Origin of the sequence: Bartonella sp. AP36NXGY (assembly GCF_042195865.1) — a bacterium.
GTDB lineage: Bacteria > Pseudomonadota > Alphaproteobacteria > Rhizobiales > Rhizobiaceae > Bartonella.
Map to the genome: position 1 here is coordinate 1 of NZ_JBHIPD010000011.1, position 57671 is coordinate 57671.

Annotated in this window: 37 protein-coding genes, 1 rRNA gene and 3 pseudogenes; 29 read left to right on the forward strand and 12 right to left on the reverse strand. The window is 37.4% G+C overall.

Annotation, left to right across the window (positions count from 1 at the left end; translation table 11 throughout):
- The 8 genes from ACFINX_RS05915 to rrf all read left to right on the forward strand — a co-directional run.
- A partial coding sequence (locus ACFINX_RS05915; RefSeq protein ID WP_375668471.1) for an autotransporter outer membrane beta-barrel domain-containing protein occupies nt 1-702 on the forward strand: 702 nt, incomplete at its 5' end.
- A gap of 829 nt (nt 703-1531) precedes the next feature.
- Nucleotides 1532-2257 carry a right-handed parallel beta-helix repeat-containing protein gene (locus tag ACFINX_RS05920; RefSeq protein ID WP_375668472.1) on the forward strand — a complete coding sequence of 242 codons (726 nt, stop codon included), beginning with the start codon at nt 1532-1534 and terminating at the stop codon, nt 2255-2257.
- Between the two features lie 44 nt (nt 2258-2301).
- Complete coding sequence (locus tag ACFINX_RS05925; protein ID WP_375668473.1) at nt 2302-5262, forward strand: autotransporter outer membrane beta-barrel domain-containing protein; 2961 nt, start codon at nt 2302-2304, stop codon at nt 5260-5262.
- Nucleotides 5263-6424: 1162 nt separating this feature from the next.
- On the forward strand, nt 6425-8947 hold the full coding sequence (locus ACFINX_RS05930; protein WP_375668474.1) for an autotransporter outer membrane beta-barrel domain-containing protein: 2523 nt from the start codon (nt 6425-6427) through the stop codon (nt 8945-8947).
- A 631-nt stretch (nt 8948-9578) separates the two neighbouring features.
- Nucleotides 9579-11927 carry an autotransporter outer membrane beta-barrel domain-containing protein gene (locus ACFINX_RS05935; RefSeq protein ID WP_375668475.1) on the forward strand — a complete coding sequence of 783 codons (2349 nt, stop codon included), beginning with the start codon at nt 9579-9581 and terminating at the stop codon, nt 11925-11927.
- Between the two features lie 140 nt (nt 11928-12067).
- A complete protein-coding gene (locus ACFINX_RS05940) occupies nt 12068-14035 on the forward strand; it encodes an autotransporter outer membrane beta-barrel domain-containing protein (RefSeq protein ID WP_375668476.1) in 1968 nt (655 codons plus the stop codon).
- Between the two features lie 135 nt (nt 14036-14170).
- On the forward strand, nt 14171-17308 hold the full coding sequence (locus tag ACFINX_RS05945) for an autotransporter outer membrane beta-barrel domain-containing protein (RefSeq protein ID WP_375668477.1): 3138 nt from the start codon (nt 14171-14173) through the stop codon (nt 17306-17308).
- 1351 nt (nt 17309-18659) lie between these two features.
- Nucleotides 18660-18774: ribosomal RNA gene (gene rrf, locus ACFINX_RS05950) — 5S ribosomal RNA — on the forward strand.
- Between the two features lie 405 nt (nt 18775-19179).
- On the opposite strand, the gene ACFINX_RS05955 is transcribed toward rrf, so the two are convergent.
- From ACFINX_RS05955 to parA, 8 genes are all read right to left on the reverse strand, one after another.
- Complete coding sequence (locus ACFINX_RS05955) at nt 19180-19584, reverse strand: flagellar protein FlgN (RefSeq protein WP_273790974.1); 405 nt, start codon at nt 19582-19584, stop codon at nt 19180-19182.
- A gap of 170 nt (nt 19585-19754) precedes the next feature.
- Complete coding sequence (locus ACFINX_RS05960) at nt 19755-19976, reverse strand: hypothetical protein (protein ID WP_375668478.1); 222 nt, start codon at nt 19974-19976, stop codon at nt 19755-19757.
- Nucleotides 19977-23437: 3461 nt separating this feature from the next.
- A complete protein-coding gene (locus ACFINX_RS05965) occupies nt 23438-23656 on the reverse strand; it encodes an EexN family lipoprotein (protein ID WP_375612202.1) in 219 nt (72 codons plus the stop codon).
- A gap of 3 nt (nt 23657-23659) precedes the next feature.
- A complete protein-coding gene (locus ACFINX_RS05970) occupies nt 23660-23929 on the reverse strand; it encodes an EexN family lipoprotein (protein WP_375638605.1) in 270 nt (89 codons plus the stop codon).
- Between the two features lie 46 nt (nt 23930-23975).
- The gene (locus tag ACFINX_RS05975; protein WP_375621543.1) at nt 23976-24188 is read right to left on the reverse strand and encodes an EexN family lipoprotein; all 213 of its coding nucleotides are present in this window, start codon (nt 24186-24188) and stop codon (nt 23976-23978) included.
- A gap of 3 nt (nt 24189-24191) precedes the next feature.
- Nucleotides 24192-24458 (reverse strand): EexN family lipoprotein, encoded by a 267-nt coding sequence (locus tag ACFINX_RS05980; protein ID WP_375668479.1) that lies wholly within the window; start codon nt 24456-24458, stop codon nt 24192-24194.
- Nucleotides 24459-25543: 1085 nt separating this feature from the next.
- Nucleotides 25544-25774, reverse strand: coding sequence for a plasmid partition protein ParG (locus ACFINX_RS05985; protein ID WP_375613561.1), 231 nt, complete (start codon nt 25772-25774; stop codon nt 25544-25546).
- Nucleotides 25771-26400 carry a ParA family partition ATPase gene (gene parA / locus ACFINX_RS05990; protein WP_375613562.1) on the reverse strand — a complete coding sequence of 210 codons (630 nt, stop codon included), beginning with the start codon at nt 26398-26400 and terminating at the stop codon, nt 25771-25773. The genes ACFINX_RS05985 and parA overlap by 4 nt, the downstream gene beginning before the upstream one ends.
- Nucleotides 26401-27397: 997 nt before the next feature.
- Between parA and ACFINX_RS05995 the strand changes: the two genes are divergently transcribed.
- Nucleotides 27398-27727, forward strand: a complete 330-nt coding sequence (locus ACFINX_RS05995) for a TIGR01244 family sulfur transferase (protein ID WP_375610590.1) — start codon at nt 27398-27400, stop codon at nt 27725-27727.
- Nucleotides 27728-27888: 161 nt separating this feature from the next.
- Nucleotides 27889-28115: pseudogene (locus ACFINX_RS10445) on the forward strand (D-alanyl-D-alanine carboxypeptidase); the annotation flags it as partial.
- Nucleotides 28116-29838: 1723 nt separating this feature from the next.
- Here the strand turns inward: ACFINX_RS10445 and ACFINX_RS06000 are convergent.
- Both ACFINX_RS06000 and ACFINX_RS06005 read right to left on the reverse strand, forming a co-directional pair.
- Nucleotides 29839-30840, reverse strand: coding sequence for a bifunctional riboflavin kinase/FAD synthetase (locus ACFINX_RS06000; protein ID WP_375668480.1), 1002 nt, complete (start codon nt 30838-30840; stop codon nt 29839-29841).
- Nucleotides 30840-31685 (reverse strand): TIGR01459 family HAD-type hydrolase, encoded by an 846-nt coding sequence (locus ACFINX_RS06005; protein WP_375660101.1) that lies wholly within the window; start codon nt 31683-31685, stop codon nt 30840-30842. The genes ACFINX_RS06000 and ACFINX_RS06005 overlap by 1 nt, the downstream gene beginning before the upstream one ends.
- A gap of 1194 nt (nt 31686-32879) precedes the next feature.
- Between ACFINX_RS06005 and ACFINX_RS06010 the strand changes: the two genes are divergently transcribed.
- The gene (locus tag ACFINX_RS06010) at nt 32880-33239 is read left to right on the forward strand and encodes a helix-turn-helix domain-containing protein (RefSeq protein WP_375613566.1); all 360 of its coding nucleotides are present in this window, start codon (nt 32880-32882) and stop codon (nt 33237-33239) included.
- Nucleotides 33240-34249: 1010 nt separating this feature from the next.
- Here the strand turns inward: ACFINX_RS06010 and ACFINX_RS06015 are convergent.
- Both ACFINX_RS06015 and ACFINX_RS06020 read right to left on the reverse strand, forming a co-directional pair.
- Nucleotides 34250-34378: pseudogene (locus tag ACFINX_RS06015) on the reverse strand (hypothetical protein); the annotation flags it as partial.
- A 1149-nt stretch (nt 34379-35527) separates the two neighbouring features.
- Nucleotides 35528-36253, reverse strand: a complete 726-nt coding sequence (locus tag ACFINX_RS06020; protein ID WP_375613567.1) for a hypothetical protein — start codon at nt 36251-36253, stop codon at nt 35528-35530.
- A gap of 398 nt (nt 36254-36651) precedes the next feature.
- On the opposite strand from ACFINX_RS06020, the gene ACFINX_RS06025 reads away from it, so the two are divergent.
- The 18 genes and pseudogenes from ACFINX_RS06025 (at nt 36652) to ACFINX_RS06110 (ending at nt 57627) form a co-directional block, all read left to right on the forward strand.
- Nucleotides 36652-36972 carry a TrbC/VirB2 family protein gene (locus ACFINX_RS06025; protein WP_375610628.1) on the forward strand — a complete coding sequence of 107 codons (321 nt, stop codon included), beginning with the start codon at nt 36652-36654 and terminating at the stop codon, nt 36970-36972.
- Nucleotides 36973-37281, forward strand: coding sequence for a type IV secretion system protein VirB3 (locus tag ACFINX_RS06030; RefSeq protein ID WP_375610595.1), 309 nt, complete (start codon nt 36973-36975; stop codon nt 37279-37281).
- A 22-nt stretch (nt 37282-37303) separates the two neighbouring features.
- Nucleotides 37304-39658 carry a VirB4 family type IV secretion/conjugal transfer ATPase gene (locus tag ACFINX_RS06035; RefSeq protein ID WP_375612194.1) on the forward strand — a complete coding sequence of 785 codons (2355 nt, stop codon included), beginning with the start codon at nt 37304-37306 and terminating at the stop codon, nt 39656-39658.
- Nucleotides 39655-40140, forward strand: coding sequence for a type IV secretion system protein VirB5 (locus tag ACFINX_RS06040; protein ID WP_375612193.1), 486 nt, complete (start codon nt 39655-39657; stop codon nt 40138-40140). Before ACFINX_RS06035 ends, ACFINX_RS06040 begins: the two co-directional genes overlap by 4 nt.
- Complete coding sequence (locus tag ACFINX_RS06045) at nt 40127-41113, forward strand: type IV secretion system protein (RefSeq protein WP_375610597.1); 987 nt, start codon at nt 40127-40129, stop codon at nt 41111-41113. The genes ACFINX_RS06040 and ACFINX_RS06045 overlap by 14 nt, the downstream gene beginning before the upstream one ends.
- Before the next feature lie 210 nt (nt 41114-41323).
- Complete coding sequence (locus ACFINX_RS06050; RefSeq protein WP_375610598.1) at nt 41324-41626, forward strand: type IV secretion system protein VirB7; 303 nt, start codon at nt 41324-41326, stop codon at nt 41624-41626.
- Nucleotides 41580-42284 (forward strand): virB8 family protein, encoded by a 705-nt coding sequence (locus tag ACFINX_RS06055; RefSeq protein ID WP_375610599.1) that lies wholly within the window; start codon nt 41580-41582, stop codon nt 42282-42284. Before ACFINX_RS06050 ends, ACFINX_RS06055 begins: the two co-directional genes overlap by 47 nt.
- On the forward strand, nt 42281-43147 hold the full coding sequence (gene virB9, locus ACFINX_RS06060) for a P-type conjugative transfer protein VirB9 (protein WP_375612192.1): 867 nt from the start codon (nt 42281-42283) through the stop codon (nt 43145-43147). Before ACFINX_RS06055 ends, virB9 begins: the two co-directional genes overlap by 4 nt.
- On the forward strand, nt 43140-44300 hold the full coding sequence (virB10, locus tag ACFINX_RS06065; RefSeq protein ID WP_375612191.1) for a type IV secretion system protein VirB10: 1161 nt from the start codon (nt 43140-43142) through the stop codon (nt 44298-44300). The genes virB9 and virB10 overlap by 8 nt, the downstream gene beginning before the upstream one ends.
- Nucleotides 44297-45367, forward strand: coding sequence for a P-type DNA transfer ATPase VirB11 (gene virB11, locus ACFINX_RS06070; protein WP_375610602.1), 1071 nt, complete (start codon nt 44297-44299; stop codon nt 45365-45367). The genes virB10 and virB11 overlap by 4 nt, the downstream gene beginning before the upstream one ends.
- 65 nt (nt 45368-45432) lie before the next feature.
- Nucleotides 45433-45648, forward strand: coding sequence for an antitoxin VbhA family protein (locus ACFINX_RS06075; protein ID WP_375610603.1), 216 nt, complete (start codon nt 45433-45435; stop codon nt 45646-45648).
- Nucleotides 45649-45658: 10 nt separating this feature from the next.
- Nucleotides 45659-47293 carry a BID domain-containing T4SS effector gene (locus ACFINX_RS06080; protein ID WP_375668481.1) on the forward strand — a complete coding sequence of 545 codons (1635 nt, stop codon included), beginning with the start codon at nt 45659-45661 and terminating at the stop codon, nt 47291-47293.
- Between the two features lie 155 nt (nt 47294-47448).
- On the forward strand, nt 47449-49365 hold the full coding sequence (traG, locus tag ACFINX_RS06085) for a Ti-type conjugative transfer system protein TraG (protein ID WP_375668482.1): 1917 nt from the start codon (nt 47449-47451) through the stop codon (nt 49363-49365).
- A gap of 516 nt (nt 49366-49881) precedes the next feature.
- Nucleotides 49882-51510 carry a BID domain-containing T4SS effector gene (locus ACFINX_RS06090; protein ID WP_375668483.1) on the forward strand — a complete coding sequence of 543 codons (1629 nt, stop codon included), beginning with the start codon at nt 49882-49884 and terminating at the stop codon, nt 51508-51510.
- Between the two features lie 247 nt (nt 51511-51757).
- Nucleotides 51758-51940 (forward strand): annotated as a pseudogene (locus tag ACFINX_RS06095) (type IV secretory system conjugative DNA transfer family protein); the annotation flags it as partial.
- 1203 nt (nt 51941-53143) lie between these two features.
- Complete coding sequence (locus tag ACFINX_RS06100; protein ID WP_375668484.1) at nt 53144-54742, forward strand: BID domain-containing T4SS effector; 1599 nt, start codon at nt 53144-53146, stop codon at nt 54740-54742.
- 309 nt (nt 54743-55051) lie between these two features.
- Entirely contained in the window at nt 55052-56326 is a 1275-nt protein-coding gene (locus ACFINX_RS06105; RefSeq protein WP_375668485.1) for a BID domain-containing T4SS effector, read from the forward strand.
- Nucleotides 56327-56667: 341 nt separating this feature from the next.
- Entirely contained in the window at nt 56668-57627 is a 960-nt protein-coding gene (locus tag ACFINX_RS06110; protein WP_375668486.1) for a BID domain-containing T4SS effector, read from the forward strand.
- Nucleotides 57628-57671: the final 44 nt, after the last annotated feature.

The window sequence follows — 57671 nt, forward strand, 5'->3', positions numbered from 1 at the left end:
GCGGCATTAGAAGGACAAAATACCACAACACATTTCGGTCTTGTAGGCACCTATGGGCGGCTGTCTTTCACTCCAAAGGACATAGCGGATGCCAGTAAGAACACATTGGATAAATGGTCACTAACAGCTTATGGCAGCGTGCAGCATGACAATGGTTTCTATATGGATACACTGTTATCCTATGGAATTCTAAAAGGAGATATCGGCAATGCTATCATTGGCAAAACCGCAAAATTGCAAAATGCCAAAATGTTGAGTATCTCCACCACTGTTGGCAAAGAGTTTGCAACCGGAATGGAAAGTTTAACATTTGAGCCACAAGCACAAATTGCCTATCAACATTTGATGTTTAATACCATTGAAGATGCTGATAATTTTACCGTTGATATGAAAAATCCTTCTCAATGGTTAGTACGCATTGGTGGACGTTTGACAAAAACCATTTCCACTGAAAACAACCGTCCGATGTCTTTCTATGGAAAAGTAAACTTGATCAAAACCTTTGGTGATGATAGTACCATTCATATTGGCAGAGATTTTGACCTTGATCCTATGGGACCTGCAATTGAAGGCGGCGTTGGCATCAATGCACAACTCTCCCACAATTTCTCGCTTCATGGTGATGTAAGCTATCAACAAAAGCTTCAGAAAACTGGTATAAGTGGTGCAAGCTTTTCAGGTGGTATACGCTATCAGTTTTAAGGAAAGGAAATTCTTCTCGGAACCTCTTATTTTAAGCAGAGCAGCCTGTGCCCTACATGAGAAGGAAAGCACATGTACAAGCGTATGAGACTGAAAAAAGTGTAAAAGCGAGCGTTGCTTTCCCGTTCGTTTGCACAGAAAGGCTGCACAACTCTGTATTGTGCAGCTTTTTTAATTTTCTATAATATTATGTAGCCCTTTTGTTGATATTACCTCTTGTAAATAAACCCTGCTTTTCTTTTCTGCTAAAGTCCTTTTTATTCCTTAAAGAAACCTCTTTCTTCTTCATGCAGTAGATGTACTAGCTTTTCTTTAAAGGAATTCCCTTCACCTCTTTACGGCAGAAGATCTGCTGCAAAATACCTTTTTGCGCAGAAAATCCAATCAGGCATAACAAACATAACACAATGCTTTGTACTCAATTTATCTAAAATGCTCAGGAAATCATAAAGAAGAGCTAAAGCTTTATCAATCATCATAAGTATTATTTAAGTATATACATAAATATATTTTAGATATACAGAAAACAAATATTAAATTCATTATGTGATTGAAATTATAATAGTTTATATTTAATAATTTGTTTTATAAATTATAAATTACATAGTTATTTACAAAATAAAAAACCATTTAATAAAAATTTATTATAGAATACAAGTAAATAATAAATTTACTATATAAATGTAAAAATAAATAAAGTATAAAATTATATAAATATTTTATATAAAAGTTAAAATAATATAACCTCCCGATGAAAATTGTGTGTTCTTTATCCTTTTTATAAGCGGGGAGAGAATATGCGGAGGCTTATAAGTTAAGGAAAATCTTCATGTCTAAAAAATTTTTACTATCCTGTACAGCTGTTGCGACAATCGCGCTGTTTAATGCTCATACTAATGTAAAAGCCGAAAAAATCTTAATGAATTTTCATGGAATAACTGAGGAAGCATCCAACTTCACTGTTGGCGGTATAATAGTGATAAAAGGTAGTGGAATAATTGGAAAAAATTTAGCAATAATTCACGACAGCAAAAACATGGAGGACGACTGGTTGAGCACTGTACGCATTATCGAACCTAATAGCTTTCTTGACTTATCAGAATCAACGATTAAGGCTAAAGAAATCGGTGTGATGGCAACAGACGGTGGTATAATAAAAATGAATGCAGTAGGTATTATTGCTCCTACAGTAGGCTTATTTCTCGAAGATAGCAAAAGTGATAAAAACAAGCTGAAAAATGTGACAATAACGAGCAGTAAAGATGACTTAATGGAAAAAGGAATAGCTCTTTATAAGGAAAGTAAAGTCATCTTGGAAAACGTAACAGTTACTCAAGTAAAAGTGGGTATAGAAGCGTTGGATAATTCTCAAACAACGGTATCAGGAGGATACTTTAATGCAAAAGAGCATGGAATATACGCTGGTACAGGCTCTACAATTACTTTAAAGAACAATGTTACAGTGTCCTCTGATGAATATGGCCTCAATGCAAATGGTGCACAATCCAAAATCACGATGATTGGGGGAACTGTAACTGGGAAAAAAATGCATTAGTTGCAGCAAATAGTGGATATATTGATGGCATAGATACCACTCTAATGGCAGATGGCAATGGAAAAGGTGCATGGGCTAACGGCCCCAACAGTACAATTGAATTGCATGGCAATACAACAATTAAAGAAGCTGCAATCGGACTTGAGGCAAACAGTGGTGTCATTCAAATGACAGGAGGATCTATCACTGTTTCCGAGACAGGGGCTTCTTTTGAAAACAGCAAGAGTGACAACAACAAGTTAGAAAATGTCGTGATAACAAGCAGCAGCAATGATAAACCGATAACCACAGGTGTAAGTGCTGATAAGGAAAGCACGGTTACTTTAAAAAATATCACCGTTAAGAACGCACAAAAGGCTCTCTTGGCTAATGATAATTCCCAAATAACGGTAACGGACGGCGGTTCCTTTGGCGGTGAGGTACAAGCCAAGCAAGGCAGCACAATTACTTTAAATGAGAATGTTATAGTAACATCTGAAAATAATGGGCTTCATGCAGATGGTGAACAATCTAAAATCACAATGACTGGAGGAACTGTAAAAGGGCAAAAAAGTGCTCTGTTGACAGAAAATGCCGGATATATTGATGTCACAGATATCACTCTCACCACAGATAACAAAGGAACTGGCGCAAAATCCATTGGTCCTAACAGCATGATTAATTTGCATGATAATGCAACCATTAAAGAGGCTATCATCGGACTTGAGGCAAAAGACAATGGTATCATCCAAATGACAGGAGGATCTATCACTGTTTCCGAGACAGGGGCTTCTTTTGAAAACAGCAAGAGTGACAACAACAAGTTAGAAAATGTCGTGATAACAAGCAGCAGCAATGATAAACCGATAACCACAGGTGTAAGTGCTGATAAGGAAAGCACGGTTACTTTAAAAAATATCACCGTTAAGAACGCACAAAAGGCTCTCTTGGCTAATGATAATTCCCAAATAACGGTAACGGACGGCGGTTCCTTTGGCGGTGAGGTACAAGCCAAGCAAGGCAGCACAATTACTTTAAATGAGAATGTTATAGTAACATCTGAAAATAATGGGCTTCATGCAGATGGTGAACAATCTAAAATCACAATGACTGGAGGAACTGTAAAAGCAAAAGAAGCTGCATTTGTCTTAAAAGATGGCGGATATATTGATGTCACAGATATTTCTGCGAAAGCACAGTGCAATGGGATAAGCATTGATGACTCCAAAAACGATCAGACTTCAAGAATCAACCTGACCAATACAAACCTTTTTGTCGAAGATGGAACGGGTATTGTTGCCAACAATTCATCAAATGGTAAACTCAACCTCAAAGATTCAAAAATCAGTGCCGACAGGTTATTCGTGGGTATAACTCATGATACGCCAAAACCTGATCAAATCTTTACACTCACCGCAGAAAACTCTCTCTTACAGGGGGGAGTAAGAAATGACGAAAACAGCAGAACAACTTTCGATCTCAAAAACGATACAACATGGTTCGTAAACACTAGCACAAAAGAAAAAGATGATGCGGGCAAGTTACTTGATATTGCCCAAAGATCTCATTCTGATGTTTCTATACTTAATCTCGACAATAGTTCCATTGTTTTTCAACAGCCGACAGAAAACCATTATCATACATTGCATATAGGTTCTGGGAAACCAGACACGCAAGCAGTCTACAATGCTTCTGGTGACGCAAAGATTTCTTTTAATGTTGGATCTGTTGAGAGCTCTGATATAATCGATCAAAAAAATGATCGACTTCTGATCCAAGGAGATGTCTTAGGTACAACAACAGTTTATGTTATGAGTGATTTCAAAGATAGCAATAATATAACAGAAGCTTTTCACCCTTCTTCTAATACCAGTGGAGTTTCGCTCATTCAAGTTTCCGGGAAAGCAGATGAAAATTCCTTCAAATTAGCCAATGGTTATATCCAAGCAACTGGTTCACCTTATAAATATAGGCTTACCGCTTATGGACCAACATCCAGCTATGGTGCTGCAAATGAAACACTAAACCTGTTGGGAGAAAATGATAATTTCTGGGATTTCCGTTTGCAGAAATTTATTTTACCACAAGTAGCGAGCTATTTGGCCGTACCTAATGCTCTCTTCTACGCTGGTTTTATCGATATGGCTCAACAAAGTACTCTGTTAGCTGATCTGAGAACAACAGCTATAGGGATCGAAGATAACGTCAAAAAAAATGGATTCTTTCTCTCTTCCTATGGAAGTATCGCAACCCTATCGTCACAACAATATGGCTATAACACAAACATTCGCTATGCTGCTACACAAGCAGGTTTTACAGCTTCTGCACAAAAGAGCCAAAATACAATCCTATATTGGGGTCTTACCGGAACCTATGCTCAATTATCCCTCACCCCCCAAAATATAGAAGATGCAGACAAGAGTACGCTTAACAAATGGGCAGTCACAGCCTACAGCGGTATAGAGCATAATAGCGGTTTCTATATGGATACACTCTTCTCTTATGGGATCTGGAAAGGAAATATCTCTACAGCCATCGCTAACAGTACCACTAAAGTCGATGATATAAAAATGTTAATTGCCTCAACAACAATAGGTCAAAAATTCACAACGGGTATTAAAGCCCTCACGTTTGAACCCCAGGCACAACTTGTTTACCAGCGTCTAATCTTTAATGCCTTTTCTGATGCTGATAATCTTAAAGTTGATATCGGTGAACCTTATCAATGGTTAGTACGCATTGGTGGACGTTTGACAAAAACTACTACCTCCACAGAAAAGAACCGTGTCATTTCTCTGTATGGAAAAGTGAACTTTCTCAAAACTTTTGGTGATGATGGTAAAGTACAGATTGGCGACACCTTTCCCCTTGATCCTACAGGATCTTCTATTGAAGGTGGGCTTGGCATCAATGCAAAATTGTCTCGCAGTTTAGCCCTCCATGGTGATATAAACTATCGAAAAAAGCTGCAAAAAACTGGTATATCCGGAACAAACTTTTCAGGAGGGATACGCTATCAGTTTTAAGGAAAGTCTGTAAATAGCCTATTCATTCTATTCAATTTAACAAAAAAGGCAGTATACATACTGCCTTTTTAATCTATGTAAGCTACTATTCTTATCCCCTGAAACTTTTTTCTTTTCTCCTCAATGATCTCCTTCCCTCCTATTTACACGAGTCACGCGGCATATTCATTATCGAATTTGTCTATAAAGCTAAGCAAAGTGTATTTTTAGATAATAAAAAGAAGACTACATTGGAAAAGATAATGATAAAAGAAACTCTCTCTTCATACCTTTTCTATGTTTATCCTCCTGTTTCTTCAATCCATTAGCTTAACACCACCCTGTAAGGATTCATTTATATGTCCATGTACCGTTTTTAGGCAAACCATTTTGACAATGCTTATCCCTCTAATTCCATACAGTATATTGATTTATAAAGATAATTCTTTGTTTTCCATGTTGAATGAGAGTCCCTAATATCGTAGGATTCTCTCATTTCAAACTTGTTTTATGTTGAAACAATTAAAAATTTTCTTGCACGTTACAAGCAGGGCTGGCGTGTGGAGAAAAGTTATATAAGAAAAGCCTGAGAAGTCCTCTCATGAACTGTCTCAAGAACCAAGGGCTTGTCACAAACATTGGGAGCTAGCAAAGTGCGATGGGCTTGCTCCTTCGTAAGCGTAAAGATGATGGAACTCTATGGCTTTAGCGTTATAGCATTCATGAACACCATCGCGAAATGGGCTGTGCTTCCTTAGAAAAATGGACTTTGGTACCCTTAGCCTCTTTAAAGAAAGCCTGTGAATAGCCCCCTCATCTCTTCTTCTTATAGCAGAAAAAATTTGCTGATCGTTTTGGTGAGTGCATCAAATAATACATCTCAACGCTATAGAGCTTTTTATAACGATTATCTTTAATAGACAATTTTTAAATATCATACTTCATAGTGCTTTTAGCATAAGCTTAACCAAGCTAGGTTTTATGAAATCCACTTTTCTCAACTTTTTATGATCATGAAAAAAAGTTTTTCTGAAGCAAAACTTCAAATCATAGAGAACATCATCGATATAATTCGTTTTGTTATTTACAATAAAAACATAATGATATAGAAACTGTCTGGGTACTTGCGCCATCAGGGGAATGAAGTAAGCATCAAAGCATACCAAATACTAAAGGCATATCTATGTGTAAGAAATATATTTATAAGAAAAATTTTTTGTTATGTACAATTGCTGGAACTTTGATTTTTTCTCATTTCGGTTCAACTTATGCAAATACATCGGCTCCTGAAACTCCTGGAATTTTTGGGAAGATTGAATTAAATAAGGGAGAAGAAAAGACTTTAAATAATGTTCTTGTCCGCGATAAAGGACCTGGAATATTAGCGCATGATAAAGCAGCTATCACAATTGTAAAATCAACAATACACACGGAAATGTCTGCACTTTCTGTATCAGAAGGTGGACGCATTCATGCTAAAGAAATTAAAGCAAATACAGTGTACAAAGGTTTAGAAACAAAGAATGGTATAATCAACGTTGAAGATTCAACCATAACCGTCCAACGAGGAGGTGCCGGTGGTATCGTTTTTTATGAAACAAAAGATTCTTCACTGAAAAGTGGAGAAAAAGTTGTCAATAAGGTTGTTCTTAGCAATACAAAACTTCTTGTGAAAAACGGTACCGGTATTCTTGGTCCCTACTGCTCAAGAGCCGTTGCTGAAGTTCAACTTAAAGACTCAGAAATTCGATCTGACGTATTATTGAGAAATAAAACGAAACGTAAATATTATGACAACGATACTCTTCCTGTAACTTTAGCATTAACCGCTGATATTTCAACAATAGAGGGACGAGCAAGAACTTTAAAAGTCAATACAACGGTTTTGACTCTGAATAACAAAAGCAAATGGTACTTAAAGACCTCTCAAGAGGAAGTCGATACTGACTTTAATGTATTTAACTATGAGCTCAGTGATATTAAACAACGAGCCCTTTCTACCGTTTCAGTACTGAATCTTAATAATAGTTCTATCATATTTAAGACACCACAAGGGCGGGAAAAAGATCATTATCATACCTTGTATGTAGGGCGAACAGCTGAGGTTCGTAGACCTGAGGGAAGTACAATCCCCGATATAGAAAGCACTTATAATACAGTTTACAATGCCACAGGCGATGCAAAAATTTATTTTAATATTGAATGGAGTGATGGTCTAGTAAAAGAACAGCAAAAAGCTGACCGCCTCCTTATACATGGTGATGTATCAGGCAGCACAACAGTCCATATCAAGAACCTTGCGAAAGGTGAGATATTAAAAGCTGAAGATTCTGTGTCTTCGAATATGCGTGGTCTTTCACTCATTCAAGTTTCTGGAAATGCAAATGAAGATTCCTTCAAACTTGCACACGGCTACACCACAATGGGGGGATTGCCTTATAAATATATACTCAAAGCCTATGGTCCAACATCCAGCCATGGGACAGCCGATAGCACACAAAGTCATTTTAGCGGAATATCACAAGAATCAAAAGAAAATACCCTCAAAGACTACACAATCTACACGATATCAGCATCAGGAACAATGATTGAAGGTGTTTCACCAAAAGAGAAAGAAGCGCAAAATACCGGTTCATCATCCCTTGGACAAGCAAACAACGCACAAAACATCTTGGAAAAAAATCAGAATTTCTGGGATTTTCGCTTGCAAAATGCGACTCTCGATAATGAAGGAAAGATCAGAGCTCTCGTTCCTCAAGTAGCAAGCTATTTGTCCATGCCTAACGCACTATTCTCAGCTGGACTGGCTGATATAAACAATCAAAACACTTTACTCAACTCGATGCAGGAAAACACCTTTGAGACAAAAGATCATAAAAACAAAGGAGTCTTCTTCTCAACTTATGGAAATAAGATGACATTATCCTCTCACCGTACGCCATTACAATATGGCTATGGTGCCGATATTCACTATGCAGCTTTACAGGCAGGCATTACATTAGCAGCTCTAGAAGATCAAAATATGACCGCCAATTTCGGTCTTTTGGGGACATATGGGAAATTAGCTTTCACCCCTAAAGACATGGAAGGTGCTGACAAGAGTACACTCAATAAATGGTCAATTACTGCATATAGTGGGCTGCGCCATAATAATGGGATATACATCCATGCGCTCTTCTCCTATGGAATGCTCAAGGGAGATATCACCACAGCTCTCATAGGAAAGACTGCAGAATTGAAAAATGCTGATACATTCAGTGCATCAGCAACCATTGGACAAAAATTCGAAACCAGTAAGAAAGGATTGGTCTTTGAACCACAAGCACAACTTGTTTATCAACGCCTCATGCTTGGCACACTCTCAGATGTCGATGGCTTTGATGTGGATATGGGAAATCCTTATCAATACTTAGTGCGTGTGGGTGGACGCTTAACGCAAACGAAGCTTTCTATTGAAAACGACGGTATTCTTTCTTTCTATGGTAAACTAAACGTTGTTAAAGCTTTTTCTAACAATGGTACGATACAGATTGGTGAACCATTCCACCTTGATTCTATAGGAGCTGCCCTTGAAGGTGGATTTGGTGTAAATGCACAATTATCACAAAATATCGCCCTTCATGCTGATGTTAACTATCAATATAAGCTTCAAAAAACTGGTATATCTGGAGCAAGCTTTTCAGGTGGAATACGCTATCAGTTTTAAGAAAACGCAAAAAACAATTTATATTCTATTCATTTTAATAAAAGGCAGTGCAAATGTGCTGCCTTTTTATAATCTATCGGAAAGAACCGTTAACAACTATTCTTTCTACCACCTTTCTTGAGCCAATTAATCTCACTCAAACCAAATGTAATAAAATCTGTTATCTCTAAATGAATACTGAATTCTCAAGAGAGCTGCCTTTTTGATTTATAAAAATCAAATGCTTTTAATAAAATTTTTTGTATTTTAAAACACGTAATAAATAATTCTCTGTGTAAGAAAATCAATTAAAAGCTTTTTGTAAGCACACAACAACAGCTTCTCCAAAAATTTTGTAGAGTTTCCATAACAACAGCCTTAAGCAACAAACATCCTTGCAAAATATTTTGTTTCTTAACACTTTTAAACAGAATACTGATCAATCTAGCTTTTCTGCAATTCATAGTTTCTAACTGCAATCTCTATTTTAAAAGCTCTTCTAAAATCATTTTTTAAACGATAAAGAACACGACGCAATGTTTCGTTTTGTTGTTTACAATAAAAACATAATGATATAGAAGCTGTCTGGGTACTTGCGCCATCAGGGGAATGAAGTAAGCATCAAAGCATACCAAATACTAAAGGCATATCTATGTGTAAGAAATATATTTATAAGAAAAATTTTTTGTTATGTACAATTGCTGGAACTTTGATTTTTTCTCATTTCGGTTCAACTTATGCAAATACATCAGCTCCTACAATGGTTATGGCTCGTGCGGATAAAGCAGGAGAAGAAAAAAACTTTAATAACGTTTTTATCCGCAGCGCATATACAACAGTGGTTGCTGATGACAAAGCCTTTATCACCATTACAAATTCAACAATGCGTTCAGACTCAAATTTATTTACCGCAACAACAAGTGGACGTATTCATGCTAAAAAAACTGTAGGAAAATCAAATTCCCGTGGTTTAGAAATTTCAAACGGCATCATCCATATTGAAGATTCAATCATAAATGTTTCCGGACATCACAAAAGTCGTGGTATCCTTTTTGATTACATCCCAAGTTCCCAAGTAAAAGAGGGCGAAAAAGTTATCAATAAAGCAATTCTTACCAACACAAAACTTCTTGTTGAAAATGGTATTGGTATTCTAGGACCAGATTATGCAAAATCTGTTGCTGAGGTAGAACTTAAAAGTTCAGAAATTCGTTCTGATATATTATTAAAAAATAAAATCCCAGAAAACTCAAAAGATATCGATCCTCGCACTTTTATATTAAGCGCTGACAATTCGATTATAGAAGGACGAGCAAAGACTTTACCTCAAAATACAACGATTTTTACTCTCAACAATAACAGCAAGTGGTCCCTAAAGATTAGTCAATTTGAAGTAGACAAAGAATTTGACAGCTCTAAAGGATACTTGCTCACTGATATTAAACAACGTGCACAGTCTATTGTCTCAGTATTGAACCTTAATAATAGCTCTATTATATTTAATGCGCCGCATAAACTAGCAGACAATCAATATCAAACCTTGCATGTGGGAAAACAGCCAACAGCTGAAGCTGCAAAAGCAGAGCAAAACAGAAGCTTCGATGCAACAACGGTTTACAATGCATTGGGCAACGCAAGGATTTACTTTAATACCGAATGGAGTAATGGTCTTATAAAAGAACAACAAAAAACTGACCGTGTTCTCGTTCATGGTAATGTCTCAGGCACCACAACGATCTATTTCAACAATCTTTCAAAGCGTGCAGAACCATTCGATGATGATGAAGTTTCAATTCCTTTGAATGCGCGTGGTCTCTCACTTGTTCAGGTGTCTGGAAAAGCAGAGGAAGCCGCCTTCACGCTGGCAAATGGCTACACTACAATGGGTGGATTGCCCTATAAATATGTATTAAATGGCTATGGACCAACATCCAGCCGTGGGAGAGCTGACAAACAGCAAAGTCTCTTGCAAGAAAGTGAAGAGTTTTGGGATTTCCGTCTACAAAATGCGACTCTTGATGATGAAGGAAAAATCAAAGCTCTTGTTCCTCAAATGGCAAGCTATTTGGTTATGCATAATGCAATATTCTCCTCTGGCTTGGCTGATATAAACAATCAAAATACACTGTTAGATAATATGCACTCAACAGTTTTTGGATTAGAAGGTCATAAACAAAAAGGGATATTTTTATCGACTTATGGCAACAAGATGACGTTATCTTCCAGCCGTAGTCCATTGGAATATGGTTATGGTGCTAATGTTCACTATGCTGCTATACAAGCAGGCATGACATTAACAACGTTAGAAAATCAAAATATAACCGCGAATCTTGGTCTTTTAGGCACATATGGAAAGCTCGCTTTTACGCCAAAGGACATGGAAGGTTCTGACAAAAGCATACTGGATAAATGGTCCTTTACGGTATATGGGAATCTCCACCATGACAATGGTCTCTATATTAATGCACTTTTCTCCTACGGCATTTTAAACGGACATATTACAACAGCCCTTATCGGCAACACCACAGAATTAAACAATACGGATACATTAAATATATCAGCTACCGTTGGACAAAAACTAGCAACTGGTGTTGAAGGGCTGTCTTTTGAACCACAAGCACAACTTATTTATCAACATATTGCCTTTGGCACTCTTTCAGATATTGATGGCTTCCAAGTTAATATAAAGACCCCTCATCAATGGTTGGTCCGTATTGGAGGGCGTTTAACAAAAACAATGCTTCCTATTGAAAAAGATCGTGTTCTTTCTTTTTATGGTAAATTGAATGTCATCAAAGCTTTTGGTGAGGAGCGCACTATCGATGTTATGGAATCTTTCCATCTCGATTCTATGGGCTCTTCCCTTGAAGGTGGGCTTGGCATTAACGCGCAGCTTTCTAAAAATATCGCACTTCATGCTGACGTTAATTACCAACATAAACTTCAAAAAGCTGGGTTCTCTGGAATTAATTTTTCCGGAGGAATGCGTTATCGCTTTTAGAAATCTTAGCTCTCTATTTTGACGCATAAGCAGCGCTGAGATGAAAACAGTGCTGCTTAACTACATTACAAAAAACCGTAATGTGTCAAAAAGTGGTTCATTTTTAGCAAAATAAAGAAAATATCTTAAGGAACATCTCTATGCATAAGAATCTTTTGTTATGTACAGCCGCTTGTGCTTTATTTTTTTCTTCTTTTAACTTCACATCTACCAGCACCGCCTCTGCTCTAAGCCCCCAGGAACGCCATGCCATTGAAGAGATTATGAAATTACCTGAACAATATCGCCATGCCATTGATTTAATAAGCACACCAACACAAGCAGAAAAGAATCTTGAGAAGATCGCCTCTGGCGCCATGATGGAAGATAATTCGTCTGTTAGGAAGATGCTCGAAGAGTATTTAAGATCTGTCAATAAACAATTCTCAAATGGACTCTATAGCTCTGTGGATAATACTATAGATGTGAATAATACTGTAGATAATATTATGGCTAAATATCATCATCTGGATATGCAACACATGATGAAGGCCAATGCACAGCTTGATCACTTACGACAAAGCCGGTTGATAAAGGCAGGGAATTTATTACGTGGCTACGACAAAGCAGTTTCCGATGCCGTAAAGGCGGCAGCAATCCTTGAAGCTGATAACCAACAGCGTGTTAATGCTGCACACCAAGAATGGGTGAGCCAAGACAATCGTGATTGGCACAAACTGCAAAATAAAGCAGAAATATTACATAAAGCAGCACAAGTGGATAGTGCTTTACAAGGACAAAACAAGGAACTTTCCAATACTTTACGCAAAGCAGTATTAGAGACTTTGAACGCGGATGGAATAACCAACGTGGAGAGAAAAGAAAAAACATCCCCTCCTCCAACGGACACTTCATTCACAAGAACAGATCATGGAATGAGACAGCCTAAAATAAATGAAAATTCGCAATCTGATATTGATCCCCAAACAAACACCACTTCCTCGGAATCAAAAACGACTCTTAATACATCAGAAAAAGCGCATATGAAATTGCTCCCAAAGGTTGAGAATACTGCTACCGCGGCTACAGAGAGCACCTCTAAACTTACAGATGATGATAAAGCAACCGCAGCTTCTACTTCTCTTGATGGAACAGCAAAAAGCACAACTCTTACACCACAAGGAGAAAGTTCTTTAACCATGCCTATTGCGATGTTTGCTGTTGGGTTTAGTGATGTCAACAATCAAAATATCTTGTTAGACAATATGCAAATAACAATGTTTGAGCCCAAAGATCATCCAGAGAGAGGCGTTTTCTTATCCTCTTATGGCAATAAAAGCACCTTTTCTTCTAAGGTTCAAGCAAAACAAGATGGTATCCAAGCAGATATTCGCTATGCTGCATTGCAAGCAGGAGCAACACTAATAGCGCTAAAAGATCAAAATATCAGCAGCAACTTTGGTCTTTTCGGAACATATGGGAAATTATCTTTTACTCCTAAAAACAAGGAGAGCTTTCAAAAAAATATGTTTGATAAATGGTCACTCACCGCATATGGAAATATTCAGCATGACAGTGGCATCTATGCAAGTGCATTTCTCTCTTATGGAATTTTCAAAGAAAATCACGCTACAGCTCTCATCAAACATACCTCAAAAGTGAAGAATAGTAAAACATTAGGAGCCGCTGCAACTGTTGGTCAAAAACTGTCAACCAGTTTTGAAGGTGTAATCCTAGAACCGCAAGCACAACTTGTTTATCAACGTCTCATGCTTGGTTCTTTATCAGATAAGAGCTCTTTCTCAGATGACGATAACTCTAAATCAGATGGCGATAATTCTAAAATAGACATAAGCAAACCTCATCAATGGTTGCTCCGTATTGGTGGACGTTTGACACAAAACAAAGGCCATGCCCTTTCCTTCTACGGAAAACTGAACATGATCAAAACTTTTAGTGAAAACTTTTCGCTTGCTGCTATGGAATCTTTAATTGAAGGTGGTTTTGGTATTCAGGCGCACTTATCGCAAAATATAGAGCTTCATAGTGATATCAGCTATCAACATAAATTCAAAAAAGCTGGCATCTCTGCAATAAATATTGCCGCTGGAATGCGCTATCACTTTTAAAAATACTTGTATTCCTATCTTGAAATATAACGCGCTCTCATTATGTTTCGTTTTGTCTCTTACAAAAGAGACATAATGAGGCCAAAGTTTTATTTTTTATGAGAGAGGGGAGAAATATTTTAGGAATACATCCATATGAAAAAAAGCTTCTTACTATACACAGTTTCTGGAGTTCTGTTTTGTTCTTTCACCAGTATGTCTTATGCTATTCATAGTACAAATCCATCAACAACGATAGATTCTTCTTCTCTACAACCTGCTCGTGTCAAGTCACAAATAAATCTATCCGGAGTTTTTGATCCGTATAAAGATCTATATGATGGAATCGGACAAGTTATGCCATCATATCCATCTTCAACCCCTAATGGCCTCCTTCCCCCTACAGCACCTAGCTCCACAAGAACGAGCGCAAGCCCTATTTCTACAGGAAGTAAACTTACAACGCCTACTTCTACAAGCACTCTACCTCCCAAAACACAACTTGAAGGAAATTCAGCTGGAAATATAATTTCTTCTTCAAAACAAAACTCTGATCTTAGTCAAGGAAGTACACAAACACCAAAGACTAAAGTTACAGAAGGTGTACAATCTAACCCTACAACACAAAACACTCCTATTATACAATCTTCAACAACAGGAATGGAAGCAAAATCTAGAAGACGTTCAGGGGCGCCCTCCTCTTCTGCAGACTCTTCCAGCGAAAAAACACTATCGAATTCTGCTGTGTCTTCACAGCCAGAACCTACACAACCTTCACCGAATTTACAACCAGCACTTACAAAGTCTGAACCTACAAGAACGGAACCTACAAAACCAACAACAGAGCAAATACCAACATCTAATGAACCAGAACTCGCACAGCCAATATCTTTAAGAGTAGAAACTGAAAAACCAACATTACTGGTACCACCAAAATCTGCAAAACCAGCGCCAGTGCAATCTTCATCTGCACAAAAAATATCTGAAAAATCAGAGATTGAAAAACCAATATCACCAATAAAACAACCTGAAAAGTCTACACAAATTGAGGATATAAGCGCTGGAGTTGAAGCTAAAAACGGTAAGATCATAACGCTACATAACAAAAAAATTCAAGACAATGGTTTTGCTGTACATGCAGAGGGAAATAATTCAAAAGTCAACATGATAGGGGGAACAGTTGATGCGCGTTTTGTTGCACTAAGCGTATCAGATGGTGGAGAAATTGATGCTACAGGCATTACTGTAACAGCAGAAACAGCTGGTTTGGTAAACATGGAGGGCACAATCAAACTTAAGGATTCAAGCGTACACGTCACGGGAAATTATGAAGCAGACGGTATTATTTTCCGCAATAATCAATACTATACCCCTAGAAAACGATATACACGCAATGCTGAAAGGAATAACAATGTCGTTCAAGAACAAGCTATTCCTAATAAAGATAAAGTAATCCTAGAGAATACAAAGCTTTTTGTTGAACATGGTAGCGGTATCAACCTTTATGGAACAGGCGTAGACGGGGAAGTCAACCTTAAAAATTCAGAAGTTCATGCCGATATTTTATTAAAAAATATCAAGAACGAAAGTGCCTCCACAAACACCATTACATTAGTTGCAGACCACTCTTCTTTAGAAGGTCGGGTAAGAACTTCTAAAGATAATAGAACAGTTTTTGATCTAAAAGAGAGGACGAAATGGCTTGTAAAGGCGAATAAAAATGCCACAAATAATGATAATATTTTAAATGACTATAGACAGTTTGGTGTTGATGAAAAATCATACTCTAATCTTTCTGAATTGCACCTTACAAACAGTGCCATTATGTTTGACAAGCCCATTGAGGGACATTATCAAACTCTGTTTATAGGACCTAATCTTTCGCAAGAAGACGAAACAACTCACACAGCAGCGATTTATAGTACAGCGGGTCTTGCAGAGATTTATGTAAACACTCAATGGGATAAACATTCTCCTATCACGGAACAACAAACTGATCGCATTGTGATTAATGGTGATGTCTCAGGAAGTACTGTTGTTCACATCAATCTCCAAACCGATAGCTCTGCTGTTTGGGAAGAGAAGATGGCTTCTCTTCCTTTAGGGACACATGGGATTTCAATCATTCAAGTTTCCGGACAAGCAAACGAAAATTCCTTCACGTTAGCAGGAAACTATATGACAATAGGGAAACAACCTTATAAATATGTACTCACAGGCTATAAGCCTGGAACATCTCATGAGAGCCAAAATCTTTTTGGCAAGAAGAATAGTGATTTCTGGGATTTCCGCTTACAGAATGCCTACATTGATAAAGACAAAAAAGTTCGGGCCCTTTTACCACAGGTAGCAAACTATTTAACCATATCTAATACTTTATTTTCTGCTGGATTTACTGATGTAAACAATCAAAACACGTTGTTAGACAATATGCAAACAACAGTATTTGGGGCAAAAGACAATAAAAAGAATGGTATCTTTTTCTCTTCCTACGGCGAGAAGGTCACCCTATCTTCCAACCGCGATCCACTGCACTATGGTTATGGTGCTGATGTAAACTATACTGCCTTACAATTAGGAGGCATATTAGCCGCCTTAGAAAGCAAAGACATAAGCGCATATTTTGGTCTTTTAGGAACGTACGGAAAGCTTGCCTTTACGCCAAAAGAGATGCAAGATTCTGAAAAGACAACGCTTGATAAATGGTCACTTACCGCTTATAGCGGCATCCAGCATAGCAATGGTATATATGTCAACGCTCTTCTTTCTTACGGAACCTTAAAAGGAAATATTACCACAGCTCTTGTTAGGAATGCCGCAAAATTGGATGGTACCGAGATGCTTAATATATCTGCAACCATTGGTCAGAAATTAGCAACCGATACAAAAGGGCTTGTCTTTGAACCACAAGCTCAATTCATTTATCAAAATCTCATGTTTGATATTTTCTCAGATACCAATGGCTTAAAAGTAGACATGGGCAATCCACATCAATGGTTGATCCGTTTTGGTGGACGTTTAACAAAAACGATAATGGCTGTTGAAGAAAACAAGGCTGTTTCCTTCTATGGTAAAATGAATGTTATCAGAACTTTTGGCGATGGTAAAACAATAAAAATTGCTGATACCTTTCATGTTGATCCTACCGGCTCTTCAGTTGAGGGAGGCATGGGGGTGAATGCATATCTTTCTCAAAATATCGTACTAAACGCCGATATCAGCTATCGGCAAAAACTGCAAAAAGCCGGTGTATCTGGCACCAATTTGTCTGGCGGAATACGTTATCGTTTCTAAAGCAGAAGTTAATTTTAACTTAAATAAAAAAGGCAGCACAAAGTGCTGCTTTTTTATTTAAATTTATATATTTTTTTAATTCTCAAAAATCATTATCACATCAAAGAAGATTTTGACTTATAATATTTCTTTTGCATATTGAATAAAAAACTAAATACCATAACATTCTCTCATCAAAATACCCCATGCATAAAATTTTATGTCTTATATTATCACCACACCTCAAGCGATGATGTTTTTACAGCACAACAGAATAAGCATTTATGCCGATTTAAAAAAAGTCAGCCCCTTCTTCGCTGTGGACGCTCCATTTATTTTAGATGATGTACATTTAATATACCTGCTATAAAGACTAGTATCTGGTATAAATTCTTAAAGGCAAGTTTTTCCTCTAAAATCTCAATGCTACAGCAGCTCCATTATAAGACAAGATATTGATTTATAAAGACAGTTAATTGTTTTCCATGTTAAATGAGAATCCAGAATATCGTCAGATTCTTTCATTTTAGACCTGTTCCATGTTGAATCAACAAAAACCATATCTCTTACAAGTGACAAGGGGGAAGAGCCATAGGGATAAAAAACTATTAAGAAAGGATTAAAAATGCCTCTAATGAACTATCTCAAGTGCCAAGGGCTGTAGCAACATTGGGATCAAACAAAGAATATGACAGTGTTGAAAAATATAACAATATCAACTTGCTCTTTTATTAAGCATAAAGATGGTCGCGCCCTATAGATTTTATATTATTTCCATGGGAACTTTCTTATTATACCATTCACAAACACCGTTGCATCAAAGATGTCGTTGCGCCGCCCCACAAACACCATCACAAAATAGACTTGAGAGCTTAGATATCTCTTTAAAACAAGGCCGTGAATTAGGAATAACAAATCCATTCTATTTTGAGTATTTTGTCGTGCATGAAGGACATGCCCGCAGTAAAAAACACAATAAAAAAAGCGTGAAACAATGCTGAATCTTCATTATTTAACAGATAGTGCTTTAGATACTTTTGAAAGACATAAAGCTAAATTAAAGAACGGCGGAACAGAGGGAAGCTGATTTCTACCTCTTTATTCTTTCCCAATGAGATTGCCTCCCCATTTCAAATATTACGCCAACAAAGATATACGCACTATATCCACTCAGATCTGGATGCTCTCTCCAATCTGACATACAAAAACTAAAAACAGCAGAAGGAAATAATAAACCGCTTTAATTTTTATCTCAAGCATATAGATTTAAACAACGAACCGCGTCATATCACCACACTTTAAAGGACAATATTCCATGAAGCTTATAGGCAATATTCATCACATACTCTTCATCATTCATGCTTTTTGCTGACTTGGTGGTTATGGCGGAGTGAACGCACCAGATCCCATCCCGAACTCGGCCGTGAAACACTCCAGCGCTGATAGTACTTTGCCTTAAGGCAAGGAAGAGTAAGTCGCCGCCAGATCTGCTAAATGCAAGCAAAAGACTCAATGTATAAACCTTACATTACCACACCCCCAAGGAAGCTGTTTTTAAGGCATCACAGGCTGGTCTAAATATCCTCTTAATCGCCTTCCCTAAACTAAAAAATGAAGCTCCCTATTAACTCAGTCTGCAAACAATGCTCTGTAAATAATCCGCCTTCTCTTAGTCCTCTTCCAGCCAGCTTCCCACAGCATGCGGTTCACATCACGACACCTTAAAAGACACTGTTTTAAGAACAGCGTTTTACAGTACATCAGGATAATAATTTAAATATCCAAATGCACTTAAAACAAGTCTACTCACTAAACGCACTATTTATCCAAATCAACTGCCCTACCTAATTATTGTCATTACTTAGAACAGCCCGTATTAATCAGATTTGAATTTATTCCTCTATTTCTTTTGCACGTCCAGATAGCTGTATAGCTCTAGAAAGATCATTAACTGCATTTAAATGTGTTTGAAGTAATTCACTATTACGCTGTAATTTTTCTTGTAAATCAGACAACAAACTTTCAACCTCATGCTCAATATCTTGATTCATATAGCGCTTCACATCACTCATGGATTTATTAAGATCACGCAAACCACGTATTTTACGCAAATTTATTTCTTCGTAATCTGGAACACCACTGCTCTCTAGCATATTGCTTTCATAATCAACAACTTGAGCTAATCCTTTAACAGCAGCAACAAATTTTGTCATCGCCCAATCACGATCAATAAGGTTGTTATCAAGAACTTTTGCTTTTGCCGCAAAACTATCATCACCATATTGCACTACAGACATTTTTACTTCCCCTTCAACACTATTGTTCAATCTTACTTTCAAATGAGGGAGACTAAACAGGTTCTCTTCAATGCTGATACACTCAACCAAGCTCGTGGTGCAAACATTGCTCAAACAACAGCACGACAATCCTTCAAAGCGTATACCACTTCAACTTTCAACGCGTTCTCTCAAATATTTTTCTTGCTTTGCTCCAAAACCATCATTGCGGCTATACTAATCCATAAAAACGCTATAGACTTAAACCTTCCAGCAATATCGAAACTTCCATATTTGCTCTGTCTATTTCGCCTTGCCGATTTTATCTTTGCCGATTTTATCACGAGCTCATCTTCAACAGAAAATAACAATGCTTTCACGAGAACTTCAGCCACAAAAATATCTGCCGACAAAAAACCGCAGCCTATCTTGCAGCATATAAAGACGTAAGCCCATTAAAAATTTCAGCATTTTACTGATAGAAGCACTTTACCCTCCATAACCTTATGGCTCTCTCTGCACTTAAACTTGTATACCTTCCAGCGCCCCATAAGATGGCGCCCAACAAGATCAGTTTGCACCCATTCAAAAGGACACCCCCTCTCCCATGCTCTTTCTGCACACATGCAGTATTTCGCATAAAACACAAAAAGAATGTTCTTTTGAACAGATCAGCCATACAGCAATATAAAAAAGACATCTTCAAATAGCTAAACAGCCATCAATCTTCCTTTTTTAAATTATCATTCGCTTTTCTTTGCAATGAACGACTATATAAGATTTTTTGAACCTTTTCAAGAGTTTCTTAGCCAATCAGTTCGATACGTCTTCAATCGCATATTTACGCGCTTGTTTTAAAGAAATATCTCTTAAGTGCACCCAAGCCTATTTCGCACCGCGGCCCATCAATGGTATAATGATAAATCTTCCATGACATGTATAAAATCCATTGAGCACTTTCCATCTTTACGCTTAATAAAAGAAGCAAGCCAGCACCATCACATATTTTTCTAACCCCTTATGTTCTGATACCCTTGGCACTTGAGACGGTTCATAAAGCATGGCCTTTCTTGTACAATTTCTCTGCGCATGGGAGCTCCCTGCTTGTAACTGCAAAAGACGTTGTTTTGGTTAATTCACCACGAAACAGATTTGGAATGAAAAAATTTCCAGTATTAAGGAATCTAATTCAAGTTGAATAACGATAGATTATCATCTATAAATCAAAATATTATCCAATGCATAATGCTTAACGCTCCCCCCATTGATATTTTCAGAATTTTCACAGCATCTTCTTACAGATTATTTCATTCCATAACACAGTTTGCTCTTAATATCGCGACTTTACATGTGCTACTGGTATAAAAACAGAGAAACAATCATTTTATAATCAAGGTACAATTTTTGTTTACGATCTTTCTCTCGTTTTCAACCTTTTAAATGCAGCTCTTCTCTTTCATAATCATCACATTTCAAATCTATTCCATGTTGAATAAATTAAAATCACTTGCTTGCACATCACAAACAACGCCCTGATGTGTTGATAAAATACGCTGAAAGAAAAAGACTTCTTATGAACCTTAGCAAATGCCAAGAACTATAATAAACATTGGAAGCAAGCGTACGATGATTGTGACTTGCTCTTTCATAAGTATAAAGATGATAGCATTTTATAGATTTTTATATTATTCAAAGTTTATATTATTTCATGAGAGCTTTACTGTTATACTATTCACATTTACCGTTATACCATTTACGAATGTCATCGTAAAATGTCTTTCGTGTGCGTTAAGAGATATTTCTTTAAAACAAGTACATAAATATGCAATACAAATATACTAATATACAACATAAGTATATTTCTTTTGGAGCGTTCTTTACTTTTGTGCAAAACATGCCCTATTAGAGCAGCATTAACCAATCTTGCTATGAGATAAACGATCAGAAAACATTTTTATCTTCCGCCGCTCACCTTAAAGGACTAAGATCTTAACTCAATTGGCTCTGTACGCAGTCCGAATTTTTGTCAAACGATCTTCTCCTGACTTTCCCCTCATCTGATTCACTTAAACGAAAAGCTCAACAAATAAACCTACGAATATTCATCGTACACTAAAAAATACTTAAACGTTCCAAGAAAACTTATATGTCTTATATTACCGTTATAAATGACAGTGCTTTATAGCATAACAGGATAAAAAAGCTTCCAGCAACACAAAACTTACAAAATCAATCAATAGTCTTTTTAAAGCGTTCTTTTTTAGGATTCACAATACTCCAACTCCTTAAGCTTTTATAAAAAAAGGAACGATTTTAAGCTTGCCGAATATGTTGTATCAGCATATATTACAGATTGTAACATATTGTTATTCATAAAATCACCTCAAAAAGAACAGAAAGAGGTTTTTATGGCTGATCTCGTAAAAGCCGCTATGCTTTATTCAACCTTGATTATCACCATCAATGCTTTTGTTGTTATTTTAGTTCTCGTAATAGAAATATACTAAGCATACTCTCTTGGCTTTTTATAATCTGTGCAAATAAGCATCTTAATTTCACATAAGGGCAAAGAAAAATTTTAATTCTACAGATAAACCACACACCCAATTTCAAACATCGCTTGCAACTATTTGAGTATAAACTCTGCTTTTTGTATGCATTTTTAACCATCAGTGTCCGTCTTTTCACGCTATCTTGAATCTTAACTTCACTCCCACCTTAAAAAACGAAATTTTCTATCAGATCCGGTCTGTAAATAATTTGTCTCCTTATTGAGTAAATTTCCCCTTCAGGGCATATCACAATTCTAAAGAATAATATTTCATGAAACTTATGATAAATCTATTGAACACCATCTTTACCCTTATGAAAGAATAAACCAGCAGCATCACACACTTTTTCAGCCCCAAATGTTGCCAACAAACCTTTAGCACTTGAGATAATTTATAAGAGGCATTTTTACGTCTTTCTTCAACAGTTTTTATCCACACGGCTCTCCCCGCTTGTACCATGCAAGAAGATGGTTTTAATTAATTCAACCGAGAACAGATTTGGAATAAGAGAAGCTTACGTTATTCGAGATCCTTATTCAACATAAAATAATTAAATTATTTTTATAAATCAAAGTGTTATTCAGAAAAACATTCATCACACACTCGAGAACAAAAAACACCTCATACGTAAAGTTTTATATGCGCTCCACCGCTCAACATGATAATATTACAACACAATTAAGATAAAAAAATAACAAGGAAAACCCTTGTAAACTCAGAAAAGAGAGAGGAGAAAAATGAAAAGATGTGGAGAGCGCTCAATTCCTCACACATCCAGCAAAACCGTCCTAGCAAAACTGTCTCACAACTTAACTAATGTTATAATATTCTCAAATCAAAAGAAATTTTTTAAAAATAGTTCGAGAAAAACATTTGAGTATGAAACAATAATAATTCTATTCAGAATGTTTTTCTCTTTATTAAAACAGAGAAAGTAATTTCCGAACAAATGTTTCCTCCTAATTTTTCCGAAATTAGCCGCAACACTTAAAGACGATCTTAGTGTGATGAAACATTTATTTGTGATAAACGCAAAAAAACACCCCAAAGATAGATTTAATCTCATATTTTAAATACATGTAACCAAAACATTAAAAAATTAGCAGTAACACGTAACAACTCATTGGGAGGCAATACTATCTACAATTAAAAGCACTTTTGGGCTGAACAAATGACAGTATAGCATACGTTTACACAAAGAGTACTGATCGTAAACAACTAATTCTTGAAGCCATAAAAAGACTCTCTAAAAGTTAGAGAGAGCCTAAAAACGCAATAGAATCAAGAACTAAACAATTCCTTATTTATTGAACTGTATGTTTTTAATTAATGCCAAACATAAGTTCCATATATGCTTGTCTGGCATGTTGGCAATTTTTAGATTTCTCTATAGAAGATTGATCCAGCTTTTCACATTTTTTTGCCCACTCTTCGAGTAATATTTTATCTTTCTTAAATTCCGCTACGCTGTAGTTTTTTTCGCAACCAGCAACGACAAGTCCAGTACAAAGCAGCAATGCTGTAATAATAACTTTATTCATGATTTAATTCCCTTCCTTTTTATCTTCAGTTTTTTTCTCGTCATCATGTACAAAGCTTGAACCAGGCCAATCTCGGGCATGAACTTCACGATACGCTTTATCTGCATTTTTACAATTTTGAGAATCTAAATCCTCTGATATCATGCATTTCATTGCCCATTGCTCGAGTAATTTGGGATCCTTCTTAAATTCCGCTACGCTATAAGTTTTTTCACAACCAGCAACGACAAGTCCAGTACAAACCAGCAATGCTGTAATAATGGCTTTATTCATCAATAAAATTCCCCTTTTTTCAAATTTACAAAGTTTAGGACACAATTTAGGGCCTTAAAAAAAGTTCTACATATGCTTGTCGAAGGTTTTTACAATTTTGAGAGGATTTGAGCGGTGAATCATCGTTCTCACATTTCTTTGCCCATTCCTCGTATAATTTTTCATTTGTTTTAAATTCTTTTACACTATAAGTTTTTTCACAACCAGTAACAGCAAGTCCAGTACAAAGCAGCAATGCTGTAATAATGACTTTATTCATAATTTAATTCCCTTCCTTTTTATCTTCAGTTTTTTCTTGGTCGTCCTTTCCAGAGCCAAAAATTCCCCATTTTTTACGAGTTTCTAATTCAGCTTGTTCTGCGTTTTTACAATTTTTTGAATCAAAACTTCCTGCAATAAAACATTTCTCTAACCACTGATTGAGTAATTGGGGATCTTTCTTAAACTCTGCTACGCTATAAGTTTTTTCACAACCAGAAACGACAAGTCCCACGCAAAGCAGCAGCGCTGTTATAATGATCTTGTTCATGATTTAACCCCTCTCTTTGTTTTATATTTTATTAACAATATCTTTGGGTTCACATCCCCTCCTATATTGTGACCTTGCGTCTAATTTTCCTTTGCAAATACGCACATTTTCAACGCAAACATGTTAAATCATGAGAGCCGCTTTCATTTATCAGACTTGCATTTGTAACATTATCTGCACGGCAGCTCTTTGTATTTGAAGTGTTAAAACTTCAGCAAAAATTCTGATATCTTGACATTCTCAAAAAGCTTTTTAATCATTTCTTTTCCTTCAAGAACCTCTTGGTAACGAGAAGCAGCACGATATCTTACCCCAAATTCGTCATGCCTATACCCATTGCAAATTCCCTGCAAACGAAAGAATACAGCTTTTAGTCAACTAATTGCGCTCTTATCACTTCTAAACCACCGGAAAAGAAAGAAAGCTTTAAGTCCCCCTGCACTTTTTAAAAGCCAATAGAAATGCTAAAAAAGCAATCTTATACATTCCAATTGAAGAAAAAAGCCTATTGCCTTGCGTACCATTACAGCTGGCATTAACTATTTAAGACTATAAAATCATATAAATGTAAGAAATATTGTCTATAATATGCTCAATGAATTCTTTTGTTTATTAGGAAAAATTATAGCGCGTCAATATCAGTAAATTTTACTTATTTTTATCCCCCCTTTATAAACATGAATATAATTTAATAAAACGGATTGCTGCATAACAGAAAAAAATAATCAACGCTACTCTTAATTACATTATTGACGCATGTATTAAGTACAATAAACAAAAATAACCTGATGTTTAAAATCATTATCAAGATAATTTTTATGGAAGAATAAACTTATCTACTCATCTAGCGGATAAGATCACAAGTAGTATGATGATTATCACATTTATAGGGAAAAGTTTGAAACGGAGAATTTTTCGCAAACTCATAGCTCTTTCATGCGATGATACAGAACCTTATGAAAAACAACTTGAATGAAGCAACCATCGTGAAAAAAGAAGAGCACTTTTATTATTAACTTCGTATAAAAAAAATCGATATCATCTCTAGAAAAAGCACTCAAACCAATGAAATTATCGTATCATTTTTACACTTTTCCGTATTTTTGTGAAAGCAATTCGCGGACCTCATCAGCTATTTTAGTTCCACGACTTGCACAACTGACCTTAATCAACCGATGCAAACTTTCTGGTATATCAATCGTGAGGCGCTTCATACCTCCACTCATGCTCCCTTTGTGGCTTCCTATCCATGCATCCGCTGTTAAAGGAATTGATTTATTGGTTGGTTTTGTGCCAATTTTAATTTTTTTACTCATCGTGCTAACTCCTTGATTTCCGCTGCAACCGCTTCAATCTCTGCCGCTGCGGGTCCTTGTTTATCAACTTCATAAACGGCCTTCCCCTGTGCTGCTGCTTCTGCAAAAATCACGCGCTGCGCAACACTAGAAGAAAGAACATGCACAGGGTATATGCCAAGAGCTTCGTTCACATCGCGCCCTATCGCTGTATTGACGATTTTACGATTAATAACAAAAGCAGATTTGAGATTCTCTTTATAAACGCGTGCTTCATCAATCAGCTTTACAATTCCATCCGCTGCCCAAATATCATAGGGACTAGGCAAAACAGGGATAAGCACCAAATCCGAAGCCATAAGAGCACTACGAGCAAGATCCGTCACACGCGGAGGACCATCGATAATAATATGATCATAACCATGACCAATCTGTGTAATCTCTTTGTGAACCGTTGCACGCGGTAAACCAATAACTGAAAACAAAGGAGCATCTTCACGTACAGCAGCCCAATCCAATGCGCTTCCCTGTGGGTCAACATCAATAAGCAATACCCGTGTACCAGTACGTGCAAAACTGGCAGCAAGATTAACACTCAACGTCGTTTTTCCGACACCTCCCTTTTGATTCAAAAGTCCAATGATCATCCATTACGCCTTTCAGTATTATCGTTTTTACGATTATACTGAAAGTAATAAAAGAAACAAGCATCCAATACGTGCAAAATAACCATTTCTCCCATTTTCAGGATAAATAACAATAGCCCGCAATTTTTTATAATATTCTTTAACATGAGCAAAACATTATGAAGATGATATTCTTGAAAATAACAAAATAAATTTAAAAGAGGCATGCTCTTCTTCCCCCCTACCCTAAAACGAAGATTCTTAAATCCATGTCGATCTGTAAACAATGCGCTGTAAATGATCCAGCTTCTTATTTTGCACCGGCCTTTTGGGATTCTCCCTTCATGCAATCCACTTAATGCAACTCTACAAACAAACTCCACTCTGAATATACAACAAACTATAAGGAGAATTCATTGTTTTGCACGTTGAATGAGAGAGCCGAAATCAGGAAGATTCTCTCATTTCATGCCTCTTATATTAAATTAATCAAAATCATATCTCTTGTACGTACAATCAGGGCTGGCGTGTGGGTAAAAACTGTACAAGAAAGGATTTAAAATGCTTCTTATGCAGAATCTCCAAGTACCAAGAACTATTACAATATTGGAGGTTGGCAAATATAACAATGGTACCGACTTCCTTCTTCATAAGCGTAAAAAGGGTGGTGATCCATGAATTTTATACTCTTTGACGCTCGACAGAGTAAAATGGGCTTAAGAGAAATAAGGGTACCTCTAGCAAGCGCGTAAACAAACAACACAATGAAATGTCTATGCTGAGTAAACACTATAGATTATCCATAAAGACCAAACATCCGTCTTTTATAAGATCGCATAACGAACATGTTGCGGAATGAGATATTTTGCATCTTACAGCTCATTTTTCCCAAATAGATCTTCTCGACAAAAAGAATATTTTTGTTAAGATGCCAGTGAAAAACTTACCTTCATTATGTTCTTTCTATATATTAGACCAGAGGGTATCGTGAAGATCGTGCAATTGAGAATAAATAAAAATGAATTTACAACAAATTGAACCTGATATTTTTATCAGCGCCCAACTTAGCATAGAAAATATCAAAACATTGGCACAAGCTGGTTTTAAAACAATTATCTGTAACCGCCCCGATCACGAAGAGCTCCATCAACCTGACTTTTCTAGCATTAAAACGGTCGCAAATGAATATGGCATAAAAGCCTATCACATTCCCATTTCTCCTCCAACTATAGAAAAGTCAGCTGTTGAAGCCATGCAAACAATTTTAAAAACAGCCTCTCTGCCTCTTCTTGCCTATTGTCATCACGGATCACGCTCGCTGCATCTTTATCGCTTAGCGCGTCTTTAAACAGAGGGGTTGCATACTTCCGCCTCGTCTTAAAAGACGAAGATTCTTAAATATACATCGATCTGTAAAAAAATAATCAGTCAATAATCTTTGTCTTGCACCTTTCCACTCAGGCTTCACATTTCATAAAACTCTATGAGCAAGCTTTGCTCCTCAATATACAACAAGCATGCACACCCGAAGCCATAAAAATGCATGAAAATTCATATGATGATCAAAGAAAATTATTTTCACCTCACTTTTTATCACTGCTCCACCTTCTTTTTCTCTTCCTTTACCAATACGAGCTCATTCATACGCCACAGACACCTAAAACGACAGTAAAACCACTAAGAAAACCCATATTCCGAATAAAAGGCATGCAGAGTATTTTATAAAAAAGCAGTAAGCCATAATCTATGATTAACTGCGACATATTGATTTATAACAATTAATTATTTTGCACGTTGAGTGATAAATCCTAATACCGTAAGATTCTCTCAAGCCTATTTATAGTGAATCAATCAAAAGCGTGTTTCTTGCATGTCACAAGCAAGAAATATTCGTGTGAAATAAAACGAGTTAAGAACAAACTCTCATAAGCGCTCTCAAATAGCCTAGACTGTACAACACTAAAGGCTTGTCAATATAACGGATGGTGTCGGATTGCTCTTTTATTAGGCATAAAGATGATAGCGCTCAACGGAGCTTTCAAGATACCATTCATGAGAGCCATCATGAAAATGAATATGAGAAGCGTTGAGAGATATTTCTTTAAAAGAAGTGCATAAATTAGCAAAACAAGGATATTCCAGCATTTTATTTTACCTGTAGGGCGTGATATCCTATTCAAAGAACAACAAAAGCCTGAAGCTGTTATTTTCATGATTTAAGAGATATTGCTCTGAACCCTTTTGAAAGTAGCAAAGCCTAATTTAAAAAAGACTGTCATCTGGACTGATTTTCCCCTTTATAACTTCATATTTTTCCCCAATAAGGCTGTAAACCGGTTTCAGAGATTATCCAAATGAATATAGCAATAGACTCTCCCCATCTGGTATACAAAAGCTGTAACAGTAGAGAGAGCACTAAAGCGTTTTAATCTTTGTCTCAAACATACTGCTCGCGTTGAGGAACACTAAAGAAAAAGTTTTATAAGAAAAACAATACGATACAGTCACGAATAGACCGAACATAGATTGGAAAGATGTTCTAACTTTTATCCAATATTTCTATCAAAAAACAACAAAACATTATTGGCTTTGTATTTTCATATCCTTACAAGACTGTCTTTCCTTTTCATTATGGGCGTTACATTTGTGAAAGACAAAGGAAATATATGGATAGTTTTTAACTTGAAAATCTGAAAGATTGACGTGTTACGACAACAAAATTGTGCCTTTATCCATCAAAAGCATTAGAAATTTTGAAACAATACACCTGCTTTCTCGCAATGATTTCTTTTATCTACAATCAATCGCAGTCTCCTTAATATGCATTCCCCATCACAATATACAAGAGAAACGAAACTTAAAGCATTTTCCAGCAGCTTCATTCTCGTTTACGTGATTGGTCAGCACGAAAACTGCTGCTGACCACTAATCTTCTTCACAAGACTCGACAAACAAAACTTTTTTAAAAATATTCATTACATAATACAAAATATCACATGCGTAAGGTTACACGAACCAACTCTCATCATAAACGATGATACAGCATAAATGACATAATAAGCCAAATTAAAAAAAAGAAACAATAAACTTTTAAATAAAAAAAGTCATCAATTAAATTTTATCAAACTATAAGCTTAAGATCGCAAGAAATTTTAAAAACAGCCTTTCTCCTTCTTCACGTCTATTATTGCTAAATAGGCTGGTTGCTTATTCTTTACTGCATCTTTTATGATAAGTTTTAACGTATCAGAAAGAAACAAGCAGTAAAGTTTTGAATGACAACAAAAACCATAACGTTAACTTTGAAAAAAATGATGCCAAAATCAGATCTTCAGATATTCGATTCTCCCTCTCAACAACGGAAAAAACATATATTCCACGATGTTTTGGAATATATCTTTGTGATTATAATCACTTTAAGTGCTATTTTTACAGCTCTTCTCTCTTTTTCAGATCAGTTTAGGACATATTTTTAAAAGTAAGCAGCCTATCCAACGTTGATAATGGTTGTACTGTCTTTAAAATTTCTTTTGCTTTTTTTTCATCACGATGCATTTGCACAATCAAAGGTTCAAGCCCATCAAATTTTTCTTGTCCTCGCAAAAACTGGAAAAAAGAAACGATACAGCTTTCCCCATAAAGGTCGTCGTTAAAGTCAAACAAATAGGTTTCCAAAAGGGGCGCCCCATCCTTAACAACCGTTGGACGACAACCAAAGCTTGCAACACCATCATACAAAACACCGTTCGCACGACGCAAACGTACCGCATAAACACCATGAGCCAAACGAACTTGGGGAGGCAACATTTGATTAGCGGTAGGAAATCCCAAAAGACGTCCAAGTTTTTCACCTTGAATAATATTGGAGCGTATCCGATAGTGATACCCTAACAAATGGGCTGCTTTGTCCACTTCCCCTTGTGAGAGAAGTTGCCGAATAAAACTCGAGGAAATGATCAAAGATTGTGAATCTTGAGAACGAGAAACGCAAGAAACTTGCACAACCTCAAATCCATATTTCTCTCCCCTTTGGCAAAGAAGATGTACATTTCCGCTTTTCTGATGACCAAATTGAAAATTTTCGCCTGTCACCACAACTGAAACATCAAAAACTTCCTTTAAAAACGACTTGATAAATTCGTCCGCTGAAAGAGCGGCAAACTGTGCATCAAACGGCTGTTCAATCACGCAGTCAAAGCCAAGGGTTTTAAAAATTTCAGCTTTTTCAGCTGCCTCTGTCAAACGATAGACAGGAGCTGAATGTTGAAAAAAACTTCTTGGATGGGGTTCAAAGGTTAAAACAACTGCTGGTTTCTTTTTTATACGGGCGAAATCAAGCGCTTTTTGCAACACCACCTGATGTCCGCAATGAACACCATCAAAATTTCCAAGTGCCAACACTGCTCCCCGCCAAGCCGAGGGAAACATATGAATTCCCTGAAGACGCAAAAAATTAGTCATTACTGAAGTGCCCACATGATTGCTTGTGGTTTATAACCATGACGTTCAAGAAAAGAATGCAAAGCTTGCTTATCAACCACACCATTTTGCGTATAATCATAATGATGAATCCCCCCCATAATATAAAGGGCATCAAGACCAAAATGAGCCGCCCCCTTAATATCCGTTAAAAGACCATCACCAATAGCTAAAACTTGACTTTTTTCTACTGTTCCCCGTATTTTTTGAAGTTTTTCAAAGGCACATTCATAAATAGGCGCGTGAGGTTTTCCAGCAATGCGCACCTCCCCCCCTAATTGTTGATAAAGACGAGCCAATGCACCAGCGCACCAAAATTCTTTATTTCCATAATGGACAATCACATCTGGGTTCGCACAAATAAAAGGTAAATTCCGCGACCGCATGCGACGAAACATCTCCTCATAAGCAGAGGGTTCTTCGTCAAAATCTTCAAGAAAACCGCTACAGACGACAACAGAAGCCTCCCATTCTTCAACAAATTCACACTCTAACCCTTCAAACAGCACCAAATCATGCTGTGGACCAATGAAAAAAACTTTACGCGGAGCAGTCAGAATAAGATCGCGCGTTACATCCCCTGAAGTGATAATGGCATCATAATAGTCGCTATGAACATTCATACTTTGTAATTGAGCAGCAACATCTTCCCGTAGCCGAGGAGAATTGGTCAATAAAATGACAGTTTTTCCCATTTGTCGGATTTTATACAACGCCTTCAACGCTGGTTCAAATGCATGTACACCGTTATGCACAACACCCCACACATCACAAAAAACAGCATCATAATGCGCTATAATAGTCTCAATATGGGTAACTTCATTCATGGTGCACCTATCTCTATTTGTCATTTAAAGCTGTCTTTTACTTCAAAATTACTTACCGAAAGATAATACTTGTGTCATCTGCTTTCTCAAACCATATCCCAACTTTTTATCGTCTATAGAGATCATAAGAAATGATAAAATAACTAAGTTATCATTAAGTTGTGCAAAATTCTAAAATGCTTGATAGCAAAAGCTTATCATTCCCCAATGCTATTTTTCTCATAAAAATTTTAATTCTAACAACAACGACGTTGATAGAGTTTTTTATCTAAAATACTCAAATTCTTCACTGAGAAAATAAACGTATCCCCCTCTTAAAAACATGCATCATGAGAAAGCCCAATATATTTTCTCATTTCAAATTTGTTTATATTGAATCAATCAAAACCTATTCGCTTACATATTATAAGCAGAGAGCGTACAGATAAAAACACGTGAAGAAAGAAAAAATAGCTCTTAGGCTCCCTTTCAAAGGCAAAAACTGTCGTAATATTTTGAACTGGCAGAGAGTATGTGCCGTCCGAGCATCTTTTTTTCAGTAAAGATAGCAATATAGCTTTTATCCCATTCATAGAGGCTTTTACGCTATATACTTTACGAAGCACCATTGTAAAATAGGCGCTAACATTGAGAAATATCTTCTAAAACAAACATGTGAATATACAACAATAAGATCTATAATGTTTTGAGTTTATTTTGCATGAGGGCTCTTTACTCATAAAAGCTTTCCCCTATCATCATGATATCTCAGACGCATCAAAACAAATCATTTTGATTATTGGTTAAGGACAGCACCGTAAGCGGTAACTTGAGCTTAAAAACCAAGGTTTACCTTCGTAAAATGCATATCTGATGTCATGAGTTGAGTAAGCAAACCTTAAAACTTTGAAAGGCAAACAACCTCCTATTTAAAAAAATCTATCCGTCTCAAGAAAAACTATTTTTATTGCCAATCTCCTAAAATTACTTTATGAATCGAAAAATGTTTTGATCGCATACGCAACGATCAAAAGGGGTCTTGAAAACCCGAAACCCTAGCGTAAAAATAAACCCACTATGTGGGTATCCCGGAATTCCGGGAGATTTTGCTATGTCCAGGTGCTCCAAGCACTAAAAGCAAAATGCTGACTAGGGTTCAGTGTTTTCAAGCTCCCGGAATACCAATGCGAGGGCGCTCGCACCTGGAGGGGGAAAATGCAAGCTCAAAATCTTAATATTGATCTTTTTGTAGGCAAAAAAATTCGCTTTAGGCGAAAAGTGCTAAAAATGTCTCAAAAAACATTAGGGCATCATTTAGGTGTCACTTTTCAACAAATCCAAAAGTATGAAAAAGGCTTAAATCGCGTGAGCGCAGGACGTTTAAAGGAAATTTCCGATATTTTGAATGTTCCACTTGCCTTTTTTTACACTGATATCATCAAAAAAGACAACACCCCGTACCATTATGATGAAATCGCCTCGAGCAAAGAGGAATATTTGCTTTTAAAAAGTTTTAGAGTCCTCACATCTGTCAAGCAGAAAGCAATTTTAAACTTAATTTGTGATCAAAATTAAAACGCTTTAAAAGCATAGCTATAGGGTACTACATGCCCTATTCTTGGCTTTCTCCCCACACCCCAAAAGGATGCCCCCCCTCAAACCGGTTGATAAACGATCCGCCTTCTCAAAAATAACTCCTTCTCAGCTTCCCATTTCATATGGTTCCTTTCACAAAATTATATAAACAAGCCCTCCCTTGAATATTCATCACACTCTCTTATCAAAACACCCCTATAAAGTTTTATATCTTATATCACCACACCCGCAAACAATAGCGTTTTACAGCACAACAGAATAAGTATTTATCCGTATTTAAAGAGCGGCCCCCTTTTCGCTATGGACGCTCTATTTATTTTAAATGATGTACATTTAATATACCTGCTATTAAAGACTTAGTATCTGTTATAAAGTCTTAAAGGCATATTTTCCCTCTAAAATCTCAATGCTACACCAACTCTACCGTAAGGCAAAACATTGATTTATAAAGATAATTTATTATTTTACATGTTGAATGAGAATCCAGAATATCGTAAGATTCTTTCATTTCAGACTTGTTCCATGTTGAATCAACCAAAACTATATCTCTTGCAGGTTACAAGTGGGAAGAGGCGTATGGATAAAAACTATTAAGTAAGAATTAAAAATGCCTCAAACGAACCGTCTCAATTACCAAGAGCTGTAAGCAACACCCACAAGCTGACAAACTGTGTGATGGTGCAAGGCTTACTCCGTTATGAAGCGTAAAGATGGGGGGCTCAATGGATTTACCCTTATACCCTTTACGAACAGCGTCGCAAAATAGGCTTGGATACCTTAAGAGATGTTTCTATAAGACAATGCTATCCTGTTTTCTCATGATCATAATCCTCAATCTAACAAAGATGAAACAAACAATAGGATTGCGAATATGATTTGGGGAGCTCATCTGAAAGATGAAAAATGATAAAAAAATCCGCTATAACAATTGAAGAAGCGAGCATTCGTTGAGCCGTAACTTCTTTATTTTAGAATTTTTATATCACACTTTACTGTTGAGATGCATGACCACGGTCTGTAACATCAAGCTTTGGCGAGAAAAACATTTCAGTATCTGCTTGTAAAACATTTTGACAGCTTTTAGATTCCTTAACAGCTTGTCCTGAAAGAGAACACTTCGTTCCCCATTCTTCTCTTAATTTTGCATCTTTTTTTAAATCTTCTACGCTATAGGTTTTTCACACCCCACGACGAATAATAGAGTCATGCATAATAAATAATTTTTTTCATTTTACTCCTCTTTAAATACCTTATCTGTTAATATCATCCCCCCAAATGAGGGTTGAATTTTCACACTGTATGAGAATACAGCCTCACTATCACTTGCTTGCTTTCAAAGTGAACACTCTGAGTAAAGTAACGCAAGAAGAGCTCACAATAGCCATCGTATGAGTTTGTCATAAAATACAATGAGAAGGGAAAGAGCCCAAACTGAATACAAATGATGAAATCAGAAGACGCATTAATGCTTTTGTCCAACTGATTTCAAATAGTTACATTGCAATAGGCATCGCCCCTAACCCTATAGAAAGCCTATGAGCATTATAATACTTAAGTCTCACGATCATTAAACCACAAAGCCATAACAAAAAAGTATGAACTCTTTTTACCTATTTGTATGTTGATTATTGTTCCTCCATCGAGGCCTAAATAGAAACGTTTTGTGATATATAGAAAACAATCAGCAATGCAAATCATTTTACGAAGATTTCTTCGTGTAGAGTCTATTTGAAATCCATCCATCATTTGGAAGTCTGAATTTAAAAGCAGATAATTATGAAAGCTTTTCAAGGAATGCAACAGATTGATCACTTTTAAAGAAGTAAAAAACGTGATCCAATCCTGAAGACAAAAATTCTGATGAAAAAACTTTTGCTATGAATTCTTTTAAGGCATTGTGAAAGATTTTATCCGTTATATCAAACGTTACACCATTTTGGGGTCTGTTTATTTTTTACTTTTATCAACACCGCTCTAGAAATCCGTTTCTTGAGCGTTTTTTATCGCCTCACTTTCTCCTTCAAACACAAATACTCAAAAATGCTTTGCCACCAACAATGACATTTTCCTGCTTTTATAAAACACATAAGTAAAAATAGAGAAGCGATTTTGAAAGCAACCCTCCCTTGAAAAGGGAAGTACCATCCATTTACTTCCTAAACGAAAATAATCTCACCGTTTATTCAAATTTGCTCTACGATTTGGTACAATTTTATTGATAAAGTTTTCTCTATAAAAATTTAAGTAAATATGTTCGTTAAAACCAATCATGGACTAGCAAAGGGGTTATAGGATCCATTATCTCGCCGCCATTTTAAAGGTTCAGTGAAATCACTCGACCAAAGACCAATCTTATTGCCACGTGCTTTTTCTTCCGCATGATGATACTGGGCTGGAATAGGATTTTTCCCCTCTTTTGAGAGTACCAACATACCTTCTTTAAGACCTTCCTCAGCTAAATCAACCCCTTGAACAAAACATTGCGCATAATAAACACCATTGTGCATCAAAGCCTGTTTACAGGATAAATCCTGCCCAAGTGTTTTGGTGACAAGCCAAGCCGTTGTAACCGCACCACAGGGCCATTCTTGATCATTTAATCTTGCTTTTTGACGGGGTGCACATGTGTCAACACCATAAAGATGAATATCACGGGAGATATGTGAGCGCCAAGATTGTGCAGCAGGCGTCAGTAATTTAAATGTAACCCCACTTGTAACAGAAGCCTTACCATGAAAAACAACAGCATTATTTGCAACATCATTTAATGAAACACTCTTCTGCACATCGAGAGCTGGTTCATTTTTTTCTAATTGCTGTTTGGTGATAGATCTACCCAACTTTTTTTCTTCTCGATAGAGATCGACAATATCTTGGATATCTTGCGTCTCAAATGTTTTAAGAATGCTGAAATCCATTTTATCTTTATATTGGCTTAATCCCCACACCGTAGCCCCCATAATGTAAATAATAACAATCAATTTAAATAGCATCTCTTAACACGCTCGCTCAAAAAATTCGTTTTTTTCCTATCATGTCAGATTATTGATCAGCAATCCCCTTGTTTTTAAAGAAAAAATCCAAATATAAGTGTTGCAGATTAACTACATTTTGTAAAGAATGATATTCTTTCTTTCATTATTTTAATATTGTTATTTTTACCAATATACACAACTTAAAATTGCCATTTTCATGTAACACAATCTCAATTTGAAAAGACTTCTGTCTCTTTACGAAGAAGAGCTTGAGAGTGAACAGATCCACGATCAAGGCTTTTAAAACAAACAAACGAGAAGAATTAAACTGTCATCAAATGACAGCACTCTCTAGTTTGTTAGAGGCAATGGAATGTCGACATATGAACAAATATTATTTGTTAAAGAGAGGTAAAATGACAGATAATAGATTCCAAAACATCATTTTTATCGTGACCATGCTGCTTTTTACAGCATTGCTTGTATCAGATCCTTCTTATGCTGCTTCTACTGCTGGTGGAGGTGGTTTCGGGAAGCTCGATGGTGTTTTAGGCAACATTGTCGCAATGATGACGGGTCCAACGGCAAGACTCATTGCTATTATATGTGTTGCTGCTGTGGGGATTGGTTGGATGTACGGCTTTATTGATTTACGCAAAGCAGCTTACTGTGTTCTGGGGATTGCTATTGTTTTTGGTGCCCCCACTCTCGTCGGTAAATTAGCGGGCACAACATAAATGAACGAAGATACTCTTTTCCTTGCCTGTACGCGCCCGGCCATGTTTGCTGGTGTTACAATGGAAGCGATGGCGATCAATGTCATGGCGACATCCATTCTTTTCATTTTGACCAGTGATTTTACCATGTTTGGTCTTGGTATTGGGATGCACTTTATTTTGCGAGAAGTGACAAAGTACGATCACAATCAATTTCGCGTATTATTTGCATGGCTCAATACCCGAGGAAAACAAAAAAACCTCAACAGATGGGGAGGAGGTTCTACCTCCCCTTTACGCCTTATCCGCACGTATAAGGAACTAAGCTGAAGGAACGAAACTGGTGAAACAGATGTCAATAATGAAACGGGAAACTTTGCCTGAAGAATATATTCCCTATATACGCTACATCAACCAACATGTCGTTGCTTTAAATTCACGCTGTTTAATGGTTGTGATGGCTGTTGAAGGTATAAATTTCGACACTGCGGATATTGATCAATTAAATTCTTTACACAACCAATTAAACACCCTTTTAAAAAATATCGCAGATGAGCGGCTTGCTTTATATTCTCACATCATCCGCCGCCGTGAAACGATATACCCAGAGGGTCATTTTCTTTCATCTTTTGCAACAACATTAGATGAAAAATATAAAAAGAAAATGGTTTCGCAAGAACTGTATAGAAATGATCTATTTATTTCACTGCTTTGGAATCCGGCCGCGGATAAAACAGAAAAGCTGGTTTCATTTTTTCAGCGCTTGAGCAAAGCCAAGAAAACACAATCTGAGCCCGACGAGGAAGCTATTCGTAAACTCGAAGAGTTAAGTCAAGATCTTATGCAAGGTTTGGAAGAGTATGAAGTCCGTCTGCTATCCATCTATGAACATGAAGGACTTTTATTTGCCGAACAAAGTGAATTTCTCCACCAGCTAGTAGGGGGAAGACGTGAGCGTATTCCTCTCACATTTGGAACTATTGCTTCAACAATTTACTCGGATCGTGTTATTTTTGGGAAAGAAATTATCGAAATTCGCCATGAAAGCAATGAACGCTTTGTGGGCATGTTTGGATGGAAAGAGTATCCTTCTAAAACACGCCCAGGTATGACTGATGGTCTGCTTACGGTGCCATTTGAATTCATCTTAACACAATCCTTTGTCTTTAAAAGTAAGGCAGCCGCCAGTGCGATTATGAGCCGCAAACAAAATCAAATGATCAATGCAGCTGACCGTGCTAGCTCACAAATCGATGCACTGGATGAAGCGCTAGATGATTTAGAATCAAACCGTTTTGTTTTGGGAGAACACCACATTTCTTTAGCTGTTTTTGCTGATCATCCTAAAATATTGTCTGAAAACTTATCAAAAGCACGTTCCCATTTAACCAATGGAGGAGCCGTGATTGCCAGAGAAGATTTAGGATTGGAAGCAGCATGGTGGGCACAGCTTCCTGGAAACTTTAGCTATCGTGCGCGTTCAGGCGCCATTACCAGCAGAAATTTTGCCGCTTTATCGCCCTTCCATTCTTTCCCTGTTGGCAAACTGAACGATAATGTTTGGGGAGCTGCTGTCGCATTGCTAAAAACACAGGCTGGTTCACCTTACTATTTTAATTTTCATTATGGCGATCTTGGAAACACATTTGTTTGTGGTCCATCAGGATCTGGTAAAACAGTGATTGTTAATTTTCTTCTTGCACAATTACAAAAACACAATCCAACAATGGTTTTTTTTGATAAAGATCAAGGAGCAGAGATTTTTGTACGGGCTGGAGGAGGGAAATACAAACCTTTAAAAAATGGGCAGCCCACGGGTATTGCTCCCTTAAAGGGCATGGAATACACCGAAAAAAATAAAATCTTTCTTCGTAATTGGATCTTAAAGCTGGTGACCGCTGAAGGGCAAATCGTAACAGAAGAAGAGCGACAAGATATCGCCAAAGCCATTGATTCCTTGGAAAACTTACCCCCAACCCAGCGCTCTCTTGGTGCCCTTCAACTGTTTTTTGACAACACATCCAAAGAAGGAATTGCCATACGGCTGCAACGCTGGATTAGAGGCAATGATTTAGGATGGGTTTTTGATAATGACCAAGATGATCTCAATTTAAATGCGCAGTTCATTGGCTATGACATGACCGATTTCTTAGATAATGAAGAAATTCGGCGCCCCTTAATGATGTATCTCTTTCACCGCATTCTTGATCTGATTGATGGGCGGCGCATCATTATCGTCGTTGATGAATTCTGGAAAGCTTTAGAAGATGATTCATTTAAAGCTTTTGCGCAAGATCGGCTAAAAACAATTCGTAAACAAAATGGCATGATGCTCTTTGCAACACAAAGCCCTAAAGATGCTTTGAACTCAACAATCGCGCACACAATCATTGAGCAATGCCCCACCCAAATATTTTTTCCAAATCAAAAAGCAAATTACAATGATTATGTCGAAGCTTTCAAACTTACTGAGCGTGAATTTGAACTGATACAGTCAGAGTTAAGCAGAGAATCCCGTCGTTTTCTCATCAAACAAGGACAAAGTTCCGTCGTTGCAGAACTTAACTTACGTGGAATGAATGATGAGATCGCCGTTTTAAGCGGCACAACAAAAAACATTGAACTCATGAATGAAATTATCAACGAATATGGAGCTGCCCCTGACAAATGGCTGCCCATATTTTATCAAAGGAGAAAAAATCAATGAAAAAATATGGCTTAGTTACACTGTTATCTTTTTCTTTTATTTCTCATGCAATAGCGCAAACAACATCTGATGTGGATGAATATTATAAACAAGCACTCGAGAACACACAAAAATTAGATGCTGCAAAATCAGAAACAGCTGAAAACATTTATAAAAGCGCAACTGAAACTGCAAAAAAAATCAAAGACATAAGTCAACAACTTGAAAATATTAAATCAAAACCAGACACAAAACCAGAAGAATTGCAAGCCCTTCGACAAGATCTTCAAGTAAAGCTTTCTCTTCTTCAAGCCGATCTTCAAGTAGCTTCTTTAAAACTTCAGTCTCTTGATATGATTCAAGCAAGAGATACGAAGACAAAAGATGAATTACGTGAAGAAAAGGAACAAAAAAAGCATAAATATCTTGAGGCACAATTAAAAGAAAAAGAAAAAGAATTAAAAGAAAAACTTGAAAGTACAAGTACAAATGTCAGACTTTAGTTTTTCTCCCTTTGAAAGCGTTTCTGGGTATATTTTAAAACCCCTTGATAATGTGATGGACACGACGGTGAGTGGGCTGTCTTCTGCTATTTCAGCGCCCTTAAATCTCGCCGCAATCATTTTTATCTTTCTTTATGGCTATAATGTTATGACAGGTCGCGTTGCGCTTTCCATGCATAGTCTTCTCAATAATGTTGTTAAAATCGTTGTTGTTACAACAATGGCAACAAATGCGGATACATTTAATACTTATGTCAAGGATATTTTCTTCAATGATTTATCCAATGCTATTGGGAATGCGCTTAACAGTAATCCTGCAAGCTCCAATGTTTTTGATTATATTTTGTTAAAGGCAAGTTCGCGTTATCAAGAAGTCTTATACAATGCTTGGTTTTTTGAAAAGATCATTGTGGGTCTTCTTGGTTCTATCATGCTTCTCGCGGTTATTCTTTTTTGTATAGGTGGTTTTATTGTGCAAATGTTTGCACAAGTTGCACTCGTCATGATTATAGGTCTTGGGCCTCTATTCATTAGTTTGTATTTGTTCAATGCAACGCGAAAATACTCCGATGCATGGATTACAACTTTGATCAATTTTACCATTTTACAAGTTCTCGTAATCATGCTTGGAACCATTATATGTCAAGTTATCCTACAGGTTCTCAAAGTTTCATATGAATCAATTTACGTTCTTTTTCCCCCTGTCATCGTCATTTCGATCATAGGAGTTATTATCTTCCGTGCGCTTCCTGGTATTGCAACAGCGCTGGCCTCTGGCGGACCATACTTTAACGCTGGTGTCTCTTCAGGAGGACAGATTTTTACAATGCTTTCCAATGGTGCAAGAGCGAGTGGCAATGCAGTAAAAAGTGCCACTTCACAAATCTCAGGAGCTGCCGGTAACGCTGTTAGAAGTGCGGCAGGGGCGGCAGCAAAAGCAGGTAAATCTGGAGGCGGTCGTGGTCGATTTTAAGATAAAGCACCTCTTTAAAAGAATAAGCATTTTTGTTTTTGCCTTGTGTGCGCCCTTTGGCGTACACGCCATGATCCTGTTCCAGATAAGATCTAACATCTTGGGTCTAACAATAAAACCAATCAAAACCTTGCATCACATAAACTTGTAAAAATGTTCAGAACAAAGGCTCTCATGCATTGTATTCCAAGATATTTGTGAGTTCAAAAAATGAAACGAAAAATAACTTTTGTTATGGTCCTAACAATCGCTCTTACTGGTTGTGCCTCTTTGAGTGGCCCTAAAAAACCACCACGCTGTAATGGCAAACATACACGCGCTTTAAATAAAGATAAGTGGAATTGGGACAATAAAAACATTGTCTACCCAGAAAAGAGTGTAAAGCCTGTTACCACTCCCATCATTCTCAATACTTTGGAAAGTGAAAAAGTAACAGCCAATTCAGCTTTATTAAAGCCGGTTATTCATGAAGCACGATCTGATAAAACTGTGGAGGTTATGCGTGAAAAGTGATGCCCTTGAAGAATATATAAAAGAAGCGCGCTCATTTGACATTGATCGCATGCATAGCATGCGCGTGCGGATGAAAATCTCCATGGCTTTAACAGTGCTTTTTGGATTGATGACAATTGCGCTGGCTTTAGCTGTCGCAGCTTTGACACCTTTGAAAACGGTAGAGCCTTTTGTTATCCGCGTTGATAACTCAACAGGTATTATTGATACTGTAAGCGCCCTAAAAGAATCCCCTAACGACTATGATGAAGCGATAACGCGTTATTTTGCCAGCCAATATGTTCGCGCTCGTGAAGGTTTTCAAGCATCAGAAGCAGAAAACAATTTTCGCTTAGTCTCTCTTTTATCTTCTCCAAAAGAACAAAACCGTTTTGCAAAATGGTACGCGGGCAATAATCCAGAAAGTCCGCAAAATATTTATCATAACATGATTGCTACGATCACAATCAAATCAATCTCTTTTATAAGTAAAGATCTTATCCAAGTTCGTTACTATAAAACGATCAGAGACTTGAATGAAAAAGAAAATATTTCCCATTGGATTTCAATCTTAAATTTTTCCTACGTGAACGCACACATTTCAACGTCTGATCGTCTTATCAACCCTCTTGGTTTTCAAGTATCGGAATATAGATCTGATCCAGAGGTAATAAAATGATCAGACTTTTACAAACAATCTCTTTAATTTTTACGATCACTGTCAGCTTTCACACAGCTCTCTCACTTGCGGAAACAGCGCCTGTCAGTGCACGTAAAGATAACCGCATCAGATTTGTCAATTATGACCCCTACAACGTCGTACAAATCATTGGCTCCATTCGCTCTTCGGTTCAACTAGAATTTGCCGTTGATGAAGAAGTAACCTATGTAGGAATTGGAAATTCGGTTGCTTGGCAAGTTGCACCGGCTGGACACTTTGTTTTTCTCAAACCACGTGAAGTTCAGCCTGTGACAAATTTACAAATTGTCACAAGCCGCCAAGATGGAACACAACGCTCTTATCAATTCGAGCTACAAGTCCGTGAAGGCGATGTTTCAGCCGGCAATGAGACGTATTTCTTGGTAAAGTTTCGTTATCCAGAAGATGAAGCCTTACGTAAGAAATTAGCCGAAGCAGAAAAAGAAAAACAACGTGAAGAAAACTTTGTCAATGATATTTTAAATATCCATGAAGATTTTGGACCACGCAATTGGGCTTATGAAGCTCAAGGCTCATCTCTTATTGAACCTGCTTCTGTCTATGATAATGGGAAAACAACAACCTTTACCTTTTTAGGCAACATTGAAATCCCTGCCATTTACATTGTATCGCCTGATGGGCAAGAAGCGCTTATTCCCAAATCGATTAAAGGCAACAAGGTTATTGTTCATGCAACAGCTGCACAATTCACGCTACGACGTGGGAATGAAGTATTGTGCATCTTTAACAAAAGGTTCGTACCAAAAGGAATTAATCCTGAAACAGGTACGACATCACCATCTGTACAACGTAAAGTGAACCTAGGAAGCAGCCATGAATAACACCGTGGATGAAAAAAGCATTAATGATCGCGATACAATAAAAAATGCTCAAGGGAAAAGTCAACAGAACAATGTGGGGAAAGCTATTGCTCTTATTATTCTTTTCAGTGTCTGTCTTTATTTAGCCTATTCAACACTTGTTACAGACAAAAAGCAACCAATTGAATCTTCAAAAGAAGGAAAAGTTATAAAACAAACAGAGCTTTTTCATCCTGCAAAGCCTACCCCTCCCCCCTTTGAACAGCCTCAACGAAATAACGCTCTATTACCAAAAGTCGAGCTACCAACACCAAACATCAATCAATTAAATTCTGATGACTCACTGCTGGAGGCAGCACAACGTGCTCCTGTATTAGCTTATGCAAGTACACAACAAGGCAAAATAGATTCACAAACAAATAATGGTGCTTTGCCTCACCAACTTGAAAGCAAACCTGATGAAACGACACAACGTTTTAATCATCTTCTCAAACCCACAGTGCTTGAAGGTATTCGTGCTTCAACCCTTGGCAATCGAAACTACATCATCGCGATGGGAACTTCTATTCCTTGTATTTTAGAAACAGCCATCAACAGTGATCAACAAGGTTTTGCCAGTTGTATCATCTCCAGAGATATCTTATCAGACAATGGTCGTGTTGTGCTTCTTGATAAAGGCACCCAAATTGTTGGTGAATATCGCGCCGGATTGAAAAAAGGCCAAACACGTCTCTTTGTACTATGGAATAGAGCAAAAACCCCCAATGGTATCATTATATCTTTAGCTTCACCGGCAACGGATGCTTTAGGGCGTTCTGGTATGGATGGAGATATTGATAACCATTGGCTCGAGAGGATTGGGTCTGCGCTTCTTGTCTCACTAATAAAAGATGCAACACACTATGCCAATAAACGTTTATCAAAAAAACAGGAAAAAGAAGAAACTGAAACAATCTCTTCAGGACAAAACATCGCAAACATTCTCGTAGAAAATTACGCCAATATTCCTCCAACATTATCCAAAAACCAAGGGGAAATGGTGAATATCTTTGTTGCCCGCGATTTAGATTTTTCCAGCGTTTATAAATTGAAAGTCATCGAAAACAAAAAACAGATTATCAATCGAGCTGTTTCAAGAAACTTTTACAAAAATTCGGCGGTAACTTTAGAATGAACTCAAACTTACATACCATGAGCGATGAAACCGTTGCGATTGTTCTCACAAAACTTGAACCCATCAGTGCTTTTTTGAAAGATGATAGACTCTTTGAAATTGTTATCAATCGTCCCTATCAAGTCATGACTGAAGGATTTGATGGATGGAAAACAATAGAAGCACCGGGGCTCTCTTTTAATGAGCTTATGGGGATTGCGAAAGTTGTAGCATCCTATTCCAAGCAAAACATATCGGACAAAAACCCAATATTATCTGCAACGCTACCAGGCAATGAGCGTATTCAAATTGTCATTCCACCGGCTGTCGAAAAAGACACGATTAGTATGACAATTCGCAAACCGTCATCGCAGAGTTTTTCTCTCGAAGAGCTCGCCAAGAAAGGCCTCTTCTCGCTCTGTGAACAGGTCTCTTTCACCCCCTTGAATGACTATCATTCTCGTTTTAACGAACTCAAAATCATCGAGCATAAATTAGCCAATGCCTACTGTAATAAAGACTTTGTCTCTTTTTTAAATCAAGCTGTAGAATGCCAGAAAAATATTTTAATTGCGGGAAAAACCGGTTCGGGTAAAACAACATTATCAAAAGCATTAATCGCCAAAATCCCTCAAGAAGAGCGTATTATCACCATTGAAGACACGCAAGAATTGGTGATACCACACCCTAACCATGTCTCAATGTTCTATTCAAAAGATGGACAAGGCTTAGCCTCCGTTGGCCCCAAAGAGTTACTTGAATCATCTTTACGGATGCGTCCTGATCGTATTCTTTTGCAAGAACTTCGAGATGGTACAGCCTTTTATTATATCCGCAATGTCAATTCAGGCCATCCAGGTTCCATTACGACGGTTCACGCATCAACAGCACTTGCAGCCTTTGAGCAGATGACCCTTTTGGTCAAAGAAAGTGAAGGCGGTGGTGATTTAGAGCGTGATGATATTCGAGGCCTGTTGATTTCAATGATTGATATCATCATCCAATGCAAACGGATTGAAGGAAAATTTAAGGTCACAGAAATTTATTACGATCCCTTCAAACAACGAAACATCTTTGGAGGTGACTAAAAGAAGATCACACCGGCTGCCAAAGGCTCTTTTAAAGCAACGATTGCAAATAAGAGAAAAAATGCATGAAAACCAACGAAACAGAAAATAGAGAAAATCTTTTATCGATGACAGAAGAAGAATTAAAAAAACGCCGTGAAGCCGTTGAAGCAGCCATCAGCACCCATGCGATAGAGGGAATAGCGCTTCATCCTACAACACTCAAAATTTTAGAAGAATACGCAAAGGGGAATATTTCACTCGAGGAATTTAACACTCTTATGGATAACGTAAAATTATAAGGAAGCTACGATGCCAAAAGCAAAAGCAAAGACAAAAAATATACAGACAGTTTCTCCCCATCATTATGTTTACCCAAACACCACAACACTCAAAAATAAATATGGAATAAAAGACTTAAAATCCTTTCTGGAGAAATGCTCACATGATACAGCAGAAGCAATGGTTAATCTGCGTGAAGCCCCCTTACCAGAAAATTTTGATAGCTCCTATCTATGCTCTATTCATCACCACTTATTTAAAAATACCTTTGAATGGGCTGGATATCTGCGCCATCTCCCCTTTACATTTGAAGATGGCACCACAGCCGCCATGCCCGAAATGAAAAGAACAGGATGGGAAAATCCTTTTGCACTCGGTGATGAAATCCAAGACGGTTTACAAAAATTAGATCAAACGCTTGCCGAAAAAGATAATTTGCAAGGCTTAACGCGTGAGAAATTTAACGCTGAAGCAATAAGCTTATTTAACTTCCTTCATCAACTCCATCCTTTTAGAGAAGGCAATGGACGTACACAACGGGTCTTTTTTGAAAATCTTGCCAAAGCCGCAGGGCATCAGCTTGATTTTTCACTTGTTACAAAAGAACGCATGATGCTCGCCAGTGTTGCTGTAGCAGAAAATGGTGATCTAGAACCAATGCAACATCTGTTTGAAGATATCTCTAATCCCAATAAAATACTTCTTTTAAAGGAATTCATGAGCAACATGAAAGAACTTGGGCGCAATGTTAATGATCGTCCTGTTATGGTTGCAAAAGAAGGTGAAACTTACAGGGGCACCTATAGGGGTGCTGGTTATGATAGCTTTGCTTTCAATGTGAAAGGCGCTTATATCATCGGTAATAAAGAGCATCTCACACAAGAACAACTCAAAACATTAAAACCCGGTGACAAATTTACCTTTACAGTCCCAAAAACAAAAGAGCTTGAAAGCATTCTCATTCCACAAGAAAGATTAGCTCCTTTGACAGAAAATGAAAAAGCCGAAATGATTGCTGAAGATTCTTGCGTACACACAAGCTTAAAACAGATCCAGAAATTGGCAAAAATTGTTTATGGTAACGAAAAAATATTAGACAAACAGATGGTAGAGATCATCAAAAATCCAAGCTTAGGCCAGCAGCTCGCCAACCAGATTGAAAGAGCACCGTACTCTATTTCTCATCTTGCAGGTTTCAGTTTATGTGGACTACAAAATCAGGCACGCGCAAACGCTAAAAATCATCTTGAGATGCTCTGTACTGCCGTTGCAAATTTCACGCATGCTGTAAAATATGCTGAAAAGGAAATTACGCAAGAACATGCAACAGAACAAAGTCGCCTTGCAAAAACAATAGAAATGCCAAGTCAAAGCTTGCAAGACCTCTTCACCTTGCCAAAAGAATTACAGCAAGAAGCTTTAGCAAAAAATCCTTTATGTCAAAAAGAGCTCAGCAACTTTGTAAAAAAGATCAACACCCGTCTCTCACCAAATGAACATAAAGCAGTCCAAAATAATGAGTATGAAACACTAGCTCAAAGCATTGGTGTATCAGAAAATAAAGCCAAACAAATTACAGAAATTATTAAGCAAACCAAAGAAGTACATCAACGAGCACAAATATGCACAATGCATCGTTCCCAAGCATTTGCTATGGCCTGCTAAGAATAGACAAAAGCTTCCTCCTTAATGAGAAAGACTCATAAACGAAAACTGTTTGGCGTTATCTGCACCTTTGCAAAAAGAGATGAGAGTTCATATCACACACCTGGAAAAGAGCACTTCGCAACATATTCTGACAGAATTGAAAGTAAAATATAATGAAATATACCAAAACACAAATGGTACTCATTTTAACCCCTATCGCTTTAGGTGCTTTAACGATATTCCTTGTCCCTCACTTTTTGTTGTTTATAACAAATGGACTAAAGAGCGATCAAATTTATTGGACTCTTCGTTCTGAGCCTTTATTAGTCTTAGCACTAACGGCTGCTGTTTCATTGTTGTATAGTCTCTCGCAAAAACTGCACCTGCGTAAAATGATCACTTTTGTCTCCGTTGTCTTTTTTGGAACAACCGCTCTTTACTATATTGGTGGTGAAATAAAACGTTTAAGTCCCTATGTTGGCCAACAAGGAATAACGTGGAGCTACGCTCTTCAATTTATGGATCCCATGGTTGTCTTTGGCATCATCATTGGTGTTTTTTTGTCCCTCATTCAATTCATAACAACCTCTCCACCTAAAAGTAAGGTCAAGCGTGCAAAAAAAGGTGTTTTTGGTGAAGCATCATGGATGAATTTAAGAGAGGCAGCAAAAATCTTTCCTGCCAATGGGCAAATTGTTGTGGGTGAAAGATATCGTGTCGATCAAGATAATGTGTGCAACATTCCCTTTGCACCTGGCAATAAAACAACATGGGGAAAGGGTGGAACAGCCCCTTTGCTAACCTTTAATCTTGATTTTGGTTCAACTCATATGATCTTTTTTGCTGGTTCTGGTGGCTATAAAACAACAAGTACAGTAGTTCCTACGTGTTTAACCTATCCAGGGTCTATTATTTGTCTTGATCCTTCAACAGAAGTTGCCCCAATGGTCAAATTTGCGCGTCAAAAAATGGGAAATAGAAATGTCATTGTTCTCGATCCCAACTCATTGTTAACAAAAAACTTTAATGTCATCGATTGGCTTTTAGACGACAGCGTACCACGCACACAACGCGAAGCGAATATTGTAAGCTTTTCAAAGTTGCTTCTTACAGATAAAAAATCAGACAATTCTTCAGCGGAATATTTCTCAACACAAGCCCATAACCTATTAACAGCTCTTCTTGCTCATGTTGTATTTTCTGATGAATATGAAGACTGTGAGCGCAATTTAAAAACATTGCGTGGTATTCTCTCTCAATCAGAAACAGCTGTTGTTAATCAATTACGCATGATTCAAGAAACAACACCTTCTCCTTTTATTCGTGAAATGGTTGGTATTTTTACAGAAATGGCAGAACAAACCTTTTCAGGGGTTTATACCACCGCCTCAAAAGACACCCAATGGCTTTCTTTATCCAATTATGCAGATCTTGTCTGCGGAGATGATTTTTTTTCCTCAGATATTACCAATGGCAATACAGATGTTTTTCTCAATCTCCCCGCAAGCATTTTAAACAGTTATCCAGCTATTGGACGTGTGATTATTGGCGCCTTTCTCAATGCCATGGTTACAGCAGACGGTAACTATAAAAAGCGTGTTTTATTTGTCTTAGATGAAGTTGATCTTTTAGGCTATATGAATATTTTAGAAGAAGCCCGCGACCGTGGACGTAAATACGGTACATCCTTGATGCTCTTCTATCAATCCTCTGGCCAGTTGGTCAACCACTTTGGAGAAGCAGGAGCACGTTCATGGTTTGAAAGTTGTTCCTTTGTCAGCTATGCTGCCATTAAAGATCTCCAAACTGCCAAAGACATTTCAGAACGCTGTGGCCAAATGACCGTTGAAGTAACCGGAACGAACAAATCAAGAGGTTTATCTTTAGGAAAGAGTTCATACAACGTCAATTACCAACAAAGAGCCCTGATTTTACCCCACGAAGTTATTCAAGAAATGCGTCAAGATGAACAAATTATTCTTATGCAAGGACAACCCCCTTTACGTTGTGGGCGCGCCATCTATTTCAGAAGAAAAGAAATGTTAGCCGCAGCTGCAAAAAACCGCTTTGCTCCACAAAAGAAAAACTAAAAAACACCCTCTAATGGAGGCCATGCATCAAAACAAAAACATCAAAGGATAAAAGCAGAGATTCTATCTCATAAAAGCCTATAAAGAAGGAATTCCCGCTTGATACAACAAGAAAAATATGGGGAAAAGTCTTTAAATGATGGTATTATACCTGTGCTTACCAATGCCAATTTTCTTTATAAAGCACTCTCCTCATCTCCAAATAATAAATACCAATCATATCTATGCCTTGAGAATCCTATCAGGAAACTTTTGAAGGCACCGCTTTTATAGGGAAATTTTTCTACAAAAAAATTAAAAGACAATATGCATGAAAACAACCCAAATGAACCATTCTCTCTCAGTAAAAGAAAAAAATGCCAAGATAAAGATTGATACACTCAAAAACACCTACGAATTTGAGGGATTTTTTCCTCACCCAAGTCTCAACATCTCAAAACAATATGCGTGGGGGATTTTCAAACAAAAAGTTTAACACACTCTCATAGACAATGTAACATTATAAGGAATGTAACAATGCCCAAAGCAAAAGAAAAAACAAAAGGAATTCCCTCACCCCATAATTATATCTATCTTGGTACCCAAATTCTCAAAAATAGATATGGAGAAACAGATTTAAAACGTTTTCTGGAAAAATGCTCACATGATAGGCAAAAAGCCATGATCAATCTGCGTGCAGAACCCCTGCCAGAATATTTTAATTCAACTTATCTATGCTATATCCACCAACAATTGTTTAAAAATACCTTTGTATGGGCTGGACATCTGCGCCATATCCCCTTCGCATTTACAGACGATAGCATTGCCGCCATGCCAGAAATGAAAAGAATGGAATGGGGCAATAATTTTGCAACCGGTGAAGAAATCCCTGAACTCTTACAAAAATTAGATCAAACGCTTGCCGAAAAAGACAATTTGCAAGGCTTAACACGCGAAGAATTTGTCAAGGAAGCAACGAGTCTATTTTATTCTCTTCACAAAATCCACCCATTCATAGATGGCAATGAGCACACAGAACAAGTCTTTTTTGAAAATCTTGCCAAAGCTGCAGGACATCAGCTTGACTTTTCGCTTGTCACACAAAAACGTATGATGGCTGCCTGTAGCGAAGCAATGCAATATAGCAATACACAACTGTTGAAAGATCTTTTTGAGGATATCTCCAATCCCCCCAAAATACGTCTTTTAAAAGAATTTATGGACCACATAAACAATACGGGACGCAACGTGGATGATCGCCTTGTTATGGCAACAAAGGCAGGAGAAACCTATATAGGAACTTATAAAGGTTGTTATTCAGAAGGTTTTATACTCGATATGCAAGGAACTTACATCATTGGTAGCAAAGATGATCTCACACCAGAACGATTAAAAACACTAAAACCTGGTGATATCATTACCTTTACCGCCCCCAACAGCAAAGAGCTTGAAAACACGCTTATTCCAAAAGAAACATTAGCGCCTCTCACAAAAAGTGAATGTGCCAAAACAGTTGCGCTAGATAGTTACGTTCTCAAAGCTCAAAAGCAAGTCCGAGCTTACGCAAAAGCTGTTTATGGTGACGCAAACGTATTAAACGAACAGATAGAAGAGATTATTAAAAATCCAGAATTAGGCAGACAGTTTGCTAATCAGATTAAACAGGCACCGCACTCTGTTTCTCCTCTTGCAGGTTTTAGTATATGCGGTCTACAAAATCCGGCACGTGTACACGCTCGAAATTATCTTGATGTGCTCTCTCTTGCAATTGAGAATTATGTGTATACTGTAGAAGCTACCTATAATATAGTCACTCGAGACCATAAAATTAAACAAGAACGCCTTGGAAAAGCGGTAGAGAATCCCAGTCAAAACTTGCAAATTATTTTTGCTTTATCACCGGAAAAACAAAGAGAAATCTTGTCTCAATCTCCTCAATTACACCAAGAGCTCCGTACTTTTATAAACAGTTTAGAACATCGTCTCTCATCAAACGAATGTAGTGCGATCACAAATAAAGATTATGAAACACTTGCACAAAGTATTGGTATATCAGAACAGAAAGCACGAGAAATTACCGACATTGTTCAAAAAGCAAGGAACACTCATAGCCAATTCTACACACGCACACAAAATCGTTCAAATACACTTGCTATGGCCAACTAAAAATATGAAACTTTGTTTTTTTGATTTAAACACCTATGTGAAAGAGATATTTTAATATTCTTATCATACATGCAAAAAACAGACTACTTAAGCGCCCTACCACCAATTTTGCACATAGCATATACACCATATCCAAAGCAATTGGACAGGATAATTGTTAATTCCTTTTAAACGTCATGATTACTACCAACGAAAGCTACAAAAGCCTATTTTATTTGTCTTAGATGGAGTCGATTTTCGTGGTTATATGAATATTTTAAAAAGAGCACTCATTTTACCCCACGAAGTTATTCGAGAAATGCGTCAAGATGAACAAATTATTCTGATGCAAGGCTCCCCTTCGCAATGTGGTTGCGCCATCTATTTCAGAAGGAAAGAAATGTTAGCCGCAGCTGCAAAAAACCGCTTTGCTCCACAAAAGAAAAACTAACTTCTTATTACGAGATCTTGACTATGAAAAGTCCAACCACAAAAACAACATACATTTCTATTTTTTAAAAACCCGTTAACAAAAAGTTTTTGACCGCTTCTTCACACATAAGGAAAACATGATAAAAAATCCGTGTTTTTTCCTTTTTGTATTTTGTGTATCGTTTTACCAGTACCCATCGTCTTTACAAGAAAGTCCACCCCCCTCAAATCACCTATAACCAAACCAACATTTCCACTTGAGAACGTCCTGCAAATACATTCCTACAAAGCTTTTTGTTTATAATTTATCCCCTACAAACAAGCAAAAACATTTCACAACGCTAATCACCAATATCAAGACTTAAAAAAACGGTTGATCTTTGAGACAACAACTCTCAAAACACCTACACTCAAGAACATCGATTTTTTCCCAAAAAATATTTAAGATATACATCAAAATGAATAAATCATTCTTATACAAGCTTTCCCCCCTTTACGATATCATAAAGTGTTCTATTTTAATGATAAAGCGCTGAAAAAGGCTTTTCTCCCCAACCAAAGAAAAGTTTTTATTCTCTTATGGGTCTTAAATCTTAAAGCAGCGCACACAATAAGAGCAACAACACAAAGTAAAAAACATTTTGTTGCAAAAATACACAAAAAAGATGTTCGTATGGCAAGATATTCATATGGAGCAATAAAAAAAATATAATGGAGAAAAATTTTTGATGACTGCTTTTGCCCATAGATTCACCAATCTGAGAGCTGTGTATGAAAAGTACCAGCACCATCCACTAACCAAGAGCGATTACACCCGCTATATCCACGCCCCTCATCAAAGCGCTCTTGCAAACAACTTTGTTAAAGGAAAAAACAACAATTTTAAGCAACATTTTTCTTTTTGACCTCTTCCTTACACCTCAAAAAACGAAGATTTTACCCAGAGTCAATTTATAGAAAATCCATTTTCTGACCACTCATGGGCTTCATATCAGCGCCCTAAATACCAGCATTTTACAGTACAAGATAATAAACAAAGGAAACATCAGAAAAGCTTTTCAAAAGCATCACAAAACGATTGATACAACATCCATACACTGAAGGGAAAAGCACTCCCTCTCATAACAACCAAAATCTCAAAAGAATACGCGAAGGGGAATTTTTCACATGCAGCGTTTAAGACGCTCATCAACCATCACCCTACCTACTTAGGAGAGATTACATGTTAGAGCAAAATTATCTATATAAAGGAACCAAAACACTCAAAAATAAATATGGCATCAAAGACCCTAAAAAACTGTATCAACGCAGTACCCATGACGTCACTAAAGCAGCCGTAAATTTTCGCCATGAACCACCCCCACAAAAATTTGATGCTTCCTATCTAAAACTAATCCACTGGAGCCTCTTCTACGAAACTTTTGAATGGGCGGGCCACACCCGCGATACATCCTTTACATTTGAAGACGGCACTTCTGCCCATATGCCGGCGATGCGTCCCAAAGGTTATGAAGTTCCTTTTGCTATTGGACCGAAGATTCAAAAAGAACTAAAACAACTCGAAAAAACACTTAATGAAAAGAACAATTTAAAAGGTTTATCGCGCCAAGAATTTGCTGAAAGTGCCGCTGAAGTTTTTATGGCGCTTGAACACGCGCATCCTTTTAGAAAAGGGAATGGGCGCGTCAATCGAATGTTTATGGAAAAACTTGGACAAGCAGCAGGGCATACCATTGACTTTTCTTTCATCACAAAAGGACGCATGACAGCAGCTTGTATTGAAGCCATGCAATATGGCAATCCTCAACCGATGAAAGATCTTTTTGAAGATATCACGCATCCGCAAAAATCCCTTGTTTTAAAAGAATTCATCTCCCAAATGAGAAACGCTGGATTGGATGAAATTAACAATCGTGTTGTTGTTGCTGCAAAAGAAGATGTAACCTATGAAGGCATCTTTAGAGGTTTTTCAGCAGAAGGTTTTGTCATGGAAGTAGAGGGAGCTTTCGTCGTCGGACACAAAGATGATCTTCCCCCAGAACAAGTCAAAACATTACAAAACGGTGCCCGCCTCTGCTTTCAAAAAACCAACGTTCAAAGCTTAAAAGAAACACTGATCCCAAAAGAAACTTTAGCCCCTCTTACCCATGAAGAGTTATTTGAAAGGATTTCAAATGACGCTTATGTTGAAGCATGCCGAAAAGAAATCGAAAATTTATCAAAGACTGTTTATGGTAAAACCCAGTCCTTAAAGACAACATTAGATATCATAACGGCAGCTCCAAACTTAGGAAATCAGTTTGCCGATGAAACTTTACAAAACCCTCAATCAATTTCTAAATTTGCTGGGAGTAAAATACTTGGCATGAAAAGTTCAAATCGCAGACAAGCCGAACAGGCTGTTCCACAACTCAGCCAAGCCCTTAAAAATTATGGCGCAATAACACAACAAACAAAAGATGCAATTCTAGAGCAACACCAAAGAGAACAAAATCGCCTGAACCACACTGTCGAAAAACCTGGAAAAAATTTACAAAACCTTTTTGCCTTACCAGAAGAACAACAAAGGGAAGCTTTATTGCATTCTCATTCACTGCGACAAGAACTCCATACCTTTTCACGACAACTACACAATCGTCTATCCTCAGAAGATCGTAAAGCCATACAAGAAAAAGACCATACCAGACTAGCGTGCCTCCTTGGGACATCGGAAAGCAAAGCAAAAGAAATTGCGAATACAGTAAAGAACACCCAAGAAGCACAATGCCAAGCTCGCAGCTTGAAAGTTAGTCGTTCCTCATCGCTGGCTCTTACCGGCTAAAAACGCGTAAACTTTTGCCTTCCAACAGAACTCTTTATGCCAATCATTTTATCTCCATTGCGCCCACCAATTGTTTTAAAATGTTACAAAAGATAGTCCTAAAAATGAATCCTATAATTTACTATAACTTATTGATAATATTTCATAAAAAAACTGTATAAAAGACATAAATGTCCATTACATATCAATATGAATAGCGCGAAGTCTTTGGAGACCATTCAGTTTGATATTCTTCTTTTGTCTTAAAAAATATCAAAAAGTGGGAAATGCGCCAAAGAGGTTTTCTAAAAATATTGAAAGGAAACAGCCATGAAAAAAAGTCACCCACAACCAGCCCCCCAGAACCCACAACCCCAGAGCCAAGCCCCCCTCTACGCAAAGGTTAATAAACCACCCAAAGAACAGCGCACCTCACCTCAATATACACTTCAACAACCACCAGAAACGGTTTATGCTCCCAAAAAGCCACTTGACCAACAAAACCTAGGAGCTTCTAATGTAGAAGACCTCTACGCAAGGGTTAATAAGCCACCCAAAGAACAGCGCACCTCACCTCAATATACACTTCAACAACCATCAGAAACGGCCTATGCTCCCAAAAAGCCACTTGACCAACAAAACCTAGGAGCTTCTAATGTAGAAGACCTCTACGCAAGGGTTAATAAGCCACCCAAAGAACAGCGCACCCCACCTCAATATACACTTCAACAACCATCAGAAACGGCCTATGCTCCCCAAAAGCCACTAGGAAATCCCTATGACAGACTTGGTGAAAGACCAAGTGATGGGCGACGCACCGACAAACTCGTAAACCCCTATTCAATAACGGATTTGGCAGCACAAAATTGGCAAACACCCTACGACACAGTTGGTGGAGGTGCACAGGGTGGACGACATCCCCAAGAACCAGAACATCTCTATGCAGAGCTTGATTTTGGTGCAAATGGTGGACGCTCTCCCCAAAGATCACTCGAATCTGTCTATACAACGGTTGGCATGGGGGCTGAAGGCGGGCAAGAGTCTGAACAACTAGAAAATCCCATCTATCTAGGCGTTGGCGGAAATAGAATCTCCCCTCCCAGAACCCCAAAAGATGTGGTTACAACAAGGCTTTTACAAAACACAAGCTTTCAATATGGTGTAAGAGAAATCCAAGAGCGATGCAAAGTTGTTTATGGAAAAGAACATGCTTTGAATGGACCACTTGCGAAGATCCTTGACGATCCTCAAAATGCAGAACAAATCTTATGGGACCTTGCAGAAAATCCTCAAAGCGCTGGTAAGCTTGCAGGTCACAAAATACTTGGTGTAAAATCTCCAAGCCGCAGAGAAGCTGAAGATGAGTTTACCCACCTTTGCTCAGCTCTTGAGAGGCATATACATACGGCACAAAAGCTCCATAAACAGTTTACACGTGAACAGGAAAGAGAAAGAGGTCAAAAACAAGAAAATCCAGAAAGAGAAGCAGAACACAGACACCACCACCACCATCATCATCACGCAAGAGGACAAGAACAAAATAGTCCAGAGTACAGCCCACAACGACAAAGACATGGAGAAAAAGGAATGGCTTTTGCCATGTAAGTGGACATAAACATAAAAACAGATAGGTTTTTGTTTTTCATGTAATTTTTTTTCAGTGAGTTTCTTGGTGCAAATCATTTTATCGTGATTGCACCAAGAATTGTTTTAAAATATTACAAAAAATAGTCCTAAAAATGGATTCTGTAATTTATTATAACTTATTGATAATATTTCATAAAAAAACTGTATAAAAGACATAAATGTTCATTACATATCAATATGAATAGCGCAAAATCTTTGGAGGTCATTCGGTTGGATATCTTCCTTATATAAAAGTTATCAAAACTAAAAGTGGGGAATGCACCAAAGAGGTTTTCTAAAAATATTGAAAGGAAACATGTATGAAAAAACATCATCCAAGCCCTTCTGCAAATCCAGAAGCCCTCTATGCAAAAGTTAATAAACCAACCAGAGGAAACCAGCGCGGTCCAACCCCAGAAGAGGAAGTTCTATACGCATCAGTTAGCACCTCTTCCCCTCTTTCAAGAGACAGACATCATGCTCAAAGGAGTGAAGATCCTGAAACCGACTATACAACGGTTGCTTCTCCAAGACATGAAACTGATGTTCTATACGCATCAGTTAGCAGCGTTACCCCTTCTTCAAGAGGTAAACATCAAAGGACAGAAGATCCTGAAACCGACTATACAACGGTTGCTTCTCCAAGACACGAAACTGATGTTCTATACGCATCAGTTAGCAGCGTTACCCCTTCTTCAAGAGGTAAACATCAAAGGACAGAAGATCCTGAAACTGACTATACAACGGTTGCTTCTCCACAACAAAGAGGAAGATCTTCATCTTCCCTCACAACGGAACAAATAAGTGTCATGCTTTTAAAAAATCCACAAGTTCAAGCATATGCACAAGAGGTCGTGCATTGGGGTACAACTGTTTATAACAGTGACACGCTTTTCCAACAGCACTTGCAAGACATACTTAAAGATCCCACTAAAGGAAAAGAGCTTTCAAATCAACTTGCTGAAAATCCTGAATCTATGCATAGGCTTGCTGGACGCTCCACACTTGGCTTAAAAAATCAAGCACGCAAAGCAGCTGAAGACGGTTTTAAACTGCTCGTTGATGCCATTGATGGTTATACGAAAGCTGTAGAAAATGCAACGGAACAGCTATTGCACACCCCTCTAGCGGAACAAAGACGCCGTCAAGAAAATTCTCAGCAAGTTGAGAGACACCATCATCGTCATCATCATCACACAAGAGGACAAGAACACAATAGTCCAGAGCAAAGCCCTCAACGACAAAGACATGGAGAAAAAGGATTTTCTTATGCCATGTAAAGAGGCATAGACGTAAAAACAGATAGTTTTTGTTTTTCATGTAA

What these genes read in the sequence shown, in the direction of transcription:
- virB10 (WP_375612191.1), top strand. Translation starts at nt 43,140, where the DNA reads ATGAATAACACCGTGGATGAAAAAAGCATTAATGATCGCGATACAATA.
- ACFINX_RS05970 (WP_375638605.1), bottom strand. Translation starts at nt 23,929, where the DNA reads ATGAATAAAGCCATTATTACAGCATTGCTGGTTTGTACTGGACTTGTC.
- ACFINX_RS06025 (WP_375610628.1), top strand. Translation starts at nt 36,652, where the DNA reads ATGACAGATAATAGATTCCAAAACATCATTTTTATCGTGACCATGCTG.
- ACFINX_RS06050 (WP_375610598.1), top strand. Translation starts at nt 41,324, where the DNA reads ATGAAACGAAAAATAACTTTTGTTATGGTCCTAACAATCGCTCTTACT.
- ACFINX_RS05975 (WP_375621543.1), bottom strand. Translation starts at nt 24,188, where the DNA reads ATGAATAAAGTCATTATTACAGCATTGCTGCTTTGTACTGGACTTGCT.
- ACFINX_RS05965 (WP_375612202.1), bottom strand. Translation starts at nt 23,656, where the DNA reads ATGAATAAAGTTATTATTACAGCATTGCTGCTTTGTACTGGACTTGTC.
- virB9 (WP_375612192.1), top strand. Translation starts at nt 42,281, where the DNA reads ATGATCAGACTTTTACAAACAATCTCTTTAATTTTTACGATCACTGTC.
- ACFINX_RS06040 (WP_375612193.1), top strand. Translation starts at nt 39,655, where the DNA reads ATGAAAAAATATGGCTTAGTTACACTGTTATCTTTTTCTTTTATTTCT.
- ACFINX_RS05945 (WP_375668477.1), top strand. Translation starts at nt 14,171, where the DNA reads ATGAAAAAAAGCTTCTTACTATACACAGTTTCTGGAGTTCTGTTTTGT.
- ACFINX_RS05995 (WP_375610590.1), top strand. Translation starts at nt 27,398, where the DNA reads ATGAATTTACAACAAATTGAACCTGATATTTTTATCAGCGCCCAACTT.
- ACFINX_RS05925 (WP_375668473.1), top strand. Translation starts at nt 2,302, where the DNA reads ATGGCAGATGGCAATGGAAAAGGTGCATGGGCTAACGGCCCCAACAGT.
- ACFINX_RS05935 (WP_375668475.1), top strand. Translation starts at nt 9,579, where the DNA reads ATGTGTAAGAAATATATTTATAAGAAAAATTTTTTGTTATGTACAATT.
- ACFINX_RS06010 (WP_375613566.1), top strand. Translation starts at nt 32,880, where the DNA reads ATGCAAGCTCAAAATCTTAATATTGATCTTTTTGTAGGCAAAAAAATT.
- ACFINX_RS06035 (WP_375612194.1), top strand. Translation starts at nt 37,304, where the DNA reads ATGTCAATAATGAAACGGGAAACTTTGCCTGAAGAATATATTCCCTAT.
- ACFINX_RS05930 (WP_375668474.1), top strand. Translation starts at nt 6,425, where the DNA reads ATGTGTAAGAAATATATTTATAAGAAAAATTTTTTGTTATGTACAATT.
- ACFINX_RS06100 (WP_375668484.1), top strand. Translation starts at nt 53,144, where the DNA reads ATGTTAGAGCAAAATTATCTATATAAAGGAACCAAAACACTCAAAAAT.
- ACFINX_RS05985 (WP_375613561.1), bottom strand. Translation starts at nt 25,774, where the DNA reads ATGAGTAAAAAAATTAAAATTGGCACAAAACCAACCAATAAATCAATT.
- ACFINX_RS06105 (WP_375668485.1), top strand. Translation starts at nt 55,052, where the DNA reads ATGAAAAAAAGTCACCCACAACCAGCCCCCCAGAACCCACAACCCCAG.
- ACFINX_RS05955 (WP_273790974.1), bottom strand. Translation starts at nt 19,584, where the DNA reads ATGTCTGTAGTGCAATATGGTGATGATAGTTTTGCGGCAAAAGCAAAA.
- ACFINX_RS06075 (WP_375610603.1), top strand. Translation starts at nt 45,433, where the DNA reads ATGAAAACCAACGAAACAGAAAATAGAGAAAATCTTTTATCGATGACA.
- ACFINX_RS06030 (WP_375610595.1), top strand. Translation starts at nt 36,973, where the DNA reads ATGAACGAAGATACTCTTTTCCTTGCCTGTACGCGCCCGGCCATGTTT.
- traG (WP_375668482.1), top strand. Translation starts at nt 47,449, where the DNA reads ATGAAATATACCAAAACACAAATGGTACTCATTTTAACCCCTATCGCT.
- ACFINX_RS06110 (WP_375668486.1), top strand. Translation starts at nt 56,668, where the DNA reads ATGAAAAAACATCATCCAAGCCCTTCTGCAAATCCAGAAGCCCTCTAT.
- ACFINX_RS06045 (WP_375610597.1), top strand. Translation starts at nt 40,127, where the DNA reads ATGTCAGACTTTAGTTTTTCTCCCTTTGAAAGCGTTTCTGGGTATATT.
- ACFINX_RS06000 (WP_375668480.1), bottom strand. Translation starts at nt 30,840, where the DNA reads ATGACTAATTTTTTGCGTCTTCAGGGAATTCATATGTTTCCCTCGGCT.
- ACFINX_RS05980 (WP_375668479.1), bottom strand. Translation starts at nt 24,458, where the DNA reads ATGAACAAGATCATTATAACAGCGCTGCTGCTTTGCGTGGGACTTGTC.
- parA (WP_375613562.1), bottom strand. Translation starts at nt 26,400, where the DNA reads ATGATCATTGGACTTTTGAATCAAAAGGGAGGTGTCGGAAAAACGACG.
- ACFINX_RS06020 (WP_375613567.1), bottom strand. Translation starts at nt 36,253, where the DNA reads ATGCTATTTAAATTGATTGTTATTATTTACATTATGGGGGCTACGGTG.
- ACFINX_RS06005 (WP_375660101.1), bottom strand. Translation starts at nt 31,685, where the DNA reads ATGAATGAAGTTACCCATATTGAGACTATTATAGCGCATTATGATGCT.
- ACFINX_RS05940 (WP_375668476.1), top strand. Translation starts at nt 12,068, where the DNA reads ATGCATAAGAATCTTTTGTTATGTACAGCCGCTTGTGCTTTATTTTTT.
- ACFINX_RS05920 (WP_375668472.1), top strand. Translation starts at nt 1,532, where the DNA reads ATGTCTAAAAAATTTTTACTATCCTGTACAGCTGTTGCGACAATCGCG.
- ACFINX_RS06090 (WP_375668483.1), top strand. Translation starts at nt 49,882, where the DNA reads ATGCCCAAAGCAAAAGAAAAAACAAAAGGAATTCCCTCACCCCATAAT.
- virB11 (WP_375610602.1), top strand. Translation starts at nt 44,297, where the DNA reads ATGAACTCAAACTTACATACCATGAGCGATGAAACCGTTGCGATTGTT.
- ACFINX_RS06080 (WP_375668481.1), top strand. Translation starts at nt 45,659, where the DNA reads ATGCCAAAAGCAAAAGCAAAGACAAAAAATATACAGACAGTTTCTCCC.
- ACFINX_RS06055 (WP_375610599.1), top strand. Translation starts at nt 41,580, where the DNA reads ATGAAGCACGATCTGATAAAACTGTGGAGGTTATGCGTGAAAAGTGAT.